This window comes from Xenorhabdus doucetiae (assembly GCF_000968195.1).
Lineage (GTDB): Bacteria > Pseudomonadota > Gammaproteobacteria > Enterobacterales > Enterobacteriaceae > Xenorhabdus > Xenorhabdus doucetiae.
This window is the reverse complement of the sequence record NZ_FO704550.1, coordinates 1,384,113-1,441,783: the sequence shown is the minus strand read 5'-3', so window position 1 is coordinate 1,441,783 and position 57,671 is coordinate 1,384,113. Positions and strand designations below refer to the sequence as shown.

The following is a 57,671-nucleotide window of genomic DNA, read 5'->3' as shown; positions in this document are numbered from 1 at the left end:
ACTGCCCAAATAATTCAAAGCGATAAAAAAGTGTGGTGCAAATCAGTGTTTGCAGTAAGTAGCTGCTCAGGGCCATTTTCCCGACCTGCCGGAGCCAAAACGCGATTTTCCAATGTGAAATAGCGGGCCAAAATCCATAAATTAACGCGATATAAGCCAATGCCAGTAACGGTGTTGCCAATTCGGTAATGGTATAACGAACCGTCCATGAAGCAAAATAACTGTAGGGATATAAATATTGTATCGACAAAGCAATACATTGAATCGCCATACCCGCAGGCAGCAGGCATAACGCCAGCCGGCGGTAATGCCTGCGACTGAATTTCCCTTTTAACCAACCATTGCGCAATAACATGGCGCCACAAAGCATCACTCCCACTATTTGCCAACCGTATTGCACAACCACCACAATCATCGCGCCGCTTATTTGGCGAATACGATATTCTATCGCTAATAATCCACCATAGGTTTTCCAGTAGCTTTCATGAAAAATATCCTCCGCTGTAGGTTGCCAGAATGAATTATTTTCCCCTAGAGGAAACAACCCCAGAAGATAAAACATCATCACGCCGAACAAATAGCACGTTGCTGCGGTACTAAATAGCTTTTGTCGGGTATTGATAAAATGCCATGCCAATAAGCCAACAATGCCATATGGCAACAAGATATCGCCATCCCACAGCAAGACTCCGTGCAACAAACCAATAACAGCCAAAACCAGTAGCCTGGGAATATTCCAGTCACGCCCCCGCTGCCGGAGCAATTCGAGTGATGCACCAAACAACAATGTCAAGATGAACAGAAATTTGCCCTGAGTAAAGGCATTCAATACCGACCATGTCATTACATCAGAAAATGAGACTGAATCTTTATAAAACAGATTCATATAAGCTGCATAGGGCAAAGCAAAACTGGAAATATTCAGCAACAATATTCCCAAAATGGCAAAACCACGCACGCTATCCAGCACCTCAATCCTCTGATGTACGCCCCCATTACAACTGTGTTTCATGGTAATAGAAATTCATCATGGTAAATGTAGGGGACGCACGGCACGCAGAAATTCCTGTCGTGTATTCTGGCTGGTTTTAAATAACCCGCCCAGAGATGTTGTCGTCGTGGTGCTGGTGGCATCGCGAATGCCACGCGCTTTCACACAATAATGGACCGCATCAATGGATACAGCGACATTATTCGTGCCAAGCAGGGTTTGTAGTGCAATCAGGATCTGCTGTGTCAAACGCTCCTGCACTTGCGGACGCTGCGCAAAAAACTGCACAATCCGGTTAATCTTCGACAAACCAATCACTTTATCCTTAGGGATATACGCCACCGTGGCTTTGCCATCAATGGTGACAAAATGGTGTTCACAGGTGCTGGTCATCGTAATATCACGCACGGTCACCATTTCATCCACTTTCATTTTATTTTCTATCAGGGTAATTTTCGGAAAATTTTTATAATTCAACCCTGAAAATATCTCATCCACATACATTTTCGCGATACGACTGGGTGTATCCGCCAAACTGTCATCACTCAAATCGAGATTCAACAGCTTCATAATTTCTGTCATGTGTTCCTCAATGCGCACCTTGCGCACCTCTGGCTCCAAAGTTTGTTCACGCAATGGGGTTTCAAGACCACGGGCAACCAGTGCCGAATGCACCAGTTCAGCTTCTGTACTTAGGGATGACATCAGTTTCTCCAAGGGAATATTTTCCGTTACCTAAGGGAAATAAGGATGCTTATTTTACGCAGATATCCACGAATGTGACACTACACAATATCGATTTATTTATCTTGTTTTGCGCCGATATCGTCTTCGTGCACAACATACCTGTCGTACTTCAAGATAGATTGATTATCTCCCCTTGGCGTGGGGAGATAATCAGCGGCTTTTATCTGCGAGCGGCAACTTGAAGTTTATAGGGTCTATATTCCCCACAACTATACCTGTAGATCATCCATATCAATGCAGCGAATCAGGCGGGTTTACGCGGCGTATTGGTGCGATAAAATACCAAGGCCCCGGCAATGAGCAACCCAATAAATGCAATATACAACGCCGGTTCCAGTTTGCCTGTCAGCCATGTTGAAATGGCGGATAACATTGGCCCGACCAGTTGCCCCAGCGCATAACCTGTGGTCAGCAATCCCGCCATATAACGCGCATGATGAGGCGCCAGTTCACGGCCATACTGCAAAGCCAGTTGCACCACACACATAAATCCACCGCCTACCAGCAAAGCCCCCGTCATCAAGCCACCAATGCCCCGCACCATTTCCGCAATCAAAATACCCAGCGCCTGAAACCATAATGTCACTGCCAGACGGATTTGAGCGGTTGCGACATTACGCAGCAAAATGCCCAACATAATGCCAATGACTGAGGCACCCCCAAATATTGGCCAGACAAATTGGGCAAACAAGCTATCAGGAAAACGCGCTGTCGCCATTTGAGAAAGAAAGGTCGCCGGCAAAATATAGCCAAAGCCAGCCAGACTATAACTCCATACCAATCGCTTGATTTCCGGTGTCAGACTCAATGCCTGGATCGCCGTTTGCGGACGGTGCAATTCCCCGCTGCGAGGAAGATAGCGACTGATATAAAGGCTGAATAATAGCGCTAAAATGCCATATAACATCCACGCACTGGCTGCGCTCATCTGCCAGGATTGAACCCCAACTGCCAGCATGCCGCTGATAAAGATCCCGACGCCTGTGCCAGAGAAAACCGCCGCACTCAATCCCGGACGATTCAGTTTTCCCAACTCCTCATTCGCCCACGCAGCGACCAGTACCAACGTCCAGCCACTGGCCCAGCCAATAAAAAAACGGGCAATACTGTGCAATATCGGCCCATCCAATAAGGCGGAAAGCAAAGTTATTATGACGGCTCCCCATAATCCGCTCCATAAACGGTATTCCACAAAACGTTGCGCCCGCATGGCATCATAAGAACCCGCCAGATAACCGAGATAATTGAATGCGGCAACGATGCCGGCACTCGTCAAGGTGAGTTGGGATTGTGCGATCATCAATGGAACTTGTGGGGTAAAGGTGAAGCGCCCTATTCCCATGGCAACAACTAACGCAAGGAAACCGCTTAATGCAATCTGGAAGGCTTGATAGTGACGATGATGAGAGATAACAGTTTGATTTTTCATAGTGATCAACGAGTAGTGGAATGAATTGTTTGAGTTAGCATTGTTCAGCCATAACAAATAATATATATAATATATATCTTTTATTAACAATGTGTTTCTCTGTGACAATCCGCCTTTCCTGTCATTCCCCATCAAGGCAATCTTTGCCATAATGCCCCGAATACCAGCATAAACACGTGTCCGTAATCTGTGAGAATGGCAATTTGCGGCATATAGGGAGTTTGTTATGGATCACTGTCATACCTCAGACTTAATTTCACTTGAGCAAGCACGGGAAAAATTACTGGTACAAACTGTCCCCCTGACTTGCAGAGAAACCCTTAACCTGACCGAATCTGCGGGTCGAATTACCGCCACTGATATCATTTCCCCGATCAACGTTCCCTCTTTTGATAACTCAGCGATGGATGGTTATGCCATTCGCCTTGCCGATCTTCATGACAAGCAGACTTTGCCCGTAGCAGGCAAAGCGCTGGCGGGCGCGCCGTTTCAGGGAGCATGGCCGGCTGGCAGTTGCATCCGCATTATGACCGGTGCCCCGGTGCCTCCCGGTACGGATGCCGTGGTAATGCAGGAACACACCGAAGTGACTGAAACCGGCATCCGATTCACCCATCCGGTCAAATCAGGGCAAAACATCCGTACTATTGGGGAAGATATCACGCAAAATTCAGTGGTATTGCCAAAGGGAACCCAGCTCTCCACCGCACAATTACCGCTGCTGGCTTCACTGGGTATTGCAACGGTTGATGTGGTGCGCAAACTGAAAGTGGCCCTTTTTTCGACCGGTGACGAGTTACAAGCCATCGGTAAACCCTTGCAGGCAGGTCAAATTTACGATACTAACCGATTTGCGATTCGCCTGATGCTGGAAAAACTGGGCTGTGAAATTATCGACTTGGGCGTGATCCGCGATGATCCCAATACGTTGCGCCAAACCTTTATCGACGCAGATAAACACGCGGATTTAGTGATCAGCAGCGGTGGCGTTTCGGTGGGTGAAGCAGATTACACCAAACAGGTGTTAGATGAAGTGGGAAAAATCAGTTTCTGGAAACTCGCTATTAAGCCGGGTAAACCCTTTGCCTTTGGTCAATTGGAACATGCCTGGTTCTGCGGCTTGCCGGGCAATCCCGTGTCTGCCGTGCTCACGTTTTATCAACTGGTGCAACCGCTGATTGCGCATTTATCGGGGTTTACCGCATGGCAACCCCCGATGCGTCTGACGGCCAAGACGACGACGCCTTTGAAGAAATCCCCCGGCAGGCTGGATTTTCAACGCGGTATGGCTTCCCTGAATGCACAGGGAGAGTTAGCAGTGCAAACCACAGGGCATCAAGGTTCGCATATCTTTAGTTCATATAGCCTCGGTAACTGTTTTATTGTTTTGGAACGGGAACGTGGGCACGTTGCGATCGGTGAAACAGTGCAAATCGAATTTTTCAACCACTTATTGAAAAATCAGTAAGATAATTTCAAGAAGATAGCGAAAAATGACCGTTGAACTGACCAATGAAGAAATGTTGCGTTATAACCGACAAATTGTCTTACGTGGTTTCGACTTCGACGGGCAGGAAAGATTAAAATCGGCTAAGGTGTTAATAGTGGGGATGGGCGGCCTCGGTTGCGCGGCGGCCCAATACCTCGCCGCAGCAGGGATTGGCACCCTGACCCTGCTGGATTTTGATACCGTTTCCCTTTCCAATCTGCAACGGCAGATCCTCCATCGTGATGCGTGCATTGGGTTGGCAAAAGTGGATTCTGCGGCGCTGACCCTGCGGGAGATCAATCCCCATATCCGCATCAATCCGGTTGACGGGCGTTTGGATGATCCGGCGCTGGATAAGTTAGTGAGCCAACACGAAATAGTGCTCGACTGTACGGATAATGTTGCCATTCGCGAACAACTGAATCGACTGTGTTATGGCCGCAAGATACCGTTGGTTTCGGGGGCGGCAATCCGTATGGAAGGCCAGCTTGCTGTTTTTACTTACCAGCCGCAAGCGCCTTGTTATCGCTGCCTGAGTCGCTTGTTCGGTGAAAACCGCCTGACGTGTGTTGAAGCGGGCGTTATGGCACCCTTGGTCGGCACGATCGGCTCGTTACAGGCGATGGAAGCCATTAAATTACTGGCGCAATACGGGCAAATCGATCACGGCAAAGTCTTGCTTTTCGATGCCATGACCATGCAGTTTCGCCAAATCACGTTGCCGAAAGATCCGCGGTGTGAGGTTTGTCAATCGTAAGACGAAAGCGGCTGATTATCTCCCCGCGCTGCGGGGGAGATAATCGGTCATCATGCGATTTATTCGGCAATATTACTCAACAATCCCCTGACTTCCCAGATATTCATCATAAGAGCCTTTAAAATCAATCACTTTATCGGATTTGATTTCCAGAATACGGCTCGCCAGTGAACTGACAAAGGCACGGTCATGAGAGACGAAAATCAGCGTTCCCTGATAAAGTTCCAGTGCCAGGTTCAAGGATTCAATCGATTCCATATCCAGGTGGTTGGTCGGTTCATCCATCAACAGAATATTAGGCTTGTGCATCATCAGCTTACCAAACAGCATCCGGCCTTGCTCACCACCGGAAAGTACACCGACTTTCTTCTTGATATCATCCTGCCCGAACAGCAAGCGGCCGAGAATACCGCGCACGGCCTGCTCATCATCCCCTTCGCGCTTCCATTGGCTCATCCACTCAAATACCGTCATATCACAGTTAAAATCGCTGGCATGATCCTGCGCATAATAGCCAATGGTGCTGTTTTCCGACCATTTCACCGTGCCGCTGCTTGGGTTTTCTTCCCCAACCAGCGTTTTCAGGAAGGTGGTTTTACCGATACCGTTTTCACCGATCACCGCCACTTTTTCGCCTACTTCCAGCAGCAGATTAAGATTTTTGAATAATGGTTCCTTATCGTAACCCTTGGTCAAACCTTCCAATTCCAGTGCATTACGGAACAGTTTTTTCTCCTGTTCAAAGCGAATATAAGGATTTTGACGGCTGGAAGCCTTCACTTCTTCCAACTGGATCTTATCAATTTGACGGGCGCGGGACGTCGCCTGTTTAGACTTGGAAGCATTGGCGCTGAAACGGCTGACGAATGACTGCAATTCGGCAATCTGCGCCTTTTTCTTGGCATTATCTGCCATCAGGCGTTCGCGAGCTTGTGTTGCAGCGATCATATATTCATCATAGTTACCGGGGAACAAACGCAGTTCACCGTAATCCAGATCGGCCATATGTGTACATACCGTATTCAGGAAATGACGGTCATGGGAAATAATGATCATGGTACTGTTACGGTCATTGAGCACTTGCTCCAACCAGCGGATGGTATCGATATCCAGGTTGTTGGTTGGCTCATCAAGCAGCAGGACGTCAGGGTTGGAAAACAGGGCTTGCGCCAGCAATACGCGCAATTTCCAGCCCGGCGCCACGGCACTCATCAAGCCATAATGCTGCTCTACGGGAATGCCGACACCCAGCAATAATTCGCCGGCACGCGCTTCTGCGCTGTAACCATCCATCTCACCATACGCGACTTCCAAATCAGCGACCCGATAGCCATCTTCTTCGCTCATTTCTGCCATCGCATAAATGCGGTCACGTTCCTGTTTGACTTCCCACAGCTCCGTGTGCCCCATGATGACGGTATCCAACACGGTATATTCTTCGAAAGCGAACTGATCCTGGCGCAATTTACCCAAACGCTCATTCGGGTCAAGGCTGACATTACCGGAAGTTGGGGCTAAATCTCCGCCCAGGATTTTCATGAACGTCGATTTACCTGCCCCATTCGCGCCAATCAAACCATACCGGTTGCCGTTGCCGAATTTGACAGAAATATTTTCAAACAGTGGCTTACTGCCAAACTGCATAGTGATGTTGTTTGTACTTAACACAACTGTTGCTCTTAAAGTGGATAAAAAAGGGAGATTATGAAATCGATAGCCACGCATTATGCCACAACAGGCAAATATAGAACAAAAAATAGTACTGTTATAGACTGCTCTCTGGACTGTACGGCTTAACAATTTGATATACCGGAAAATACAATGCAAAAAGTAAGATGGGGTATTATAGGTTGTGGTGATGTCACGGAAGTAAAGAGTGGCCCGGCTTTTTATAAATTGGAGAATGCTGAATTAGTTGCCGTCATGCGGCGCAATGCAGATTTGGCTAAAGATTTTGCCGAACGGCACAATATCAGAAAATGGTATTCAGACGCCGAGTCTTTGATTAATGATCCGGAAATTGATGCCGTTTATATTGCGACCCCGCCCTCGACCCATAAAGAATATACTATTTTGGCAGCACAGGCCGGAAAAAGTGTTTATGTTGAAAAACCGATGGCATTAACCTTCGAAGAATGCAACGAAATGATTGCCATCTGCCGATTTCAAAAAGTTTCGCTGTTTGTCGCTTATTATCGCAGGGCGTTACCCCGATTTATCAAAATAAAAGAATTAATTGATTCCGGCGCAATTGGTATACCACGAATTGTCAACTGCATGTTATTCAGAGAAATGGCTTCACTCTATCAAGATCCTGATAATTTGCCGTGGTTTGTGAAACCAGAAATATCGGGTGGAGGCTTATTTGTTGATTTAGCTTGCCACACGCTCGATATATTGGATTTTCTGCTGGGTAAAATTATTTCAGTGAAAGGACATGCTAATTCACAGGCAAAAGCCTATCCTGCCGAAGATTGTGTTTCCATGTCATTTATGTTCGAGAATCATATTCAAGGTGTAGGTATTTGGAATTTTGCCGCCGGTTCCCGCGAGGATAAAGTCGAAATTATCGGTACAAAAGGAAAAATCATTTTTGCCACATTTGGTCATTCTCCCATTTCCTACTATGACGAAAATAACCAACTGCATCAGTATCCTTTCGAAAACCCAAAACATATTCAAATGCCACTTATTCAAACCGTGATTAATGACCTACAGGGCAATGGCTGTTGTCCATCCAACGGGGAATCAGCCGCCCGTACCAGTTGGGTGATTGATGAAGTTTTAAAAGAATATCGGGCGGCTGCAAATACGATTTCCCAATAATATTACAGCCAGCATTAGCTGGCTGATTCAGCTATTTGAAGTGAGGAAGATATTATGTTTAGATCACAGCGTAATCGCCATCGTTCTGTTCACTTCCTGATATCCTTCCCTTGCATAAAAGCGTATGGCATCAACATTCTTAGATAATACGTTCAATTCAAGGTGCGAATAATGTTTTTCCTGCGCCCACGTTTTCATGCCAGCCAATAACTTCTGCCCAACTCCAAGACTTCTGGCATCCTGACTGACGACCAAATCGAAAATATGACCATAAGTTCTCGGAACCAAGCAATTAAAAGGCGGTGTTTTTTGCTCCTGCGCAATAGCAAAACCTTTAATACCACCCTTTTCATCCTCTGCAACCAGTAGATGAAATGTATCATTATTGACACTGGAAGCAATAAAATCCCTGTCTTGTTCAACCGCTTGTAATCTATCAGGTTGTAATACAGCCATTTCACGAAATAATAGACGATAGAGAGATAAAATAGCCTCGATATCTTGCGTGGAAGCCGTTCTTATTAGCATGAATTTCTCCTGACGTTATTTTAACCGACTGTTTTAACCGACGATGATAAGATAGCTTAATAAACATACAAAGGATACAGGCATACCGTGGATAATAATAGTGTTGAGTTATCTCTGTTTCACTGCGAAGATGGCTGCCTTTAATAACACGTTGTAACTGAGGTCTTCTGTAAAATGTCTCTTTCCAAGCATCGGGGCGCTTCTTTCCCACTGCTTCCTGTGATTTTGTTGTTACTGTCAATGACATCCATTCAAGCCGGGGCTTCTCTGGCTAAAACGCTATTTCCTGTCATTGGCGCGCCTGGTGTTACCGCCCTGAGACTGACATTAGGAACAATTATTCTATTTCTGATTTTTAAACCGTGGCGCCTGAAATTTCAGCGTGCTTCACTGATGCCACTTTTTGCTTACGGTATTTCACTGGGAGCCATGAACTACCTGTTTTATATGTCTTTATCCCGAATTCCCCTTGGCATTGCCGTTGCACTTGAATTTACCGGACCTTTAGCCGTAGCCATGTTTTCTTCCCGACGCCCGTTGGATTTTCTCTGGATTGCGTTGGTCATTGTCGGTTTAGGCTTCCTGCTGCCACTCGGAGATAGCGTCAATACACTCGATCCTATCGGTATTCTATATGCGCTGGGGGCAGGCGTTTTTTGGGCGCTGTATATTATCTTTGGACAACGAGCCGGCGCCGGCTATGGTGCCGCAACCGTGTCTATCGGTTCACTGATTGCTGCCTTTATTTTCTTCCCCATCGGATTGATACAGACTGGCCCTGAATTACTGTTTAATGCTTCACTGCTGCCTATTGCTCTGGGCATTGCCATCTTATCGACGGCATTTCCCTACACCTTGGAAATGATTGCGCTTACCCGTCTGCCGGCAAAAACATTCGGGACATTAATGAGCCTTGAACCTGCACTGGGGGCATTATCAGGTATCATCTTCCTTAATGAGCATCTGACAATGACCCAATGGGTTGCCCTTTTCTGCATTATTTGTGCTTCCATCGGCTCCACCTTGACCATTAAACGAAAGACTAAAATAGAAAAAGTAGAATAATTATTTCATACTTGTCGTATTTCAAAGTGCATTTATTATCTCCCCGCAACGCGGGGAGATAATAAGCAGATTTCGTCTTACGTGAAGCCGGAGAAAGATCTTTATTCTCCGGTTTTTTATTTTCATAAATTATCAATATGTTACTGACGGATATAATGACTATCAATTCGATAGAGGTAAGCAATGTGACTTATAGCAGATGATCAGCTAAATTTATTCTATCTAATGAAATCATTCATTAATCAGAATTAAGGAAGCACTATTATGAATACAGCAAAATTAATCAAAACCCAACCCTCCGGCCTGATTTATACCCGAAACAATATTGATGAAGGTATTAAACAGAGAACGATTACTGCCCTAAATCATAGGGTCGTTCAATTTATCGACCTCTCCATGCTGACTAAACAAGCCCACTGGAATATACGCGGCCGAAATTTCATTGCCATTCACGAAATGCTGGATGATTTTCGCAACTCCATCATGGAACACCTTGATATATTTGCAGAACGTGCAGTCCAATTAGGTGGAACCGCATTGGGGACGGTTCAAGAAGTGCATAAACGTACCATACTGAAAAGCTATCCAACGGATATTCACAATGTCCAGGATCATCTAAAGGCATTGGCAGATCGCTATGCTGTCGTTGCCAATGATATCCGTCAGGCCATTGTTGATGCCGAAGATGAAGATACGGCGGATATGTTTACGGCTGCATCCCGTGATCTTGACAAATTTTTATGGTTTATCGAAGCAAATATTGAGCAATAAAATAAAAAACTTATTTTTCATTAAGTTAAGGCCACATTCGTGGCCTTTTTTACCTCGATTCTCATTGCTGATAGAGAAAAACATTAAAAAATGGAAGCTATCACCTTGAAAATCACACTAACCTTTAAAAAGATCGACTTTCTCTCTATAATCCCTGTTTGACTCAAAAATAAACATGAGGATTGTATAAAATGGATATCGAAGTTAAAGACTCTAACGGTGCGTTGCTGAATGACGGCGACTCCGTTCAGGTTATCAAAGACTTGAAAGTCAAGGGAACGTCAAAAACCCTGAAACGCGGCACCCTGATCAAAAACATCCGCCTGACTCATCGCGAAGATGAAATTGAGTGTAACGCGGATAAAATCAAAGGGTTAGTTCTGAAAACCTGCTTCCTGAAAAAAATAGGATAAATAACAGTTACAGACCTATTTTTGACTAAAGGATAAATAATATTAACTCTTATATTATTTATCCTTTTTTATTAATCGCATTAAAAATCAAATAGCATGAAATCATATTGAATCAGGTAAATCACTATTACCACTGCTAATTACACCGGATCTAAAAAATAGAAATATCACTAAAAAAATCAAACCACTAAATAGAATATTTATAAAAAAAACCCGAAAAACGCCAAATAGATTGGAATTTCAACAAAGGGGATTTATTATAATTGTGTCTTTATCCTGATACAGATTAAAGATATTGAAAATATTAGAATTTATATAAAGGTGACAATATGAAAACACTACTGACTCTATGTACGGCTGTTTTGCTATTAGCATCATGGAATACCTTTGCAGCACAAACAAAACAAGATTCCAGCAAATCTGATGTATGTATGGAACAAGCACGGACCATATGTGCTAAACACAAAAAACACCGTAAAAAATATGATTTTTGTATGAAAGAGGTATATAGCAATTGTATGCATCAATTGATGAAATAAATTTCACATTGATATAAAGGTGACAAGATGAAAATTTTACTGACTTTATGCCCAGCTATTTTGCTATTAGCATCATGGAGTACCTTTGCGAATGATAAATCCTATCAATGTTCAGTTATCGCACACGTTTCATGCATTAAATATATAGAACATACTGGAAGATATTCATACTGTGTTGATAAAGAATATAAAAAATGTATGCGACAATAGATACCAAATCACTTCAATTTTATTTAATAAAAAAGACTTCAAGAGGCTATAAATTCAAGCTCAATGTTTAATTCGAAACGTATACCCGTCGTTATTGAGGTATTAAACACTTTCTATGACGGCGGGTATAGCTCGACGGACAGTTTCCCAACCATTTCTCTATTGAGATTTATCCACGAACATCTATTTATAAAGTTCTAAATAATTAACTCTTTAGAATGTTAAAGAATACCATATTAGATTAAAACCATAACATTAGTTAAGACTAATATCGAATTGACTATCAGGATAATATACAGCATAACTTAAACATATAAATAAAATTAACTCATAAAATCACTAAGAGTGATAGAGTGATTCTGGTTTTAGGAGAAAAAATGAATTTACTTATCGCTGATATATTAGAATATAAAGGCAAGATAAAACAATTTTCCTCAGGAAATAAAACCCTTATATTGTTTTTGTTTTTTTATTTATCCCAGCCCAAGCCGGTGGGGTTTTTAATGGATTGATACATTTATCACAATATGTCATCACTCCACATGATACAATAACCTCTTTTTATTTTTCATCAATATCGCTGTTGATATACGTTATTTTTTACTCGGTACAAAAACAGTTATTATCCTTGGATTCGCATAGTAAGTGCAATTTCTAAGAAAGGCGGTCAGTTGCTATAGTAGGCATCTTTCTCGCCAAAGGAAAATGCACTATGGCCTATACGCAACTGACCGAAACAGAAAGATACCAGATTTTCGGCTTAAAAGAAGCCGGTTTTACACAACGTTTTATTGCAACGTCGCTTAATCGGGCCCCATCAACAATTAGCCGGGAATTGAGACGAAACCGGGAAGCCGAGAAATATGAACCTGAACAAGCTCAGCGTAAAGCATTAGAACGCCGTCATTCTAAGGTAAAAGCCGTAAAAATCACGCCAGAGATAACAAAGTGGATAAAACAGTTAATTTGGCAAGATTTAAGTCCGGAACAAGTTGTGGGTTATCTCAAGCGGGAAGCGAAAATCTCTTTACATCATGAAACAATTTATCGATTGATTTATAAAGATAAAAATAAATGGCGGGTGATTTATGGCAACATCTTAGGATAGGGAAAAAACCGTATCGTAAAACGCTTTGGAAGCCATGAGCACAGAGGGAAAAATTAAAAACAGAATCAGTATTTATAAAGCCCCCAAAAATTGGTGAATAAAAAGCAAGCCGTAATGGGGGATTGGGAAAGGGGAAACCATTCGTTGGGCAAAGAATCGAAAAAGTGCCCTTATTTACTTTAGTTGAACGAAAATCGTTATTTACGATCATCATTAAACTTGAAGATAAAACAGCAGAAGGTGTTGCCAAAGCGGCGACAAGACATTTATCGATGATAAAACATAAAGTTAAAACAATTACCTTTGATAACGGACTCGAATTTGCCGAACACGAACGGATCGGTAAAAATTTAGAGACAAAAATTTATTTTGCTCATCCGTATTCCCCTTGGGAAAGAGGGATAAATGAGAACATAAATGGATTAATCAGAGATTACTTCCCAAAAGGAACCGATTTTAATAAGGTATCAGAGCGGGAGGTTAACCTTGTGGCAAACCGACTAAATAATCGACCACGTAAGACACGAGATTATAAAACACCGAATGAGTTATTTACAGGAACCCCAACTCATTTACTTCGTTCATTACGGTGTTGCGCTTAATATGCGAATCCAAGCCATTAATTTATTTCACTTTACATCAACTAACAAAACATTTATTTTAAACATCGCTGCATCAATAATATTTTTCTATTTTATTGCTTATATAGTTTGTCAACAGGCTCCTGAGAATGTCAATTATATTACAGTGATATACTTTGGCATCACACTCTATATTTCAATGATATTGTTCTATAGTTTAATTCATGACAATAAAAACCACCTTTGCTATCTAATCAATTTTGTATCATCAAGAAAACTCTTGATCCTTAATTATTGTCTCTGTTTTTCTTTTTTTACTTTTCTTTGTGGTGTATTTGCTATTTTTGTAACCCATTCATTTCATATAGTTTTATTTCTTTATTATTGTGTCATCTCTATCTTTACGGCTTTAATCAACCTATCAAAAACACAATACACAAAATTACTGACACTATGTTTCATAGTGCTATTTTCTTGTTTAGGAGGTTATATTTATGCTTGATATCATTGGGCTAGAAACGACAGTGGGTAATAGAAAAATATTTTCAAATGTTAATTGTCAATTTAATATTGGCATAAATCGTATTGTCGGCATCAATGGCTCAGGGAAGACCACGTTCCTTTCTTGTCTCTCTGGCATGAAAAAAATAAATAAAGGTAAAATCAATTTCGTCACAGGTGATAAAAATCACACATTCAATTTACAAAAACAAGGTTTTTATCTGTCAGATCACATAGAGTTTTATGATTTTCTTACTGGGCTTGATATCATCAATTTGACCAAACATTATAAAAATATCAGTCATAACCATCAATTGGAAGAGTATTTAACCGGTTTTGGTATCTCGCATTACTTAAATACAGAATTTGGTCATATGTCTTTGGGCACTAAAAAGAAATTTCTGCTGACATCGGCGTTGATGTCTGATGTTGACGTTTATATTTTTGATGAACCCACCAATGGCCTTGATGTAAAATCAACCACTTTTTTAAAGACATTGATCAAAACCCTTGCTGACAAAAAAATTTTTGTTCTAAGCGCTCATGATGAGAACTTTTTGCAAGGGTTAATGACCCATGATTATAAAATAGATAAAAATCAAATCATCAAATTTTAACTTTGATGCAACTCAATGGGATAAATAACGCCCTCTTGCGTTATTTATCCTTTTTCACGGCAGCTAATTCCTGTTCTGAGGGCACATTTGGCCGTTCGATGGGAAATACAGGCAAAGACTTCAATAAACGCGGGCCATAACGTTTGGTCAATAACCGATTGTCATAAATTACCACATCGCCATAACATTGATGGCTGCGAATTAATCTTCCTACTTGTTGGATCAAATTAAAAGAAGCGCTGGGTAAACTCTGGATTTCAAATGGGTAACGTTTCAACGATTTCAGCCATTCACTTTCAGTCATAATCACCGGATTGGTAACCGGAGGAAATGCGATTTTATGGATATGGACCTGTGAAAGATAATCACCTTTCAGATCCAATCCTTCAGCAAATGACTGCAATCCAACCAGAACGCTGGCTTGCCCTTCATCAATACGCTTGCAATGCGTTTCTACCAATCGATAGCGAGGCTGATCACCTTGTACCAATAACATCAACCGCAAGTCTGTAACGAAAGTGAGGAAGCCTTCCATTGCTCGCTGGCTGCTAAAAAGTACCAACATTCCCCGATGCTTCCCTGCCATGACCTGAGAACGGAAATAACGCGCCATCTCCTCAAGGTGCTGCATTTCATTATGAATGGTCGGTTCCTGTGTCATTTGGGGAATCACCAGACGCCCTTGTCGTACATGTTCAAAAGGTGATAACAGGGTAACAAACCGATCATCATGATTTTCGTGTAACCCGGTCAGTTCCTGAATACGGGAAAAACTATTCAGTGAACGCAAGGTGGCGGATGTCACGACAACATGGGGAACAGAGCGCCATAATAGCTGGGTTAATTGTTCACTGACCCGAATTCCCGCACAATGAAAATAAAGGTGTGACTGGTTTTTTTCATAGCGCCGCGTTAGCCATTTTGATATCGGCGCATGGGACGACTCTTCTTGTGCTGCCAGACGCCACAGTTTTGCCATATTTTCAAAATAGCCCAATGTCCGGCTGGTTTGCAAAATGGCGCGATGTAAGCGGACAATATCTTGTTTGGCCGTCTGATCACTTAAATCATTTAAAATTGCCTCTGCCAAACCACGCAATCCATCCGTGAGTTTAAATAATTGCTGACAACACAGCAGTAAACTCTCCGGCAATTTTCCCAATTCAAATAGAAATTCTTCCGCTTCACCGCGCTCAGGCAATAGCGCCTGTGTTATCTCCGCTACTTCCTTAAAATATTCACGGATTGTTGCACAATGCGTTTGTAGCCGAGGGATATTGGCCAAAGCAGGCGGTTTTGTCGGCCGAAATTGTGTCAGGTATTGCTCGACATGACGGACAAATGTGTCTAGCTGCCCATTAAGCTGGAATAGGGTAATCTCGCCTTCAACTTCCAACGCATCCCTTGCCACCTCCGGGATATGGTGCCCTTCATCCAGCACTAACAGCAGATTTTTTGCTTCCGGTAAAACCGATTCACTTGCCAGCGCCACCATCACCAAAGCGTGATTAGCAACGATAACATCGGCCTCTCCAATTTCCCTGCGGGCAAGAAAAAAGGGGCAACGGGCGTAAAACTGGCAGTTTCGCGCCAGACAGTTCATTTTATCCGTACTGATTTTTGCCCACAGCGAATCCGCCAGTGCCAGTTTATGGTGGTCACGTAAGCCATCCCATGCAAACGTTGTATAATCACTGCGCAAACGGCGACACAGTTCCCGCTCTTCACTATTGGCTATTTCAGCCTGATCTTCAACCAGAAACATCAGGTCAATCTGCTCTCCCTCTGCGGCACAAATGGCTTCCAGATTGCGCGGGCAGACATAACGTGCCCGACCAAAAGCGCCCGTGAATTTCAGGTCAGGAATAATTTTACGCAGTAAAGGCAAATCCTTGCTATAGATTTGATCTTGCAGGGCAACGTTGGCGGTACTGACCACTAAGGGTTTCTGCTCTGCCCGGCTAACGGCAATCCCCGGAATCAGATATGACAACGTTTTTCCCACTCCCGTCGGGGCTTCGATCACCAAATGCCGCCCCTCTTCATCGGCCAATGTTTTTGCAACCTCTGCGATCATTTGACGTTGGGGGGCGCGTGGAATGAACCCCTCAATATGGGTAGATAATGATTTGTACCACTGACTGATCTGGTTTTTTATTGAACTGGAAAGTGCCATAAGTTTTGCTGCTCAAAAATGGGTTATCGCTTGTCTGCCGTGTAGAAGCCGATATACTTTTGGCCTTCTATCTTTCGGCTTTTTATGGCTATTGTCACGCTTTATTAAAACCTTATTGGATACTGAGATGAAAAAAATCCTGCTTATTATCATCATATTATTTTCTATCGGTTCAGTTGGAGGGATCTTTCTGGCGGGGATGAATATATATACCCGCTCAACCACTCCCGCCGAAGAACCCCAACAGACTCAGCAGGAAAATACTTCAGTCGGGCAACAATAATACCTTGGCTTGGATCGTAACACCAAATGAGGAAGCGCATGAAAAATGAATATTTTGTCAGCCCACAATGGTTAAACGAGCATCTCTTTGATGAGAATGTTGTTGTCGTTGATGCCAGTGCCCCAATGCCCACCCAATCCATTGATTATCACCAACTCTGGTTAGAAAAACATATTCCGGGTGCGCAGTTTTTTGATCTTGATAAAGTCGCCAATCTGCAAACCAACCTGCCGCACATGCTGCCAGAGCCAGAAACATTCCGCCAAGCGGTGAGTGACATGGGCATCAGTGAAAATCATTTAGTGGTGATTTACGATCAGGGAAATATGTTTTCCGCCCCGCGGGCCTGGTGGACGTTCAACATCTTTGGTGCCCGTCATATCCGTATTCTTGAGGGGGGCTTACAAGGCTGGCAACAAGCCGGTTACCCCACCGAATCGGGAAAAGTTGCCCGTACCCCCGACGTTTTCAATGTTCAGTTTACGCCTGAAAAAGTCTGTTCTCAGGCGCAGATCCTGGCTGCACTGCATAATCATGCTCCTGTACAGTTTATTGATGCCCGAGCCGAAGACCGTTTTCAAGCCAAAGTGCCGGAACCCCGACCCGGCTTGAGAATGGGGCATCTACCCGGCGCTAAAAATGTGCCGTGGACGGCATTGATTGATCATGGGCGTTATAAATCAGCAGAAGAAATGGCGGCAATATTCCGTCAACAAGGCGTTAATTTAGACCAGCCCATGATTACCAGTTGTGGCTCTGGCATGACCGCCGCCGTTTTAGCGTTGGGTCTCGATATGATGGGTCACAAAGAAGTAAAATTATACGATGGTTCTTGGGCTGAATGGGGAGCCGATGATTCACTGCCGTTAGAAAAATAACAATTAGCAAAACAGCTCATTGGAAATAATGAACAATAACAAAGGGCAGCAAAATAGCATGCCCTTTTTTTGTTATTCATCATATGGAGTCCGATCCTTAAAACAAATAGGTAAAGCGATTGATATATAAAGCTATTGGTTAGCAATTTTATGGTAGGCAAACAGGACAATGATTGCGCCAATCACGGCAATAACGAAACTGCCTAAATTAAAGCCATCCACTTTTCCCATGCCAAGGAATGTACTGATGTACCCACCCACAACGGCACCCACGATGCCTAAAATCACGGTCATAATGATGCCACTACTGTTATTTCCCGGCATAATCCATTTAGCAAGAATTCCAGCAATCAGGCCAAAGATAATCCATGACAGGATACCCATATGTAACCTCCAGAATTGTTTAGATTATTGGTTTAGGAATTTCATTATGTTTTTACGTCCTAAGTTAAGACACTAATGGAAAAAATTGCAAATTGTAATCAACAACCTTGGAGTGTTATTTAATTTATTACATCTAAATTCCTGATATCTGAAATGATATTTTGGTTAAAAAATTCAAATGCATTATTACCTAATGTTATATTTTGCGGAAAATTTAGATCAGGAGATAAATGTCGTAATGCACTATATATCCACTCATTTGCACTAAAATGAGAAAATCCGGCCATTCTCCACACATATATCATCCTATTAATCCTCTCAACACTAATTTCTGATCTTTCTGCTATGCTAGAATTCACCATATAGCGAAAATCATTAACAGTATTAATAACAGAATGATTTATGTCACGAGCATTTAATATGCTATCACGTATAAAGTGCAAATATAATGTTTCAAAATCTTCATTTGAGATATTTATTGGCCTTTGAGTTCTTGGCCCTAATACAGTGATATTATTGATAATTTCTATTGTGGAGTTGTCTCCTCTTGGTCTGAATAGCGCGTTTCTCAAGTATTCTACTTCTCCTCCCTCAGGCAATAATCCGTTAGTTTCGAGTCCTACAGTATAAATACCGCTGCCAACAGGGTTTTCAATTTGCATAATCCTATTATCGCTCATAGCATGCCTGAACGCGATTTCATAATCATTACTTCCTGGCCTTGGAAGAGGAGCCAGATTTATTCGCGCGGTTCCCCGGCCGGAAAGTCCCTCACTAAACGCGTCAGTCAGCCGCCGGCCCAGCCGCTGTAAGCCATTGGCAATCCCGATCGCACCGGCGGCGCCCAGACTGGCCACCCCAAACCCCAGGGACACCCAGCCAAGAATGGCCGACGCCTGCGGGTTGCTCTCTTCGGTGGCCGCACTGGCGATCCCCGTGACATCCGCAATCACGCCCAGCCCGGCGATAATCGCCCCGCTGACGCTCAGGGACGCGCCCCCGGTCGGGATCGCCAACGCTATCCCCACCACCAACCCGACGGCGCCCAATACGATGCCAAAAATACTGCCCCAACTGAAATGCCCCGTCGGGTCAATCCGGTTGATGGGGTCACCCAGGCAATAGGCATAAGCATTCAGCCCCCCGGCCCCAAACGGGCTCTCGCTGTCGGGGGCATTAAAGCGCATCAGGACCGGGTTATAGGCCCGGTAGCCGTTACCCAGCAGATAGCCGCCCCCGACCGGATCAAGGCGTTCACCATTATAGGCCGGGATAGCCGCCGCCTGTTCAGCCGGGGCCTGCTGCCCGTAAGGCGAATAGCGATAACGGGTTTCTGTGCCGTCACCTTGCTGGTTGACCAGCACACTGCCGTGGTTATCCGTGCCCAGCAAGTGGGTTTCCGCCCCGGTCACGGTGGCGGCCGGGGCGCCGTGCGCCTGCAACAAACGGGTCACGGTGCCCTGCTCACGCAAGATTTCCGCCACCCGCGTGGCCCCCTGATAATACAGCTCGTGAGTATGGTCTGTTCCCATTTGCTGTAACACCAAACGATCTGCGGCGTCATAGCCATAAGTCCCGGCGGTCTCTCCCTGATGGACCGCCGCCAGCCGCCCCAACGCATCATAAGTGAGCCGGCGCCCGGCTTCATCCCGGATCAGGCGGCCGGCACCGTCATACGCCAGGGTGATCGTGGCCGGGTAGTGGGGGTGGGTATGGGTGACGGCCTGCAACTGGCAGGGATCGGACACACTGTAGGCAAAGGTCGCCGTATCACGGCTGCCGTCCGCCAGTGTTGTGGTGCAGGTCAGCATATTGCCCAGCATGTCATAGGTAAAACGCTGCCGGGCAATACTGACACCGTAAGCATCCTTGGGCTGTTCCGCCCCGCTGCAATCGTACACCGTCAGCCAGTGGCGGGCGGGATCGTACTCATAAGTCTCCTGCCGTAACAGGCCGGCCTGTTGGGAACGGGTCGTGCGCGAGGCTACCTGCCCGTTGACCGTATAACGTTGTTCGAGAGTCAGCGTATCGCCAGCCGTCTGGATCTGCCGGCGGACCTCACGGCCAAAATCATCAAAATCCACGACCGTGGTTAATTGCCGGTCATGCTGTTTATCGTGCACCTGCCAGCTTTTGACCCGGCTGGCCGCGTCATAGGCCAGCGTGATATCAATCGCCGGATCACCGGCTGCTACCGGGCGGCCATACTGATCAAAACGCACCTGCCGGCGGTTCCCCGCCACATCCTGATAGCCCGTTAGCTGTCCCCCCGGTGAATAGCTATAGCCGGCTGTCCGCGCGGCACCTGCGCCGCTGTCCTCAAAGCGGAAGGTTTCCTGCTGTAACCGGCCGGCGGCGGAATAGTGCAGGTCGCGGGCCGCCTGCTGGACGGCACGGGCGCGGGTCATCGCGCCGGTTTTCGGATCGTAGGCAAAGCGCTGCTGGATTTCCGCTGCGTCAGTCTGCGTCAGGGCATTGCCTAACCGCGGTTCATAGCGGTGAGTGACAATATTGCCCAGCGGGTCGGTGATCTGGCCGGGCAACGGGCTGTCTTGCAGGTAGCGGGCGTGATAGGTCCGTCCGCCACGGGTGGTCGATACCACCCGGTGCAGGCTGTCGAATTCGCGCCTCCCCAGGATAATATCGCCGGCCTGGATCTGCGTCACCAGATTGCCCGTGCTGAACGGGGCGTAGGATTTTTGGATCACCGTGCCGTCGCTGTGCCGGATACGGGAGACCCGGCCCAACAGGTCATAGGTGTATTCGGTTTTTTGCCCCAGTGCGTCAACGGTGGCCCGTAACCGCCCCAGTCCGTCATAGTGACTCTGTTGCTGGCTATATTGTTTGCCCTGACTGTCGTAGAGCGTGGTGGTGACCGGCTGGTGGCGCTGATCATATACCACGGTACAGTGACTGAACGGTAATCCCCCCGCCTGCCGGGTTATCTGCGCCGTCCGGGTCACCGGATCATAATCGTGCCGGAGAGTCTCGCCCGTGTCCCGGATAACCCGGTGGACGTTTCCCCAGTCATCGTATTCAAAGCGCTGCCGGACAGCCACCTGACTCACCTGACCCGCGTTTTCCTCTCTGGGCAGCCAGTCATAATGGCTTTGGCTCACCACCCGCCCCCAACTGTCCCGTTCCGTGTCAGCCAGTAACTGCCAGCCCTGATCTTCCTGCCCCTTCTCCAGCCGCGCCTGTTGATAGGGCTGCCCCAGCCCGTCAAAGCGCACACGCGCTTGGCTGCCCCACACATCGGTTTTCGTGGTTGTCGCCACGCCCGCCTCTTCAATGGCATAGGCATACTGCACCTGTTGGCTATAGTCGGTCTGCGCATTACTGACCTGCGTGACGAGCCGGCCAAGGTGATCATAGTCATACCGGGCCGTGCGTTGCTGGGCATCCACTTCATGCCACAGTTTGCCGCTGACCTGTGATTGCCGGCGCCGGGTCGTCAGGCTGAGTTGGTCATGCCCGGTCCACCGGGTCCTTTTCACCAACGCCTCCCCTTCAAGGGCATAGCTGAACGTTTGGGTATTCGTCCAGGCCTTGCCGGCCGCCGCTTCTTCCGGCAGGGCATATTTGGTCTTATCAATGCGCTGAATACGCCCGTGATCTTGCGACGTCACATCATTCACGTAACTGATCCGGCTTTCATGCAGCAACCGCCCGGCGCTATATTCGCCCTGATAGATACAGACCACCGCATCATCACAAGGCGCACCGGGGCGCGTCGGTAACGTTTCATAGCGGTAAACGGTTTGATGGACCGGCGCATCCTCATAACTCCCTGCCGGCGAGGCTTTGCCCGGGGTGACCGTTTTGGACTTGACAAAACGCACGAACCCCTGCGGGGAAGTCGGACAGCCGCCGCCTTTTTTGTCTTGCTGACCTTTCTTGTCTTTCCCGGCGGCCTCGCCTGCCGGGTAATAGACCCAGTCCGTGCGGGTGCCATCCGGCGTAATCTGCACGGTCGGGTTCCCCGCTTCATCGAACTCGGTCTGCATCACCTCACTGCCAGCGGCGTCATTAAAGCTGACCGTGGCCCTTTTGGGCATCTGGAACTGGGGCGGTTGGGCCTTAAACGGACTGCCCGTCCGGGCATAATAGTCCGTCTGGTGCACCCGCTTGCAGCCGTTCTGCTCCGTGGTTTCAGAAACCAGCAGGTGGTATTGGTTATAGCGCCGGGTAATATGGCGTTGTGATGTCCCGTTATCCCAGTGTTCCGTCGAGCCATATTGATAATCACTCAGGGTACCGTAAAGGTAATCCTCATCCGGGTGCCAGCGGCCCTGCGCGCCGTGACCGAGAAAGTTCGCCACGGTGTATTCATAGGTGCGCACAATCTCAGGGCCGTGGCCGGGGAATTGCGTGTAGCGGGTGACATACGGTAAATACGACAGCGGTGCCCCGTCAGGAAACCGGTGGCCCCGGGCGTAATAATGCACCTGCTCCGTCAACCCGGTCGGGGAAACGATCCGGTTCAAAAACCGGTTATCGACATCATACTCCAGCGCCCAAACCAACGGGGGATCGGCCGGGGTCTCTTTTTTCACCTGGGTCACATAGTCGTTCCTGAACAACACCTGAATGGTGTAAGCCTCTGTCATGCCCGGCCAGACCGTGAAACGGGTGTCACTGCCGGTTTCATACTCCACGCTTAACAACACCCGCCCGGTGTCATCCGTGATCGCCGTCAGGCCCGGGGTCTCACCAAAATGACGGCCCCAGTCCAGTGTCAGGCCATACCCCAGCGGGTTGATGATCCGGGTCGGCACCTTGAGGGAATAGGCATTGTCCGGCCCGGTCAGCACTTCCACTATGCCGGACTTATGGATCACGCGGTAAACATTTTGGGCAACATCCTTTTCAAACCGCACCACATCCTGCTTATACTGTTTCAGGTAGACGGTATCCGCGTATTCATCCACCTTATAGCGCTCGCCGGTGGACAGGCTTAACAGCCGGTGCTGGCGGTCATACTGGGTCAGCCCCAGGGAAAAGCCGATACCGAACCCGCGGTTGCCGGTATTCAGCGGGTGATACGCCAGCGCGATGGTCTGGGCCGGGCCGAGGTGATGATTGCCGGTTAACTGGGCAATCAGCAGATTATACGTAAACAGGCCGGTGCGGGGATCAACGCTGCCCGTGGCAGCACTTTGAAAGTTGTGGGCCTGCGAGAAAAAATCGTTCTGCATTTTGCTGCCTCACTTATTGATTTTAGGGGGAAATGGGTTTTCTCATTTCATCAATAAAGGATGTGCAAGAAAGACTCATTACGGCAACGGGCAAAAAAACGTTATATACTCATCTTACTTGAAGATGTATTTATTCCCCCCTGACATAGAGAGGGGGGAATAAAGTGGTCTCTTTTTTACACAATGCAACTTGAAGTTGATTAAGTATAGAGAATCAATATCCTGATTTAATTAAACAATCACCCAATCAGGATTACTATTTAATCTCTTTAAAATTGATTAGCATCTTCGAGATGAATGTTGGTCTTTTCTTCTATGCTAATACCGTGTATAGGATCTATAAGAAATGTTCCTGCATTTCCATATTGGTCATAAATGGTAATGTAAAAATTTTTGGCCCACTCATTATGTGTCATAGTCTTCTGAGGGCGTATTACGACAGCCATTATAGTAAAACAAAGCGCATCAGGTCGTTGTCTTACGTCAATGTTTATAGTCCTATCAATCATCAAGCAATTTACATCCGGCCCCACACCACCACTTATACTCCAAGAATATCGGTCTAAGATGGCTTTCCGTGGTCCTTCCAGAGTCCAAAGATAATGTACGTAATAAGTCGTAGAACTATAAGTATATAGATAGCGGTTGCATACACCATTCTCATCTGCACAATAAATCTGATGACCATAACCGTGATCTATCCCTAGAAATCCCGCTCCTCCCCATTCTTTTCCAAACTTCGTTGGATCTTCTACTACTAATTTTGCCACCTTCCGTCTACCATAATGATCACTTGGATTCAGCCTTACGTATTTATTATATTGGGTCCAGCCAAACCAATCGTTTCCTTCATTAGCCTCCCGTTTAGTGACTAATTCACTCTCTATATCCAAATTTGCACTCCTATAATATATTTCAGCTTTCGAGTTAAGTTGGATACATGCATCAAATTCTTTTCCATATGCAGAAGAATGTACTGTGTTACCTGGCGTCACTACCAAGGCCGCTACTTGTTTTATTTGATTTACTGCGATGGGTGAACAGTATATATAAAAGGTTACTCTGCTTAAAATAGGACCATCATGGTGTTCTTCATAATTAGTAAAAGATGGAGTTTTTAGTGTTACAGGCGTTGCAGTAAATTCATTAGGCTCATCCGTATAAGCCCAGGTAAAATTATCATCTTCCTTTGCCCGCCAGGTAAGCTTTTCCCCTGTGTCATAATCAATAAGCCAAGTATGCTGTAAAAGAATATCACTTGGAACGACTACCTTATTATTATAAGAATCAGCGCATTGAATATAAACATCGACAATCACCCGGTTTCTTCCGTTAGCAAAGATATCGGCCTCAATATTTAACTGACGTAATTTTATCTTTAACTGACTTACCCTATACCAAATTCCAGGTTGATCTTTATCTTGAACTTGTAAGTTTTTCATATATCATTCCTATAACTTAATAAAACCATTTACAAAATCATAAACGTCATTAGAATTCAATAAGTTAATAATTAGACAATTGCTATATTTTTAAAAAAATTTAAATAGATTTATATATTATCCAGCAATCCATTTTAAATCCTTTCGGTTATAAACCATGAGCCACCTACGCAATGACCTTCATATTATAAATATAGTCAAAACGTTCAGATTTTCCAGCGGTAGCAAGGCCTGTTTATTTTATTCTCTTAGATACTGATGTTTATCTCATCATATAAATAAACATACTTGGATTCGCATATTAAGCGCAACACCGTAATGAACGAAGTAAATGAGTTGGGGTTCCTGTAAATAACTCATTCGGTGTTTTATAATCTCGTGTCTTACGTGGTCGATTATTTAGTCGGTTTGCCACAAGGTTAACCTCCCGCTCTGATACCTTATTAAAATCGGTTCCTTTTGGGAAGTAATCTCTGATTAATCCATTTATGTTCTCATTTATCCCTCTTTTCCCAAGGGGAAAAAGGAATGACCAAAATAAAATTTTTTCTTTAAAATTTTTACCCATTCGGTTCGTGTTGGGCAAATTTGAGTCCGTTATCAAAGGGTAATTGTTTTAACTTTATGTTTTATCATCGATAAATGTCTTGTCGCCGCTTTGGCAACACCTTCTGCTGTTTTATCTTCAAGTTTAATGATGATCGTAAATAACGATTTTCGTTCAACTAAAGTCAATAAGGCACTTTTACGATCTTTGCCAACGATAGTATCCCCTTCCCAATCCCCAATACGCTGCTTTTTATCAACAATTTTTGGGCGCTTATCAATACTGACTCTGTTTTTAATTTTTCCTCTGTGCTCATGGCTTCCATAGCGTTTACGATACGGTTTTTTCGCTATCCTAAGATGTTGCCATAAATCACCGCCATTTATTTTATCTTTATAAATCAATCGATAAATTGTTTCATGATGTAAAGAGATTTTCGCTTCCCGCTTGAGATAACCCACAACTTGTTCCGGACTTAAATCTTGCCAAATTAACTGTTTTATCCACTTTGTTATCTCTGGCGTGATTTTTACGGCTTTTACCTTAGAATGACGGCGTTCTAATGCTTTACGCTGAGCTTGTTCAGGTTCATATTTCTCGGCTTCCCGGTTTCGTCTCAATTCCCGGCTAATTGTTGATGGGGCCCGATTAAGCGACGTTGCAATAAAACGTTGTGTAAAACCGGCTTCTTTTAAGCCGAAAATCTGGTATCTTTCTGTTTCGGTCAGTTGCGTATAGGCCATAGTGCATTTTCCTTTGGCGAGAAAGATGCCTACTATAGCAACTGACCGCCTTTCTTAGAAATTGCACTTACTATGCGAATCCAAGATAGATAAATTAATTTTAATTTAAATAAGAGGTAAAAAATAAGAACTTATATTTTTATAAAAAAATCAAGTATAAATCTAATCCATCCCTATAAAACCTTTTTAATAATATAAATTAGCTTTAATCGGTATTATTCCTAATTCATAAAAAATAGGAATGTATTTTATTTATCTACATCCCATGAATTCTAAGTTACAACGGTGATAAGGAGACAAATCCCCCAGAAATAGTTACCGGAGGAAAATAATACGCTTAACAGAAAATCGGGGGTTCTTTGGTAAGATACTGCTGCCGCAATAAACATGTATCTACCGCAGAAGAAATAACCTCAGCAATCTGGGCAGAGGTTTTTAATGCCCTGATTTGCATAAATAACTCATCTGCTTCACGATATTCTTTACGCAAATACCCTAACCATTGCTTGATTCGGGCAACGTGATACAGCCCCGTATCGCCCTGCTTTTCCAGATAAATATATTTTTGCAATAACCTGAGTACACTGCTCCACGGCATCTTGGGTTCGTTATATTTAATCACCCGACTCAAATTTGGCGTATGCAGTGCACCACGGCCGATCATCACTGCATCACATCCTGTCGTTTTGATGCACGCCTGAGCACTTTGCCAATCCCAAATTTCACCGTTGGCAATGACAGGAATAGCAAGGCGACGGCGGATCTCGCCTATCGCCTGCCAATTGATGCACTCTGCCTTATAGCCCTCTTCCTTGGTTCGTCCATGCACCACCAGTTCAGTCGCCCCTGCTTGCTGGACTGCATCTGCAATCTCAAACTGACGAGCATCAGAATCCCATCCCAGACGGACTTTTACCGTTACCGGCAGATGGGCGGGCACGGCTTCACGCATGGCCCTGGCACCCTGATAGATAAGTTCGGGATCTTTCAATAAGGTCGCACCGCCACCACTGCCATTCACCGCCTTGGAAGGGCAACCACAGTTCAGGTCAATGCCCCATGATCCCAGCTCAACTGCCCTGACCGCGTTTTCTGCCAGCCATGCCGGATATTGCCCCAGAAGCTGAACCCTGACCGGTGTTCCCGAGGGTGTGCGGCTCTGATGATGCAGTTCAGGACACTGCCGGTAAAAAGATTTTACCGGCAGTAAGCTGTCAACCACACGCAGGAATTCTGTGATACATAAGTCATAATCATTGACTTCACTCAACAATTCCCTGACCAGAGAATCCAAGACGCCTTCCATCGGGGCCAGCAAAACGCGCATGAATTACTCTCCCGACGCCGCCGCACGTGGGGATTTGGTGCTGACCCGCTGACGACGCTGGCGCGATGGGGATGCTTGATCTGACTTAGCATGGCCTTGCTTGCCGTTGCTACGCTGACTGCGAGGCTGTTCATTACGCGAACGATTATCGCGAGAACCCTGACCCCAAGGGCTATTTCCGTGAGAATGACTTTCACGTGAATGGTTTTTACGGGAATCGTTTTCACGAGAACGGCTTTCACGCGGGCCATTTTTCCGGGCACTGTTATCACGTGAATTGTTGTTACCGCGTGGACTATTGCCACGATCATTGCGCCCATTCTGAATCGGTTCCGCCTTGATAGTAGGATCAGGTTCATAACCCGCAATGGCAATGCGCGGAATTTCTCGCTTCAACAGGCGCTCGATATCTTTCAGCAGCTTGTGTTCATCGACACACACCAGTGAGAGTGCCTGCCCGGTCGCATCGGCACGCCCGGTACGGCCAATGCGGTGCACATAATCTTCGGCAACGTTTGGCAATTCATAGTTGACGACATGTGGCAACTGATCAATATCCAGTCCACGGGCAGCGATATCCGTTGCGACCAGCGCACGGATGTTCCCCGTCTTGAAATCAGCCAGCGCACGGGTTCTTGCTCCCTGACTCTTGTTACCGTGGATCGCCGCCGCCGTCACGCCATCTTTATTCAACTGTTCCGCCAGCCGGTTTGCCCCATGTTTGGTACGGGTAAATATCAATACCTGTTGCCAATTCTGGCTGCCAATCATGTAAGAGAGCAATTCACCCTTGCGCTTTTTGTCCACAAAATGGATGGATTGTTCAATCTGTTCAGAGGCCGAATTACGCCGAGCAACTTCTACGCTGACCGGTTCTTTCAGCAACTTATTGGCAAGGTTTTTAATTTCATCAGAGAACGTTGCAGAAAAGAGCAGATTTTGGCGTTTTGCCGGCAATTTGTTCAATACACGACGAATATCGTGGATAAACCCCATGTCCAACATACGATCCGCTTCATCCAAGACCAGAATTTCAACGCGGGAGAGATCCACGGCATTCTGGTGTTCTAAGTCCAACAAACGTCCCGGCGTGGCGACCAGAATATCCACCCCGCCACGCAATTTCATCATCTGCGGGTTGATACTGACACCGCCGAAGACCACAAACGAACGCAATCTGAGATATTTGCTGTAATCACGCACATTTTCACCCACCTGAGCGGCCAGCTCGCGGGTTGGGGTTAAAATCAATGCCCTGACCGGACGGCGACCTTTTGCCTGCGTCGGGGATTCACTCAAAAGTTGCAGGATAGGCAAGGTAAATCCTGCGGTTTTTCCCGTACCTGTCTGGGCACTGGCCAGTAGATCTTTACCGGATAACACAACAGGAATAGCCTGCTGCTGAATAGGGGTAGGTTCCACGTAGCCTTGTTCTTCAACGGCACGCAAAATATCAGCCTTCAAGCCGAGGGACTCAAAATTCATAAATAAGAAATGCTCCAGACTTCACCATTCCTCATACAATTGAGGGGCAGTTTTATGGGAAGAAAACAGACGCGATAAAACGCAAAGAAATTACACAAACTGCAATGCACCATAGTAGTAACGCAGGATTATAACAGATATGTCTTTCCACGCAGACCCAAAGAATCCAATAAATGAAATAAAAATTGGCTGGATCGCTTTCACCACGGGCAGTGAGTCAAAACAGGCAGATTATTTTTTATGGACATCTATTAAAAAGACAATTTGTGTCAACTTTACATCGAATTACTTTAGCCTTAAAGTTAATCATACGATTGATATATACCCGATAAACTTCAATGACTATCTCCCCGCGCTACGCGGGGAGATAGTCAAAGCATCTTGAAGTACGGTGAATATATTTTCCGACACTCTCGAAAATTCTTTGTAACAGGAAATAAGTTAACCATGGCAGCAAAGACGGCTCAGACATTACGAGGCGAACAAGCCAAGCAACAACTGCTGGAAGCAGCAATCGAAATTTTTGGCAAATCCGGTCTGGAAGGGGCAACGACCCGCAACATTGCCCAACACGCACAGCAAAATATCGCCGCTATCGCCTACTATTTCGGTTCCAAAGAGGGATTATACCTCGCCGTCGTGCAACACATTGCCGATAAACTAAAATCGGAGTTTTCCCCGCTTATTGACGCTATTGACCGTTTTTTTAATGAAACGCCGAAACCCTATCCAAAAGACCCGATATTGGCATTTATTCATCAGGGAATGGTGAGCTATAACCGTCTGATTTTTGAGAAAAGCAGTATCAATATCAGTCGGATCATGTCCCATGAACAATTGACCCCCACCGAGGCTTACAGTGTCATGCACGAACAGGGGCTGGCCCCCATTTATTCCCGGTTAAATAAACTTATCGCCCATTATATCGGTGCAGATGAACGTCAAATTTCAACCCAGATCCACACCCATGCCTTATTGGGTGAGATCCTCTCTTTCCGTCTGGCCAGAGAAGCTTTGTTGCGCCAAACAGGATGGGACAATATCGGCACCAAGGAATACGAATTAATCAATCAGGTTTTATCTCAACATATCAATTTATTGCTTGATGGATTAAGAAAGAAATCATAAGACGAAAACAGCTTATTATCTCCCCTACTCTGTGGGGAGGGTATCCATTGAACAAGGCATAAGGGATAGTATGAACAGTAAAAAGTTTGCTCTTGCCCTATTGGCGCTCATTGTTGTTATCGGTGCTATTGTTGGTATCTACTATTATCAGGAACAAAACAGCAGGGAGCTAACCCTGTATGGCAATGTCGATGTCAGGACGGTCAACCTTGGCTTTCGGGTTGCAGGTAAGCTGGCTAGCCTACAGGTGGATGAAGGTGATGCCATTACTGTCGGTCAGGCGCTGGGTCGCCTTGATGATGCCCCCTTTATTAATGCCTTGAATCAGGCCAAAGCGTCTCGTGATGTCGCCAAGGCAAATCTTGCCAAAGCGGAAGCGGGTTATCGCAGTGAAGAGATCGCTCAGGTACGTTCCGAAGTGGCGCAAAAAGAGTCAGCGTTTCGTTTTGCCGAGAGTTTCCTGAAACGTCAGCAGGGCTTGTGGCAAAGCAAAACTATCTCAGCCAATGATCTGGACAATGCCAGAACCGGACGCAATCAGGCACTGGCCGCTTATCAGGCGGCAAAAGATAAACTGCGCCAGTTCGAAACGGGTTATCGTTTAGAAGAAATTGCCGCGGCAAAAGCCCAGCTTATTCAGGCAGACGCTGCCGTAGCACAAGCCGAACTCAACCTGAAAGATACCCAACTCACCGCGCCATCAGCCGGGATGATCCTGACCAGAGCCATTGAACCCGGCACCATGCTGGCGGCCGGCAATACGGTTTTTACTCTGTCACTCACCCATCCTGTCTGGATCAGGGCCTATATTGATGAACCCAATCTCAATCAAGCTATCGCCGGACGGGAAATCCTGATTTATACCGATGGCCGGAAAAATCAGCCCTATCACGGCAAAATCGGTTTTGTTTCTCCGACCGCCGAATTTACCCCCAAAAATGTCGAAACGCCCGATTTAAGAACAGACTTAGTTTATCGCCTGCGGATCATTGTCCTCGATGCCGATGAGAGCCTGAAACAAGGCATGCCTGTCACCTTGCGTTTTTCCGATGCAAATTTAACCGAAGCCAGTCTTCCTAAAACAAGCAAATAAGGCGATCACATGACCAGTTCAGCGTATACGATAAAACTGAACGGCGTGGAAAAAACGTTTTCAGGATTGGACGTTCCTGCTGTCTCTCATCTGCAAGCAGAAATTCAGGGCGGATCAGTGACGGGGCTTGTCGGTCCAGATGGCGCGGGGAAAACCACGCTGATAAGAATGTTGGCCGGGTTGTTGAAGCCTGATAGCGGCCACATTGAAATCATGGGGCTTGATCCCATCAAGGACAGTGTTCAAGTCCGTTCTGAACTCGGTTACATGCCGCAGAAATTTGGCCTGTATGAAGATTTAACCGTCATAGAAAATCTCACGTTATATGCCGATCTGCGTGGGGTATTGGGTGAAGAACGCAAAACCACCTTTCAGAAGTTATTGACCTTTACGGATTTAACCCGTTTTACCGCACGGTTGGCGGGGAAATTGTCGGGCGGCATGAAACAAAAACTGGGGCTGGCTTGTACCTTATTGGGCAGCCCAAAGGTTTTACTGCTGGATGAACCGGGCGTCGGCGTTGATCCCATCGCACGCCGTGAGTTATGGCAAATGGTACATGAACTCGCTTCCGACGGTATGTTGATCCTGTGGAGCACTTCTTATTTGGATGAAGCCGAGTTATGTCGTGATGTTTTGCTGATGAACCGGGGTGAATTGCTCTATCGTGGCCAGCCACAAGATTTAACACAAGGAATTGCCGGCCGATCTTTTTTGCTTGATGTCAAGCAAGGTATTCGCCGCAAAACGCTGCAACAGGCCCTCACCCTGCCCCAAGTGACGGATGGTGTGATTCAGGGAAAATATGTTCGCCTGATCTTAAAAGAACAGGCGGATAAAAACGCATTACTCCAGCAAATCGGGCTGCCTGAGGGCAATATCGTCGATGCCGAACCGCGTTTCGAAGATGCTTTTATCGATTTATTGGGTGGCGGCCCGTCCCATCGCTCCGAATTAGCGGAGATCATGCCGCAAATCCCGCCCAATCCGACAGAAACCGTGATCGAAGCCCGTAATCTGACAAAAAGATTTGGCGATTTTGCGGCCACTGACCATGTGGATTTTCAGGTGAAACGCGGGGAAATCTTTGGTCTGTTAGGGCCGAATGGTGCCGGAAAATCAACCACCTTCAAAATGATGTGCGGCCTGATGATCCCCACTTCGGGTAAGGCGCTGGTTCTGAATATGGATTTAAAGACCGGTTCAGGCAAGGCTCGCCAGCGCCTTGGCTATATGGCACAAAAATTCTCACTGTATGGCAACCTGACGGTTGAGCAAAATCTTAAGTTTTTTTCTGGTGTTTATGGCCTGAAAGGTCGCCGTCAACAGGAAAAGATGGCCGGTATGATCCGCGCTTTCAATCTTGAACCCATCTTATATCAAAAAACGGATAGCCTTCCGCTCGGATTTAAGCAACGGCTCGCCCTTTCCTGCGCATTGATGCACGAGCCTGATATTCTGTTTTTGGATGAGCCCACTTCGGGCGTTGACCCGCTGACCCGCCGCGAATTTTGGCTGCATATTAATGGCATGGTGGATAAAGGGGTCACCGTAATGGTGACAACTCACTTTATGGATGAAGCCGAATACTGTGACCGTATCGGGCTGGTATTTCGTGGCAAACTGATTGCTGCCGGCACACCCGATGAACTGAAACAACTGGTTGCCACGGATAAGCTCCCGAATCCTTCCATGGAAGATGCTTTTATCGATCTCGTGGTGAACTACGATAAGGAACCGCAATGAGTCATCCTGAACAGCCAACCTCCCAGAAAGCGGTCAGTTTCTCATGGCGTCGCTTGAAAGCACTCTGTATCAAGGAGACGAAACAGATTGTCCGTGATCCTAGCAGTGCGTTGATTGCGGTGGTTATTCCGTTGATGTTGCTGTTTATTTTTGGTTATGGCATTAACCTGGATTCCAGCAAACTTCGCCTCGGTATTCTCATGGAACAACAGAGCGAAGACGCCCGTGAATTCGTGCATGTATTTACCGGATCGCCCTATATTGAGGCCACGATCAGCGACAACCGCCAGCTCTTAATCCAAAAAATGCAGGAAAACCAAATCCGGGGCATTATCGTTATCCCGGTCAATTTTGCTGCCCAGCTTGCCCGCTCAGACAGCCACGCGCCCATTCAGGTGATCACCGATGGCAGTGAACCCAACACTGCGAATTTTGTTCAGGGTTATACCAAAGGCATCTGGCAAATTTGGTTACAACAACGCGGGCAAAATCATGGGGTATCCACCACGCCCTTGATTGATACGCAAATTCGCTACTGGTTTAATCCCGCTGCCATCAGCCGGCATTTTCTCATTCCCGGCGCCATTTCCATTATCATCACCGTGGTAGGCGCCATTCTGACTTCACTGGTGGTCGCCCGTGAATGGGAGCGCGGAACCATGGAAGCGCTGCTTTCAACCCAAGTGACCCGCACCGAATTACTGCTCGCCAAGTTATTGCCTTATCAATTGCTCGGCTCTTTTGTCATGGTACTTTGCATGATATTCACGGTATTTGTGCTGGGGGTTCCCTATCGCGGCTCACTTTGGGTATTGGCACTCGTCTCCAGCCTCTATCTGGCTACCGCCTTGGGGATGGGATTGCTGATTTCCACCCTGACACGTAACCAGTTCAATGCGGCGATGATCTCGCTAAATGCGGCTTTTTTACCTGCCATCATGTTGTCTGGTTTTGTGTTTGAGATAGACAGTATGCCGGTGCTGATTCAGGCTTCGACTTATGTCATACCCGCACGTTACTTTGTCAGCAGCCTACAGACACTCTTTCTGGCTGGCAATATTGGCACGGTATTAATGACCAATCTGCTCCTGTTAATCGCCAGTTCGATTGTCTTTATCGGCCTGACCGCGTGGAAAACCCGTCGGCATCTGGATTAAAAAGGAAAGCGCATGTTTTATCGTCTGTATACCCTCATCATGAAAGAGTTGCAGTCTCTTCTGAGAGAACCGCAAACACGGAACATTTTGATTTTGACCGTGATTATCCAGATGATCCTGTTTCCGTGGGCAGCCACGCTGGAAGTCAAAAACGCCACCATTGCCATTTATAACGAGGATAAAGGGCAGGCATCGATTGAGTTAACCCAGCGGCTGGCAAAATCAAAAGCTTTTCCTGATGTTATTTTGCTGACCAGTTCACAAGCCATCCGCCCGACGCTGGATGACCGTAAAGCGCTGCTGCTGGTGCGTTTTCCCCAAAATTTCAGTGCTAATCTCGCCAATCATCATCCGGCTTCAATTCAGGTTCTGCTGGACGGACGTAATTCAAACAGCGCTCAGATTGCGGCCAACTATATCCAGCAAATCGTACTGGATTACCAGAAGCAGTTATTGGGCAATAGCGCTGATTTCAATAACAGTGAATTAATTATTCGTAACTGGTATAACGCAAATTTAGATTATAAGTGGTTTGTTGTCCCGTCACTGGTTGCCATGATTACCACCATTGGCGTGCTCATCGTGACAGCACTGTCGGTCGCCCGTGAACGGGAACAGGGCACGCTGGATCAATTGCTGGTTTCCCCATTGGCGACGTGGCAAATTTTCCTTGGCAAAGCCATTCCGGCGTTAGTCGTCGCAACCATGCAGGCCAGTATTGTGTTGCTGATTGGCACCCTGTTTTATCAAATTCCGTTCGCCGGTTCATTGCTGCTATTTTATGGCTGCATGTTAATTTACGGCTTATCTCTGGTGGGGTTCGGTCTGCTGATTTCTGCGGTCTGTTCCACCCAACAACAAGCATTTATTGGCGTATTTGTGTTTATGATGCCCGCAATTCTGCTTTCTGGTTATATCTCTCCGGTTGAGAATATGCCGGTTTGGTTGCAAAACATCACCTGGATTAATCCCATTCGGCATTTTACGGATATCACCAAGCAGATTTATTTGAAAGGGGCAGATTTAGCCGTTATCTGGCCCAATTTATGGCCTTTATTGGTCATTACTGCAACAACCGGGGGGATCGCTTATCAGTTGTTTCGCAGCAAGATTGCCTGATAAACCCTTTACTTAATACAAGACCCTAATCAATAGGAGAGAGCGGATATTGATAAATTCTGCTCTCTTTCATAATGTTTTTTCATAATGTTTTCTTTTTTCAGGGAGTATCTAAAGTTGATAACCGGATCATATTACGCTGCATCAATCGATAACCAGAGGCTGCGGCCAAGAATATAATGATACCGGCAACCAGAGTTACAAAAAATCCTGATTGAATTCCCATTTTATCTATCACCCATCCAGTCACCGAAGCACCACAAGCAATGCCAATACCCAATCCTGTTACCATCCAAGTTAAACCTTCAGTCAAATTGCGGGAAGGCACCATATTTTCCACTAAGCTCATTGCAACAATCATTGTTGGAGCAAAAAATAAACCAGAAACAAATACCATCGCAGCAAGTGTCAAAACATCATGGGCCAGCAACAACGGTATTGTTGTCAGCATTGTTGCTAGTGACGTAAACATAAACATACGTGGTAAAGCGATATTTATTTTAATGGCCCCGAATGCTAACCCCGACAGGCAAGAACCAATGGCATAGACCGATAAGACAATACTTGCAGCGGCAGTTTTCCCATGTTGTTCAGCAAAAGCCACGCTAATAACATCAATAGTGCCTACAATGGTTCCCAATGCGATTAATGACAAAATCAATATTTGTATTGAGGGCATTTTTAAAATAATACTTTTATTTTCAACGCAATAAGGATACACAGGCGGCTCTGTTTGTTTTTGTAATACGAAAATCGTTATTCCAATAGCCAGTAAAATCGCCGCAACTAATGGCCCTGCTTCCGGTGCAACAACAACACTTAACCCAACAGATACTGGAGGGCCAATAATAAAACAAAGTTCATCCAAAACCGTTTCAAAAGAAAAAGCAGTATGAAGACGCGGATCTCCCCGATATATTTCAGTCCACCTTGCCCTAATCATCGCGGGCATACTGGGTATACCTCCCGATAAAGCAGCAAAGACAAATAATGTCCAATCCGGTGCCTGAAAATGCGTGCAAAGTAAGAGGATAAACATCGATATAACGCTGGATGCAGTCACATAAGGCAACACCCGGCCTTGACCAAATCGATCGACCAGCCGTGAAATTTGTGGAGCCAATATCGCCATAGAAAAAGTAAAAGTCGCCGCAACACCCCCCGCAATCCAATAAGATCCCCTCAACTGCGAGAGCATAGTAATAATCCCTATTCCTGCCATCGAAATGGGTATTCGCGCAATTAATCCAGCAATAGAAAATGCAAGTGTTCCAGGTGCGCCAAACAATTCTTTGTACGGATTAACCATAAATACTCCTGAGTGATTTATGAAATCGACGGGCTTATAAAATATAGGGTTACCAAAATACTTACATACGGGAAGTATGTTAATCTAATTGACATTCATTCTGTATGTCAATTATAAAAACCGGCAATATAAATTTGGAGTCGTGATATGGTTCGCAAACCCAGAGCAGAAATGATTGAAGAAACCCGACGGAAGTTAATCGCAACAGCACGTCAACAGTTTGGAACTGTAGGGTATTTAAACACCGTTATGGATGATTTAACGGCTAAAGCAGGCATGACCAGAGGGGCTTTATATCATCACTTCGGGGATAAAAAAGGGTTATTTCTTGCTGTATTACAACAAATTGATGCGGAAATGGATGCCCGTCTGACAGAAATTTCAAGCCGAGAAACAGAAACTTGGACAGCATTCACAGTTCGGTGTCATACGTATTTGAAAATGGCTATAGAACCGGAAATACAGCGGATAGCTTTATGTGACGCATCATCTGTTTTAGATCCTGAGCAGTTACAAACGGCCAGACTACAATGTATTACATCAATCGCCACGATGTTAAACACACTGATGGACGAGGGTCAGATTACTGTTACTTCTCCTGAAATTTTGGCTCGCTTAATCAATGGAGGGCTTATGGATACCGCTTTGTGGATTGCCAAACATCAACACCATAATCTTGCTTTATCTGAAGCCTTAAATGCTCTTGATGTTTTATTAGGTGGATTAAAAAAGGTATAAAATAAATGAAATAAGTTCAAAGTATTACGTAAACCCATGTGAATTTATGCATTACTATTGGCAATGACTGATAATGATAAATTACCTATCAGTTGCTTGCCAAAGGAAACTTGGCTATATTATGCCATCATCGGCTATTCCATCATGTACTTAATCTTCAATATACTTTAACTTATAGCTACTGTTTGGTCTAATGGAAGAAATAGGTTTTCATCATAATGATATATTCAAGTTATGAGGAATCAGTGATCTGCGATTTTAACATAGTTTATAAAATCAGTTTTATAAACCATAGAATATATTTAAATACATCTAAATAGCCATCATATAAACTCATTAATTAAGATAAATAATATGTTTATAGAAACCATTCTTAAAAATGCCTCAAATCATTCAAGAAATTTATTTAACTTAAAGAGTGGAAACAAATTTTACTTAAGACCTGAGAGATTACCAGAACCCAATGTAGAATAAATTTGTTTTCATATTAAAACGTTTAATTAAATAGCCAGTAAGAAAAAAAACAAGCTAGCTAGCCAGCAGTCTTATTGATATAAGCAAGGAAGTATAAGAAGCAGAGTGCGTTATATTAAAAGCCAAAATTAACAATGCGACTTCACTTATCCCAGAACCCAATATTGATATCACATCAGAGACCAGAAACTTATTTTTATTTTCCACTTGGATTCGCATAGTAAGTGCAATTTCTAAGAAAGGCGGTCAGTTGCTATAGTAGGCATCTTTCTCGCCAAAGGAAAATGCACTATGGCCTATACGCAACTGACCGAAACAGAAAGATACCAGATTTTCGGCTTAAAAGAAGCCGGTTTTACACAACGTTTTATTGCAACGTCGCTTAATCGGGCCCCATCAACAATTAGCCGGGAATTGAGACGAAACCGGGAAGCCGAGAAATATGAACCTGAACAAGCTCAGCGTAAAGCATTAGAACGCCGTCATTCTAAGGTAAAAGCCGTAAAAATCACGCCAGAGATAACAAAGTGGATAAAACAGTTAATTTGGCAAGATTTAAGTCCGGAACAAGTTGTGGGTTATCTCAAGCGGGAAGCGAAAATCTCTTTACATCATGAAACAATTTATCGATTGATTTATAAAGATAAAATAAATGGCGGTGATTTATGGCAACATCTTAGGATAGCGAAAAAACCGTATCGTAAACGCTATGGAAGCCATGAGCACAGAGGAAAAATTAAAAACAGAGTCAGTATTGATAAGCGCCCAAAAATTGTTGATAAAAAGCAGCGTATTGGGGATTGGGAAGGGGATACTATCGTTGGCAAAGATCGTAAAAGTGCCTTATTGACTTTAGTTGAACGAAAATCGTTATTTACGATCATCATTAAACTTGAAGATAAAACAGCAGAAGGTGTTGCCAAAGCGGCGACAAGACATTTATCGATGATAAAACATAAAGTTAAAACAATTACCTTTGATAACGGACTCGAATTTGCCGAACACGAACGGATCGGTAAAAATTTAGAGACAAAAATTTATTTTGCTCATCCGTATTCCCCTTGGGAAAGAGGGATAAATGAGAACATAAATGGATTAATCAGAGATTACTTCCCAAAAGGAACCGATTTTAATAAGGTATCAGAGCGGGAGGTTAACCTTGTGGCAAACCGACTAAATAATCGACCACGTAAGACACGAGATTATAAAACACCGAATGAGTTATTTACAGGAACCCCAACTCATTTACTTCGTTCATTACGGTGTTGCGCTTAATATGCGAATCCAAGAAGTATATCTATTACAACAAATAAATGGTGGGTACTTATAGTTTATATCATATAATTTATGATATCTATCAATCTTATCATCATTAGAAATACTATTCATTTCATTGCATATTAATTTTACAATGCTTTTTACAATTTTACGTTCTCTAACATCTAAATCAGCATTATACATTAGTGTTTTTAATTTCTTGACATCAAGTTTAATAAATACATATTCTGCATTGTATTTAGTTATTAATTCAGGAATTACTTCAGAAAGTGTAAGAGTTGTAAACTCATAACCTCGGGGTGGAGAACCACTAAAACTGTGACTACGGGAAAGTGGCATCTCAGTGCGACTGTGCTCAGGATATGCATTGAGCGAATTAAAATTGCTCAGATTAGGGCTACTCCTACTAATACGACGTGAATGTTCAAAATCTTTGGCAGCAGATGCTTGAAACGAAGATGAACCACTAAAACTATGCCTACGGGAAAGTGGCATCTCAGTGCGACTGTGCTCAGGATATGCATTGAGCGAATTAAAATTGCTCAGATTAGGGCTACTCCCAACACGGCGTGGATGTTCAAAACCTCTGGCAGCTGATGCCTGAAACGAAGATGGAAGTTGCCCATGACCTGCTGAAGAATCTGGTAATGCCCCTAATTCAATATCTCCATTATTTCTTCTATTGGAATAATGGTTAAGTTGCCCATGACCTGCTGAAGAATCTGGTAATGCCCCTAATTCAATATCTCCATTATTTCTTCTATTGGAATAATAGTTAAAAGGACTCATATATCACCTCACGGTAACTTAAATTTTATTAAGTACTCAAGAGAAATTAATTGCAAATTGGTTACCATAACCGCCCAATAACGTATTTAATTCATTCTCCATTGTCTCCTGAGTCCAAGTGATAAAACGTCGCCAATGGTATTTGGCTTGTTTCCAGACGATTTCAATCAAATTCAGCTCTGGGCTGTAGGCGGGAAGGTAGAATAAAAACAGGTTGTGTTCTCGTAACCAGCTATTTCTGATTTTTTCTTCAATCCCGTGATGGATACGCGCATTATCCAACACTAAAAATGTCAGGCGGTTGTCCCCTTGTTGGGCGAGCTGCTCTAAAAAATCAATCACGTCATCTCGCGTGATACTGCCTGACGTTGTCTGGTAAAACAGCGTGTTATCCGTGTAATTTAACGCCCCCAGAACTGACCGCCTGTCATGCTCTTGAGGCTCAGTTTCATGGGGCTTACCCCGTGGACTCCATCCATATTGCACCGGAGGAGATGCGGCAAAACCCGCCTCATCAAAATAGACCAAACGGTAATGGCCTAACTGTGCTCCAGCCTTAATTTTATTCAGCAAGGCGGATTTGTTAGCAAACTCCGTTTCGTTGCGCTTTTTTTAAGCGATAGACGGGTGCGTTTATAGGTGAGCCCCTGCTTTTTCAGGGTATTTGCCAGCGTTTCAAGCGTACAAGGCAGGGGCCCATGCTTTGCCTCAACGCACTGGGCTATCCGTGCGAGAGTTAGGGACTCTGCACAGGCAGCTTCGACCGCAGTGGCAATCATTTCAGGCGTCATAGCGAGATACCGGCCTCCAGCATGACCGCCTAATAATCCCGCTATCCCTGAATTGTGCCACATGTGAACCCAATTATAGATAACCCGGAGACTGCATCCTATTTCAGCGGTGATCTGGGACGGCTTGCTCCCTCTGGCAAGCATGAGCAAACCCGTTCCTCGCGTACGGATATCCCGGTGGGGATGATTCAAAGCGAGTTGTTGCAATGTTATTCGTTCAGGCTCAGAAAGTATTATCTTCGATTTCATAAGGACAGGCAGAAAATCAGGTTATCGTGTTATCGATTGTAACAGTAATGCAGATAGTTTATCTGATTAACTTAAATAGTTAGCTCGTTTTTAACTAGAATTACTATGAATTAAGACTATATTGTGTTAATTATTTAATAAAGAAAAAATCTTATACTTAAAATCATTAACCTCAATAATGGACTAATTAACACTAGTATAATATAAACAAAACTAACTATAGTGAACGTTATAGCTATCCCCCACATAAATAACATAATAACCATTAAAATCTTAAATTACGGTATATGCAAGCAAAAGTTTAACATTTAATTATCAAGTGCGACGATACCTATGTAGTATTCTGACGCGCCGCGATGCGGCTTGTCTGCTGACGAAGGAAGGCAAAACAAAAACCCGTTTTGCCTTCCTTCGTCCAGCGTCATGCACTATAAATACTTTTTAAACATCGAGGCCGTTATCACCACTACGATCCCCAGCAATACCGCCGCAGGCAACAGGATCACCGTGGGATAGACCGTATCCGGCCAGGATAAATACAGCACACCAGGAACCGAACAGGCAGGCTTAATCCCCCGTTTAGCATGATGATAGACAAAGCTGGATTCATACCCAGCCCCGTAACGCCGTAAATCCCGCCGACCCAGCCCGTCAACCAGAGCCACTAACACCACCATCACAAATAAGGGGACGGATAACAGCAGAATGGCCAGCCGGATCAGTGTTACCATCGTGATAAACACCGTCGCCAGCCAATACTCCTTCAAATAGTTCGATATCCCCTGCAATGCCGCATTGAACTCACGCATAAAATCATTACCGGTATGTAACTGATAATATGACTGCCCCTGAACCCAACCAATAAAACCACTGTCCACAAACAGCCACTGGTAAGCCTGTGCCAGCCATACTGAAACCGTTTGTGAAGGTTCTGATAACAACAGGCTTTGAGTAAACCCCGTAGAGAGATATTGCAGCTCTGTCTTCATCATCTGCCGACTGTGAGATGCGCCCAGTTCCGGCCAGAAAAACGCCATACCGAGATATTCCAGCAACAAACTAAATATCCAGGACATGAGAATAAAGCCGATGATTTTCCACGGCCATTCCCATAACACGCAGTACAAAAGACCATGTTTGCGCGGCGGTTGGGATTGTTGATGGGAAGGGGGTTCTGACTGTGCCATTGCGGAGATTACCCGTGCTCTTCCCACCAGGATTCACTGGTACGATAATGTTTACGCATCTGCTCGGCGATTTTCTGCAAATTCGCCGGCATCAGGGCATCATCGTCATCCCCCGTTGGCAACGGCATACGAATTTTCCATAACTGCCCGCCTTCCAGTAACGCGAACGCCTGCCCTTTCGGTAAGTTAATCATCTCTGCGGGGGTCACCAACGGCGTTTTAACCGTCCCTACCCGATCCTGGGTTGAGGAAGTAAAATCCTGCCCCTGCTCAACATCAGCAATATCAGAGTGACCGGAGACCAGCGTCTTACTGTAGATTTCCACTTCCGGCAACTGGCTGGTCAGTAACTCCGCCGTCCGGTTATCCCGCACCCGTAACATAATCAGGGTATTAAAATTGCCGATCACCTGCGCCGTTTTGGCCGGGCTGCCAATACGGGCTTCGATATCTGACGACGTTTGGGTGTACGCCGTTACCTGCATTCCCGCACCGCCGCCTTTATTGATCAGCGGAATAAACTCATCACCCATCAGTTCATTGAATTCGTCACAATGCAGGTTAATTGCCAGTTTGCCATCATAACGCACCGGCAAGCCGGCATTCATGCCGTATTTATAAATCTGTCCGGCGACACTCACCAAATCCGCAAACATGCTGTTCCCTACCGCCGAAGCCACATCGCTGTCAGACAGTGCATCCAGACCGATATAGGCAATCCCGTTTTTGCGGATCACCTGCTCCCAGTCAAAAATCGGCCGCAGGTCACGCATATTGAGGTAATCTGGTGATAATAGTTCCGCGATTTTGCCGGTGGTCAGTTTTTCCAGCAGCGGCAGCAGCGGCAATAAGGAAGCGACAATTTTATCAAAATAGGTGCGGTCATAACGCACGGCAGAGCGCAGACCATCCAGTATCGGGTCATACAACTGTTTACCCGCCTCAGAACTCAGGGTGATTTCTGTTGCCCAGAGCCGCAGGGCATCGGGCTGCCCCTGCATATTACGCGGCACATCCTTTTCTTTCAGCGTACCGAGGCAATGACTGATTTGCGCTAACAATACCGGCATTCTTTCTTCCATCACTTTGCGGGCATATAACTGATACAGCTCACTGATATTATTGACGTAACGGGTGATCAGGGTGTAATCCGGCCGGTGCCCCAGGGCGACCAGCGCACGGGCAACAATATTGACAAACCGCCAGGCAAACTCACGGAACGCGGCACTGTTTCCTTCACCACTGAGTTGCCCGGCCAGACGGGACGCCACTTCAGAAACCCGGCCAAACCGCCCGACGGCATTATAACGCGCTGAGATTTCCGGCCAGCCCAGATGAAAAAGGGAAAGTTCATTGCCCCGTCCTGCCCGGTGCGCTTCCGCCCAGATGCGCCTCAGCAAATCCGCATCCCCTTTGGGATCAAAGACAATCACGACCTCGCCGCGCCGGATATCCTGTGTGATCAACAACTCTGCCAGCCGGGTTTTTCCCACACGGGTGGTGCCCATCACCAGGGTGTGCCCGACCCGCTCGCGCAGATCCATAAATACGTCGGCTTCCTGCGGCTCAATACCGTGGATCATCAGATTGCCCCCCACCGGCGGCAGCGGACGTACCGGATTAAATGGTGAGTCTTGACGTAATAGCGCAGATAATGTCGGCCAACGGTATTCGGTTCTGCGCTCCAGTGCGCGGGCAAGCTGATAGATATGGGAAGGTTGCACAAATCGCTCCACTTCGGGCCGGCGGGTATCCTGCAAACGCTGGGTATGTTTTTGCTGCCAGCGAAAGCCCCTGCCCAGAAACAATTGCTTATGACTGACGGGAATGTGCTTTGTGCTCATCTGATAACGTGGCAGGCGGCGCAGGTTTCTGCGATAGCGTATCACCTGAATGCCCTGCCACGCGCGTATTACCGCCAGTATGGCAAAACCGCCGGCCATCACAGAGCTGACTGATGGTGCCAGTGCGATGGCCCAGGGCGCTCTGAGACAAACAAACGCGGCGACGGCTGACACCACGGCGGTATTCAGCTCCACAGCAGGACGCAGCAGGGCCTCGATCACGTAACGACGGCTCATGGCGATAACTGCTGAGTGAGTGCGGTTGCGGTGATCAACACCGGGTAATGTTGCAGTTGCAGACGGCGGGCCAGCTCGGTGCCGGAAGCGGGCGATAAGATTAAATCCGGTGCTGATGCCCGCAGTGACTGTAAACCTGCCCTCTCACGGACATTAATGACCAGACCCACGGCATGCAGTGCCTTAAGCCGCGCTGCATGCTGGTTTAACCATTGGCGTGAGTCAGGATCATCGCCAATCAGAAACAATGCGCCAATCCCCGGCAATTGCAGTGGTCGGCTTGCCACTTTCCCCGGTGTCAGTTCCGGTGTTCTGACCGGCAACATCACGGCTTCACTTGCTGCTTCTGGTGAGAAATGCGGTGGCAACGCAGGAATATTATCTGATTGCGCATTAATGCCGTCATAAAAGGGCGAAGCATCTTTTCCGCCTAAATCAGCAATCACTTTCAGTTCGGCATAACAGACATTCACCCATAACATCCCGATAATGGGCAATAAACTTAGCCATTTTATGATAATGACGTGATATGCCATCCCTGTTCCCCCTGCCGCAGTAATACCGGCATCACGCCGCGCCCAAACCGGAACCAATACCCCGCATCATGATTGAGCGTGATTTGCCGGTTGCGTACCCGTTCAACGGGAATATGGTGCGCGTTGGCCCACTGCCGTAACAGGTTGTCATTGCCCTGACTGTCGACCAGATAGATATCAACCGGCTGATTTGCGGTCAGGACTTCGGCTAAACGGGTATCACAGGCCGGGCAATCGTTGGTTTTGACAAACAGCGCCAGACGGCCATCAGCTTCACGGGATTTTGCCATATTGACCGGCAACACATCCGGAAACAGCCGCTGCCAGGCCGCATCCACTGCACGCTGAAAGCGTAATTCTTTTTCGGCGCGGGCAAATTCGGCCTTAACCCACTGCTCGGCATAACGGCGGCGCTCAGCCTCGCTTTCAGCTTCAATGCCCAGTGTCGTCAGCGGATCAAGTCCCGGTGACTGAATCCCCCTGGGTCCCTTAAGTAATTGCTGGTAACGCTGATATTCATCCGCCCGTAATCCCCATTGTTCAGCCTGGATTTTCAGGGATTGCTTTTGGCTTTCCACCGATTGCACCGGCTGCGACGTTAACGGTGCCGGTGTGGCTGCCCACGCTGAACTGCTTAGCAATACGCATGCCACCAGACCGATTCGGTTTAGTCTCATCAACGGCCTCCCGGCTGAGGTTGCGGGAGCTGATAGCCCTGCCGCAAGTGATGGCAAACCACGCGTTGAACCTCATCGACTTCCAGTTGCCAGGCCGGACCGGCCATAATCTGCAACGCCGTACGCAACCGGACAGGGCCTAACTGGGCGTGCACCGACGGCAGTGGCTGGCGGTATAAAATATCATTGGTTCTTTCAGGCGCACATAACGTGTAACCCGATTGACGCAACACATAACACATGGCATAGGCAATTGTGGGATTCTGAGAGGCCGGGATATGAATATCAACCAGTTGGGAAAGCGGGTCACGCTGTACCTCTGTCGGGTCAGTGCTGACCAGCAAATAACGTCCATAGCGGACGACTTCCCGCGTATGTTGATAAATATCGGGTAAAGCGGGCTGGATATTGCGTGTGATCGGTGTGACTGCAACCACGTTTTCGGAAGCACGCTGAGATTGCGGTTGCTTTGACGGGGCATGGCAACCCGTCAGGCTAATGGCCAAGACGCCAATGAAGACTGTTATTTTCATTCCTGTTATTCCTGCCCGGCAATAAAATATCCTTGACTGTGCAGGAAATAACAGGATTTATTCAATCAACAACTGGAACTGCCTTTAGGAAAATAAAAACGTTATCGCTTATTGCTCTGAAGAACCTGCTGAAACCGCTTTACGCGCCGCACGCTCAATCAACTGACCATTCTGGTCAAAATAACGGCTTGGCCAGATTTCAGAGGGATGGACGTCGAGGTAGTTCGCAATGATCCATTCCCCTTTCGGCCAGGCGCGTGACAGGGTGTTGGCGAGGGTTGAGGAGCTTAATCCGGCTTCGCGGGAAACTGCGGCGAGTGTCGTACCACGTTTGCGTAATGCACAAATAATTTCGGCTGGGTGCCAGTCTTTCTGAGTGTGAGTCATAGTCATACCTGCTTCCCCTTTTCTTGATTATTGGTGGTGATTCAAGGCAGGGATTCTCAGGTACCGGAGTTATCAGCCGGCGAGGCCGAAGCCTCCCCTGCCTGAATCACCATTGAAAGGATGATAGCAGGCACACTGGTAGAAACTTCCTACCAGTGGATAACTTTGAGGCCTGAGATTCCTCACTATCGGATGTGCCGATAGCTTTTTTACTTTAACGAATTCCGTTAGCTAATTCAATAATCGAACTGGTAAGTTTAATAAGTAAATCAGGTAATCAAAGTGATTAAATTGAATTAAATCACTTTAATATCAATATGATGAAATTTTTCCGTATTATACAAATAATTTAAAATAAAGCACAGAAATGAATATCTATCATAAGGTGACTGACAAACGGCAAATCAGGATCAATAAACAATCAATAACTCAACACTGAAATTGCAGTTATTCATCTCCAACGATAAGCATGACTGAAGAAGCCCTGGGTTCAGAGAATAGTGCACCGACCATCGGCCGGTTATGTTAACATTGAATATAACTGCCTTGATACACAGTCTGTTATCGATAGTTACCCCTTGTCCGGTACTGAAGTAAAGCATTTCAAAGGAGGCGATATGACTACGTCTTTGGACAAACTCACGATTAAAGGATTTAAATCCATCCACGAACTCAATGAATTTGAACTTAAAAGTTTAAACGTCATTGTTGGTGCTAACGGCGCAGGTAAAAGTAATCTGATCTCCTTTTTTAAAATGCTGCGTGCATTAATCGACGGCACATTAAATCGCTATGTGCGTGATAGCGGTGGTGCAAGCGATTTGCTCTTTCATGGTAATAAAGTGACTCAGAAAATGGAGTTTGAAACCCGCTTCGGTGAAAGAGGCTTTCGCTTTAAATTAGTCCCAACCCCAGCAGACAATTGTGCCATTGAAGATGAAGCCCGCTATTACGCGAAAAGTGCTGACTGGTGGTTATTAGGGGATAGCGACGATGGCAGATCCAGAATGGTTGCTGAAATCGAGAACAATTCCTCTGACGCACCGTATTCAAAACCCATCTATGACGCCATCGCTTCCTGGCAGATTTATCATTTTCACGATACCAGCGCTACAGCTGGAATGCGAAAATATGAAATTGTCCAGGATAACAAAACATTGCGTACAGATGCCTCTAACATCGGTGCATTCTTGTTGAAACTCAGAAATGATGCCCCCAATGAATACAAATCGATTGTGAATGCCATCAGGCTGGTCACTCCTTTCTTTGATGATTTCATTCTGGAGCCTCGCCAAAGCGGCCTGAAGGAAGAGGTTAACATTAGCTGGACGCAAAAAGGTTCAGACTATCCGATGCAACCTTATCATTTATCAGATGGCTCAATACGCTTCATTTGCCTGGCAACCGCATTATTACAACCGAATCCGCCATCGACCATTATTATTGATGAACCCGAGCTGGGCTTGCACCCTGCGGCCATTGTGATCCTTGCGGAATTAATCCAGCAAGCAGCTCAACGTACCCAAGTCATTATTGCTACCCAATCGCCTGTTTTAATTGATCAGTTCTCTGCCGAAGATATTGTCATCGTGAATCGTAAAAAGGGCGCTTCAAGCTTTGAACGTTTAAATGAGAAAGATTTTTCTCAATGGCTCGAAAACTATTCACTGGGTGAATTATGGGCTAAAAACGTCATCGCCGGGGGGCCAACTTATGAGTAATTACATTGAAGTCATGGCCATCGTTGAAGGTAAGACAGAACAGATATTTATTGAAAAAATCCTTCAACCTTATCTGGCTGGGAAAATGATTTTCATCTCTGCAACACAAGTTTCCAAACCCGGACAAAAAGGCGGAGATGTGCGTTTTTCACGGGTCAAAAAAGACATTGAAATGCACCTGAAACAACGTTCAGATACTTATGTAACAACATTTATTGATTACTACGGCACCCATGAATGGCCAGGATTAGAGACATTAAATAGATGCTGGGAACCGGGACAAATAGCGGAGCACCTGAATCTGTCAACACAGGCTGAAATTCGTCAATGCCTGTCAGCACAGAGGGCTGAGGAACGTTTTATCCCGTACATTGTTATGCATGAGTTTGAAGCCTTGCTCTTTAGTGACAAAGAGATACTTGCTCATGAATTAAATATTAGTACGCAAACCGTAGAGCAAGTCCTCCGGGAATGTGGAGAACCGGAATCTATCAATAATAGCCCACAGACAGCCCCTTCAAAGAGATTAGGAAGATGGTCAGCAAGTGGCGCGTTTGCCAAAACGACAACAGGGATCGCAATTGCGGAAAAAACAGGCATTCCTAAGATGAGAGAAAAATGCCCGTTATTCAACGAATGGCTGTGTAAACTTGAGAAGTTGATAGTTGTCTGAAAAAAGAAATATCTTCCGGACGCTTTTGATAATGCTTTTTTTGCGTAGCGGTAGTCATAAAAATGTCACAGGAAGTAAAATTCAGGTAAAAAAACCCGCCGATTTGCGCATTCCCTGATTCAGGGACTCAGCGTGGCAGGTGTACTTGCGATGAATTATACTTGTCTGAGACAATATTTTTTAGCAAAAAGTGTCATTTAAACGCAAAAACCCTTTTGAATCATTAGGATAAATAACATTTTCTTGTTACTTGTTGAAACAGCACTACGCCCTGTGGTAACAGGGCAATAGGTTAATAATAAAGTACCACTCAAAAAGGGATCTCATCATTCCAGTCAACTTCTTCCTCTTCCGGTAAGGCTGAAACCTGTACCGCACGCGTGTTTTTTTCCTTATTAACGGATTGGGGTTGAGGTTGAGAAGGTGGTTGTTTCTGTGACTGTGGCGACTTATGCCCTGCCTGCTGAGACACCGCACTTTTTGAATCATGGCGACTGCCCAACATCTGCATCGTGCCGTTCACATTCACCACCACTTCGGTTGAATAGCGATCCTGTCCATTTTGATCCTGCCACTTGCGCGTTTGCAGCTGGCCTTCAATATACACCTGAGTGCCTTTCTGCAAATACTCCGCCGCGATTTCCGCTAATTTGCCGAAGATCACCACCCGGTGCCATTCGGTTTTTTCCCGCAGTTCACCGGTTTGTTTATCACGCCAACTTTCCGAAGTGGCCAGTGAAAGCGTTGCCACGGTTCCGCCGGCGGGCAGATAACGGGTTTCCGGATCTTGTCCCAGAAAACCGACTAAAATCACCTTGTTAATACCACGTAAAGACATACTGTTTTCCTCCCTGTTAAACTGACTGACGTTGTGTCCACTGCCCCTGCTTGAGGGCAAATTCTGCCTGCACGCGGCTGGCAACATATTCCACCGACTCACGGGAACACGGCACGCCGTCCTCCATCGTTCCGATATAAAAGCCCACACGGGTTTGCAATACCGTTAACGGTAATTGCTTATGACAATATTGCAGGGCCAGAAAACCCATTGATGCAACATTCATGGCGGTATCCTGTTTTGTGATCATAAAGGGACTTGCCCTGAAGCTATTCAGGACAAGTCAGAGGAATAACAAGTTATCAGAACGAGTTTTCTGCATATTCTTGTTGCGTGATGCCGTTCTGCGGCGGCGTCGAATCGGATTGTTCGGCCTGATACACTTTTTCCTGGCCGATTTTAATCCAGTCGACTTTGATCAGGCGGGCTTTCAGGCTGACACGCTGTTCGCCGGCATGATCACCGCGTTTCAGGGTAAAAATGTCGGTCGAAGGGTTGCTTAGGGTAAAACCCAGCAGCACTTTTTTATCCTCATCCACCGCTTTCTGGCAACGACCGACCAGACTGGTCGCCTCCTTGCCGACAACGGTAATATCAAAACGCACATAGACCGGATTATCACTGGGCCCGTTCAGCGCGTTAATCACACAGCTCAGGAACGTGCCGCTGGCGGTGCTGACATGGCGAATGTTATTCAAATAACCCAGTCCTTTAATGTTCAGATTGAAATAATCATTTTTGGTTAATGGCGTTGTATTCTCAGACATAAGAAGTTCTCCATAGAGGTAAAAAATACGGTGTGACGGAGAAAATTCCCTTCCCTGACGGGAGTGGTTTTCCCGCCGGGTGCCGGACGTGCACGTTGTCTGGCTGCCTGATAAGTGATAAATAACCTTCATTGCCCTGATGTTGGCAATATCTGCTTCCAAAGGTGCGCAGATGTACCGCGTGACGCTCTCCCTTGCAGGCTACAGGAGTTTTCCAGCCACCCGGAGGCGATCTTTGCAGGCTCACAGATCATTCAGGTAAACAGGTTGATTTTTAGAACACCACACCAAACCGTCAATCAACAATCAGATCTTCACGCTTTCTGATTTCCCCGCCTGACTCGGCGCGATTGCGTCACGGCCCTGGCATTCAGCGTTCCCTTGCAGGCCGGATAATTGACACAACCCCAGAACGGCGAGGTTTTTCCCTGCCGTTTTTGCATCATACTGCCGCACACCGGACAAACCGGCGTTTTCGGTAAGGTCAGGTGAAGCGGTTGTGCCTTTCCCCGTTCAATCAGATGCTGAAGCCATTGCACCTGTTTTTGCATAAAAACTGCCAGCTGTGCGTTGCCCTGCGCGATATCATCAAGAGACTGTTCCCATAATGCGGTCATCCCCGGATGGGTCAGCACATCCGGCAGCCCGGCAATCAGCTCCTGTGCCAGCGGGGTCGAATGAATCTGTTGTTTTTTCCGCTCAATCAGTTGCCGTTTAAACAGCGTGTCCAGAATATTGGCACGGGTCGCTTCCGTACCCAATCCGGCACTCTCCCGCAAGACTTTCTTCAATTGCGGATCGCTGACCAGACTGGCGGCATTTTTCATCGCCGCAATCAATGTCCCTTCGGTAAAAGGGGCGGGCGGTTGGGTTTGCAGTGACCGGATTTTCGCGTCAATCACCTGACACCGGTCTCCCTGATCCAATGCCGGCAGCGGTAAATCAGCCTCTTTTTCTTCTTCCTTTTGATGCTCTCCCGTCTCATCGGCAAACAGCGTCTGCCAGCCCGTGATAACATTGATCCGGCCTTTGACCCGGAACCGTTGCCCGCCGATATCCAGTATCACCTCGGTCACATCCGATTCCTGCGCCGGCAGAAATTGCGCCAGATAATACCGACGGATAAGCTGATAAACCTTTAACTCATCAGCGGTTAACCGGGTGATATCAAAGGCATGCCGGGTAGGAATAATGGCATGGTGGGCCGTGATTTTGCTGTCATTCCAGACACGGGAAACGCATTGCTTATCCAATGGGTTGATAATGCCCGTCATGGCCGGATCAGTGCGTGCCAGCGCTGTCAGAACCACCGGAATATCGGCCTGCATGGAGGTCGGCAGATAACCGCAATCCGTGCGCGGATAGGTCGTTGCCTTATGGGTCTCGTACAGGGACTGGGCAATTGCCAGCACCTGACTGGCACCCATGCCCCATTGGCGGGAAGCAACCTGCTGTAGCGTGCCCAAATCAAAACAGCGCGGCGGCGGGATTTTCTCCCGTTTTTTACTCACTTCGATGACTGTCGCCTGCGCCGTTTGCTGACACTGTTGCAGCACCGCCTGAGCCACATCCTGCCGGATACAGCGTTTCTCTTCATCACAATACTCTGCCGCCGGCAGCCATCCGGCCTGAAAACGGGTGTTCTCTTTTTCCAGCCCGGCAACCACCTGCCAGTAGGGGGTTGGCACAAAACGGGCAATGGTTTTATCCCGGTTCACGACTAGTGCCAGCGTCGGTGTCTGTACCCGCCCGATAGACAGCACCTCCCCAAATCCCTGCGCCTGCGCTTTCAGGGTATACAGACGGGTCAGATTGATCCCCATCAACCAGTCCGCCCGTGCCCGTCCTAATCCGGCCTGATATAACGGTTCGGTTTTCTCGCCCGGTAAGATTGCCGCTAAGGCCTGCCGGATACTGGTGTCATCCAGTGCCGACAGCCAGAGCCGCCTGACCGTTCCGGTGAAACGGCAATACTCCAGCAGTTCACGGGCAATCACTTCCCCTTCCCGGTCGGCATCGGTGGCAATAATCACCTCATCCGCCTGTTTCAATAACTGTTTAATGACCGCAAATTGATCGGCGGTCTCTTTTTTCACGGCCCATTGCCATTGCGCAGGCAAAACCGGCAGGACTTCCATGCGCCACGGCGGACCAAATTGCTCACCATAATGTTCCGGCGCGGCCATCTCCAGTAAATGGCCAATTGCCCAGGTGACGGTGATACCGGCACCAAAGAAATACCCTTTCCCGCGCTGCTTCACACCCAGCACTCTGGCAATATCTTTGGCCTGGGAGGGCTTCTCACACAGATAAAGCGGCATCTCATTCCCTCCTTTCATCCTGTTTAACCGGACGCAACGGTGGAGAGAACGCCGAACGCAACTGACCCGACAGAATATCGGGGCGGAGTTCTCCCAGCCGTTTAATCGCCTCAAGGCCTGCCGGGGTTTTTGCCTCAATATCACGGCGGGTAACGGGCAGTGAACGGTAAGAGCGCACAATGCCGTAAATCCGGCGGATGGCATGGCTGCCATTGTGCAATGACGCATCACGCTCTGAGCGTGAAATCAATCCGTAATGAAAGGCCTGAAAGGTTTTCATCGCCAGTTGGTCGAAACCGACCAGCAACCAGACACAGCGATAGCCCAGAGGGGAATAGCTGTAGACATCGATATTCAACGGTTCAACGGAAGAAACCGGGGATAAGGTGATATGTTCAGCTAGTGTCAAAATTTCCTGCAAGCTGGCAATACCCTGCTGAAGGTTTTCGGAAGCAACATCCAGTGCCTGCTCCAGTTTGACCAGCCAGGCATCGGCATAAGGGTTATCAGCGGCCGAATCGATACTGATGTTACCGGCGCGTTTGATCACCTGTGGCATACCGAGGGTCTTTCACCACGATTCAGCCGGGCCGGACTCTCACTCTCCGCGCCCCGCCCATGCGCCGGAGAAGGGGGCGAGCCGGCCGCGCAATCGCCTGTTCAGACCCAATCTGCTCGCCTGCGCGGCTCAGCAGCCGCAGCGGCAGATTCACCCAATCCCGCTGAACAAAGACTCCCGTTTGGCCCGGAAAGGTCTGGGGGGCCATCCGGGCCAAGGGGTTCCCGGCCCCAAGGATAATCAGTTATAGAAAAGGAGGAAAATTGATCATTTTTATTGATTGTCAAAAGAGATGATTTTTTAGGCACTGTTGGCAGTGCCAACAGTGCTTAATTTTTATCCACAATCGACGCCGCCAGAGACTGTACAAATTTCAAACGCTGTTGGCACTGCCAACACCGTACAATTTTCATTCAATGTTGTCCCGATGGTATTTCGCCAGATTCAGCCGCTGGCGAATATCATTCACCACACTGCGGACATGCACCTGAGAAGAGGGACGTACCGGACGCGGAATAACCTGTTCAGGCCCAATCTGCCACCTGACTGGTTCAGCAGCCACAGCGGCAGATTCACCCTGTCCCGGCTGAACAAATAATTTGCCTTCCCGTGCCCGTTTCATCACGGTCAACAACCAGCCCACCGGATTGCCGATTTTGCCTGTCTGCAAGGCGTTATCCAGACTCCCCAATACCGCCTGCCCCTGCTCTACGGGTAAGGCTTGCAGCTGGTTATTCAGCATTTGAACATCATCGGCATCCAGTTGCCTGCAAAGCCCTTCAGGCAGAGAAATGCCAGCTTGCTGATCTACGTACGTTTTTTTATTCACACCCTGTGTGGAAGAACGTACGTTACAGTTCGATTTAGTGGTTTGTCGATAACTCGTTGATTTTAGACTGAGTTCGGATTCCGAATTCAGTTCAGGCTGCGACTTTCGGCGACTCAGTTCGGTTTCCGAATCCGGTATTTTCCTGCCGGGTTCGGTTTGCATCGCCGGCTGTGGGGATGACGCTGTTATCGTCTGTCGCATCACTGCCTGCTGCGGTGTTTGCGCTACCCCCAGACGATCTTCCAGTAAACGGATATGGCTGTGACGATGACGCATCAGTGGGTCGGCTTTAATTTCTGTCAACACCTCCCAGGCGGTCTGGCTGACAGTTCTGTTTTTACTGCGACACGCTTCGGCCACCGTATCCAGCCAGCCGGGATCGAAGGTTTCCGCATCGCGGCAGGTCAGCGGTTCATCGTGCTGGGCGTAGATATTGCCCCTGACCCGCCCGTTCTCATCACGAATGCGCTTGCATAAACTCAGCCAGCCGGTTATTCGCAACATCAATAACACCCGACTGACCGTTTCACGGGACGCCTTGCCTTTATAGGGCGAGGCCAGCAGCACCTGCAATTCGTCATAACTGGGGAAAACCGCCCCTTCATTCTGTTGCGCGTACAGGCGGATCATCATCCAGCCCGTTTTATCCAGCGGAGATAAACGCTCATCCAGCAATAAACGCCGGGGATACGCATCCTGAATATTCCCCATAAACAGCAGGCCACTGCGAAGTTGTGAAACATCTCCGTCTGCACGCGTTTCCAGACGGGTTTTCATTTTGGCAATGGTATGAGCGATTAGACTGTCTGCGGGCAGATCCATGAGTTTCCCTTATCTCCAAGGTTTAAGTCTTCAAAAAATATTCTCAGGGCTGCACCCGGTATCCATGCCTTAACCGGATGCAGAATGACAACACTTCAGCGTTTATGATTTGCGGATTTCATTGTTGTAACGTTCATGGTGCATCAGTTCCCAGGATTTTCCGCCATTGCGGCTTAACAGCCGCCAGAACAGCCCCACATTAATTTTCAAGTACCCCGTGCCTTTTTCTTTCAGCCTGACGTAATTACGCTCGCCCCGTTGATACCGCCGCACCTGCTGTTGCGCCTTACGGCAAAATGACAGCGGGGCTGTCAGCGGTACATGCAGGCCGGGCATAATTTCCCTGAGTTTTCCTGACATTGTTTCCTTCCTCTCCCTGCCATGCCGCTATTTCGTTGTAGCGGGTTCGATTCCCGGTGACGCGGATTGCTGCCACTCTTTCACTGCATTCCAGACTGAGGTTAAGGATATGTCATTCTGTTCCGCCACATCCATCATGATATCCAGCCCTGCCGCGCTGTCTGCGTCAGCAACCGCTGCTGCCTGCCAGCGCTGCCATAAATCACGGTTTTCGGCTTCCGTCAGTACCAGCCCCCGGCCCGCCCGCACTTCAATGCCCGCAATACGCCGGCGGGCGGCAATTTCCAGACTGGATAAGCCGAAAAAATACCGCATCATTTCAATTGAGCCGCCCAGCCCCAGCGCCCGGTCAATGCGCTGTGTCCGCTGCTGCTCAAGACGCGCCTGATGCAATATGCGGGCGAGGTTGCTGTGATGAATATGCACGGTCAGTACTGACACCGGGCTGTTGCCTAAGTAGTGCAAATCCTCCAGGGTCAGATTCTGCAACATCTGCATTTCCGAAGGTGCCAGCCCCAGCGATTCACAACGGCGGATATAGCCGTTCTTCAAATCCATCACCAGCTGCATCAGCAGGCTGTTGGTCGCTTGCGATAAATGATTCATACACTGCTTCCTCCCAATATCAGGCCAATCAATATGATGTGAACAAATTGGAAAAACGGACCGCCTCAACCCGCGCTGTTATCAGGTCATCGCATTCTCCGGAGTCATCCGGCGCTGAAGCTCGCGCAGGCGGCGGATAAGGCGTATCAAACGTAGGAATTTCACCGTCTGAATATCATCCAGTAAGGGTGTTTCCCCCTGCACGGCGCTGCCAAGCAGAATGTCGGTCAGCGTCAGGGGACAGGTTTCCGGTGGAATTTCGCTGGTCAGGGACAGCAGCAACAGCGCAAAAGGTTGGGCATGTTGGGGTTCAGTCAGCCGGTATCCTGCTGATAATTCATCCGGGGCAGAGACCACATCGTTTTCACAACCCGTGGCCTCCGCCAGTTCAAAGGCCAGCCGAAACGCCATGCCTTGCAGGTGCTCGATATCGTCCTGCATCGGGGAAATTTCCCAGACCGAACTGACCGGTTCCAGACCGGTTTGAGCAAAAGGCAGGCACTCTGCCTCAGGGACAGACTGCCCAGGTTCAGGCGGGTTATCCGGCTGATAAGGCGGGATCACCGGATTTTTGCTGGAAAACGCGGCAGGCGTTTGTTCCTCATCAGATAATGAAATAGCGGTCTCAGGCACCTGTACCGCCTCCGTTGCAGGCTGAGACATCCGGCGCAGCTTCGATTCCCTGTTTTGCACTCGAATCGGCTCCGCCTTCTCCGCCTCAGATCCCTCTGGTTCCGGTGTATATTCCACTGCGGTAGCCTGCTCACCAAAGAGCTGCCTGCGGTTACTTTCCTTCGGATCGAGTTCCAGCATCCAGCGGTCGTAATTCAGCAGCGGATGGGGTAAGGCCTGCAATAAATCCCCAATCAGTTCATCCCGGAACATCTCCAATGACCAGGATTCCGGCGCATCAAATTTTTGACAACAGAGACCAAACACCTCATCAAATGAATGTATGGGTTCCGGGTTTAGACTGATGCGATGTTGTTGCCACACGGTGTTAGCATCAGCCCGTAATGCCAATAAAGGCCGGATTTGTGGGCCACCTAACCCGGATTCCAACAGGTTGGGTATCCACGGGTACAGATACTGCACGGTATCTTCCATGCGACTGATATGGCTGGCGCTGACCGGAAATCCTGCCTGACTTAACAATGCAGCGAATTCCCTCAAAGAAATTTTCTTTTGCTGCTGCTCCTCAAAAATGCCTCTGGTTTTATGCACGCCCAGCGCTTTTTCAATAAAGCTGAGCTCACCCCGCAGCTCATTTTCGGCCAGATGCCCGATAACACACTGCAACCTGCCCGGCCACGGTTTAAACAGGCAGTGAATACGGAAAAAACGCTCTTCGCCCGTTTCCTGCCACAGTTCAGACAGAATTTGGTAGCGGGTATTACCGCCATCGCTGAAGATATAGGCTTCCTCGCCTTGTGGGTCACGGGTCACTTTCGGCACCGTATCCAGACCGCGGGCTTTTATTGAGGCCTTGATATCGTCATAGCGCGGGTTACGTCCGGTGCGGGGGTTATCCGGGTTGGGGCGCAGTTGATCCAACGTCAGTACCATCGGCATTTCTGCCATCGGCGGGCTGTCATTGATGGTGGCCGTCGCCTGCCGACCTGGTTGTAACAGGGCATTGCCTAAGTTGAGATTTTGCCGTGCCATCACTTAACTCCCGTAGCCATAGGTGTCTGCTGATAAGTCCGAAAAACGGGTATATTGACCGTCAAAACGCACCCGCACCGTCCCCGTCGGGCCCTGACGCTGTTTACCGATAATGATTTCAGCGATACCGCTGTCCGGGGTATCAGCGTGATAGACCTCGTCGCGGTAAAGATGCAGGATCAAATCAGCATCCTGCTCCAGTG

At 46.8% G+C, this 57,671-nt stretch carries 49 protein-coding genes and 3 pseudogenes (2 of these 52 cut by a window edge); 20 read left to right on the top strand and 32 right to left on the bottom strand.

What is annotated here, in order from left to right:
* The 3 genes from yeiB to XDD1_RS06680 form a co-directional block, all read right to left on the bottom strand.
* Nucleotides 1-1,012, bottom strand: the 5' portion of a protein-coding gene (gene yeiB, locus XDD1_RS06690) for a DUF418 domain-containing protein YeiB (RefSeq protein ID WP_045969786.1). The gene continues 146 nt to the left of window position 1, outside the view; 1,012 of the gene's 1,158 nt are visible here — the first part of the coding sequence; it begins with the start codon at nucleotides 1,010-1,012; its stop codon lies beyond the left edge, outside the window.
* Nucleotides 1,013-1,027: 15 nt separating this feature from the next.
* Nucleotides 1,028-1,696, bottom strand: a complete 669-nt coding sequence (gene folE / locus XDD1_RS06685) for a GTP cyclohydrolase I FolE (protein ID WP_045969784.1) — start codon at nucleotides 1,694-1,696, stop codon at nucleotides 1,028-1,030.
* Between the two features lie 286 nt (nucleotides 1,697-1,982).
* Nucleotides 1,983-3,167 carry a YbfB/YjiJ family MFS transporter gene (locus XDD1_RS06680; protein WP_045973370.1) on the bottom strand — a complete coding sequence of 395 codons (1,185 nt, stop codon included), beginning with the start codon at nucleotides 3,165-3,167 and terminating at the stop codon, nucleotides 1,983-1,985.
* Between the two features lie 226 nt (nucleotides 3,168-3,393).
* On the opposite strand from XDD1_RS06680, the gene moeA reads away from it, so the two are divergent.
* A complete protein-coding gene (moeA, locus tag XDD1_RS06675; RefSeq protein WP_045969782.1) occupies nucleotides 3,394-4,635 on the top strand; it encodes a molybdopterin molybdotransferase MoeA in 1,242 nt (413 codons plus the stop codon).
* Nucleotides 4,636-4,660: 25 nt separating this feature from the next.
* Nucleotides 4,661-5,413 (top strand): molybdopterin-synthase adenylyltransferase MoeB, encoded by a 753-nt coding sequence (gene moeB, locus XDD1_RS06670; RefSeq protein WP_045969780.1) that lies wholly within the window; start codon nucleotides 4,661-4,663, stop codon nucleotides 5,411-5,413.
* A 72-nt stretch (nucleotides 5,414-5,485) separates the two neighbouring features.
* On the opposite strand, the gene XDD1_RS06665 is transcribed toward moeB, so the two are convergent.
* Nucleotides 5,486-7,057, bottom strand: coding sequence for an ABC-F family ATPase (locus XDD1_RS06665; protein WP_408068290.1), 1,572 nt, complete (start codon nucleotides 7,055-7,057; stop codon nucleotides 5,486-5,488).
* A 177-nt stretch (nucleotides 7,058-7,234) separates the two neighbouring features.
* On the opposite strand from XDD1_RS06665, the gene XDD1_RS06660 reads away from it, so the two are divergent.
* The gene (locus XDD1_RS06660) at nucleotides 7,235-8,239 is read left to right on the top strand and encodes a Gfo/Idh/MocA family protein (protein ID WP_045969772.1); all 1,005 of its coding nucleotides are present in this window, start codon (nucleotides 7,235-7,237) and stop codon (nucleotides 8,237-8,239) included.
* Nucleotides 8,240-8,302: 63 nt separating this feature from the next.
* On the opposite strand, the gene XDD1_RS06655 is transcribed toward XDD1_RS06660, so the two are convergent.
* Nucleotides 8,303-8,767, bottom strand: coding sequence for a GNAT family N-acetyltransferase (locus XDD1_RS06655; protein ID WP_045969770.1), 465 nt, complete (start codon nucleotides 8,765-8,767; stop codon nucleotides 8,303-8,305).
* Between the two features lie 174 nt (nucleotides 8,768-8,941).
* On the opposite strand from XDD1_RS06655, the gene rhtA reads away from it, so the two are divergent.
* The 6 genes and pseudogenes from rhtA (at nucleotide 8,942) to XDD1_RS06620 (ending at nucleotide 14,572) form a co-directional block, all read left to right on the top strand.
* Nucleotides 8,942-9,832 (top strand): threonine/homoserine exporter RhtA, encoded by an 891-nt coding sequence (gene rhtA, locus XDD1_RS06650; RefSeq protein WP_045969768.1) that lies wholly within the window; start codon nucleotides 8,942-8,944, stop codon nucleotides 9,830-9,832.
* Nucleotides 9,833-10,096: 264 nt separating this feature from the next.
* Entirely contained in the window at nucleotides 10,097-10,603 is a 507-nt protein-coding gene (dps, locus tag XDD1_RS06645) for a DNA starvation/stationary phase protection protein Dps (protein ID WP_045969766.1), read from the top strand.
* Between the two features lie 191 nt (nucleotides 10,604-10,794).
* Complete coding sequence (locus XDD1_RS06640; protein ID WP_045969765.1) at nucleotides 10,795-11,016, top strand: alkylphosphonate utilization protein; 222 nt, start codon at nucleotides 10,795-10,797, stop codon at nucleotides 11,014-11,016.
* 329 nt (nucleotides 11,017-11,345) lie between these two features.
* Complete coding sequence (locus tag XDD1_RS06635) at nucleotides 11,346-11,555, top strand: hypothetical protein (protein WP_045969763.1); 210 nt, start codon at nucleotides 11,346-11,348, stop codon at nucleotides 11,553-11,555.
* A 922-nt stretch (nucleotides 11,556-12,477) separates the two neighbouring features.
* Nucleotides 12,478-13,475: pseudogene (locus XDD1_RS18625) on the top strand (IS30 family transposase).
* 473 nt (nucleotides 13,476-13,948) lie between these two features.
* A complete protein-coding gene (locus XDD1_RS06620) occupies nucleotides 13,949-14,572 on the top strand; it encodes an ATP-binding cassette domain-containing protein (protein WP_045969760.1) in 624 nt (207 codons plus the stop codon).
* 40 nt (nucleotides 14,573-14,612) lie between these two features.
* On the opposite strand, the gene dinG is transcribed toward XDD1_RS06620, so the two are convergent.
* Nucleotides 14,613-16,748, bottom strand: a complete 2,136-nt coding sequence (dinG, locus tag XDD1_RS06615) for an ATP-dependent DNA helicase DinG (RefSeq protein ID WP_045969758.1) — start codon at nucleotides 16,746-16,748, stop codon at nucleotides 14,613-14,615.
* Between the two features lie 127 nt (nucleotides 16,749-16,875).
* Between dinG and XDD1_RS19615 the strand changes: the two genes are divergently transcribed.
* Both XDD1_RS19615 and sseA read left to right on the top strand, forming a co-directional pair.
* The gene (locus tag XDD1_RS19615; protein WP_167541625.1) at nucleotides 16,876-17,031 is read left to right on the top strand and encodes a hypothetical protein; all 156 of its coding nucleotides are present in this window, start codon (nucleotides 16,876-16,878) and stop codon (nucleotides 17,029-17,031) included.
* Nucleotides 17,032-17,069: 38 nt separating this feature from the next.
* The gene (sseA, locus tag XDD1_RS06610) at nucleotides 17,070-17,909 is read left to right on the top strand and encodes a 3-mercaptopyruvate sulfurtransferase (RefSeq protein WP_045969756.1); all 840 of its coding nucleotides are present in this window, start codon (nucleotides 17,070-17,072) and stop codon (nucleotides 17,907-17,909) included.
* Nucleotides 17,910-18,041: 132 nt separating this feature from the next.
* Here the strand turns inward: sseA and XDD1_RS06605 are convergent, their stop codons facing one another.
* From XDD1_RS06605 to rhlE, 6 genes and pseudogenes are all read right to left on the bottom strand, one after another.
* Nucleotides 18,042-18,293 carry a GlsB/YeaQ/YmgE family stress response membrane protein gene (locus XDD1_RS06605; protein ID WP_045969754.1) on the bottom strand — a complete coding sequence of 84 codons (252 nt, stop codon included), beginning with the start codon at nucleotides 18,291-18,293 and terminating at the stop codon, nucleotides 18,042-18,044.
* Between the two features lie 119 nt (nucleotides 18,294-18,412).
* The gene (locus tag XDD1_RS06600) at nucleotides 18,413-23,491 is read right to left on the bottom strand and encodes an RHS repeat-associated core domain-containing protein (protein ID WP_045969752.1); all 5,079 of its coding nucleotides are present in this window, start codon (nucleotides 23,489-23,491) and stop codon (nucleotides 18,413-18,415) included.
* A gap of 269 nt (nucleotides 23,492-23,760) precedes the next feature.
* A complete protein-coding gene (locus tag XDD1_RS06595; protein ID WP_045969750.1) occupies nucleotides 23,761-24,933 on the bottom strand; it encodes a hypothetical protein in 1,173 nt (390 codons plus the stop codon).
* Between the two features lie 301 nt (nucleotides 24,934-25,234).
* Nucleotides 25,235-26,223, bottom strand: a pseudogene (locus XDD1_RS06590) (IS30 family transposase).
* A 337-nt stretch (nucleotides 26,224-26,560) separates the two neighbouring features.
* A complete protein-coding gene (gene dusC, locus XDD1_RS06585) occupies nucleotides 26,561-27,550 on the bottom strand; it encodes a tRNA dihydrouridine(16) synthase DusC (RefSeq protein WP_045969748.1) in 990 nt (329 codons plus the stop codon).
* Nucleotides 27,551-27,553: 3 nt separating this feature from the next.
* A complete protein-coding gene (gene rhlE, locus XDD1_RS06580; protein WP_045969746.1) occupies nucleotides 27,554-29,035 on the bottom strand; it encodes an ATP-dependent RNA helicase RhlE in 1,482 nt (493 codons plus the stop codon).
* A 447-nt stretch (nucleotides 29,036-29,482) separates the two neighbouring features.
* Here rhlE and cecR point away from each other — a divergent pair, with 447 nt between their 5' ends.
* The 5 genes from cecR (at nucleotide 29,483) to XDD1_RS06550 (ending at nucleotide 35,278) form a co-directional block, all read left to right on the top strand.
* Entirely contained in the window at nucleotides 29,483-30,163 is a 681-nt protein-coding gene (gene cecR, locus XDD1_RS06570; RefSeq protein WP_045969742.1) for a transcriptional regulator CecR, read from the top strand.
* A 70-nt stretch (nucleotides 30,164-30,233) separates the two neighbouring features.
* Nucleotides 30,234-31,256: a secretion protein HlyD gene (gene hlyD / locus XDD1_RS06565; protein WP_045969740.1), complete on the top strand. Its 1,023-nt coding sequence runs from the start codon at nucleotides 30,234-30,236 to the stop codon at nucleotides 31,254-31,256.
* A 9-nt stretch (nucleotides 31,257-31,265) separates the two neighbouring features.
* On the top strand, nucleotides 31,266-33,002 hold the full coding sequence (locus XDD1_RS06560; protein WP_045969738.1) for an ATP-binding cassette domain-containing protein: 1,737 nt from the start codon (nucleotides 31,266-31,268) through the stop codon (nucleotides 33,000-33,002).
* Nucleotides 32,999-34,159 carry an ABC transporter permease gene (locus XDD1_RS06555; protein ID WP_045969736.1) on the top strand — a complete coding sequence of 387 codons (1,161 nt, stop codon included), beginning with the start codon at nucleotides 32,999-33,001 and terminating at the stop codon, nucleotides 34,157-34,159. Before XDD1_RS06560 ends, XDD1_RS06555 begins: the two co-directional genes overlap by 4 nt.
* A 12-nt stretch (nucleotides 34,160-34,171) precedes the next feature.
* Nucleotides 34,172-35,278 carry an ABC transporter permease gene (locus XDD1_RS06550; RefSeq protein WP_045969733.1) on the top strand — a complete coding sequence of 369 codons (1,107 nt, stop codon included), beginning with the start codon at nucleotides 34,172-34,174 and terminating at the stop codon, nucleotides 35,276-35,278.
* A 100-nt stretch (nucleotides 35,279-35,378) separates the two neighbouring features.
* On the opposite strand, the gene XDD1_RS06545 is transcribed toward XDD1_RS06550, so the two are convergent.
* Complete coding sequence (locus XDD1_RS06545) at nucleotides 35,379-36,587, bottom strand: MFS transporter (RefSeq protein WP_045969731.1); 1,209 nt, start codon at nucleotides 36,585-36,587, stop codon at nucleotides 35,379-35,381.
* Between the two features lie 147 nt (nucleotides 36,588-36,734).
* On the opposite strand from XDD1_RS06545, the gene XDD1_RS06540 reads away from it, so the two are divergent.
* Both XDD1_RS06540 and XDD1_RS06535 read left to right on the top strand, forming a co-directional pair.
* Entirely contained in the window at nucleotides 36,735-37,325 is a 591-nt protein-coding gene (locus XDD1_RS06540) for a TetR/AcrR family transcriptional regulator (protein WP_045969730.1), read from the top strand.
* A gap of 765 nt (nucleotides 37,326-38,090) precedes the next feature.
* Entirely contained in the window at nucleotides 38,091-39,074 is a 984-nt protein-coding gene (locus XDD1_RS06535) for an IS30 family transposase (protein ID WP_045968417.1), read from the top strand.
* Here the strand turns inward: XDD1_RS06535 and XDD1_RS19365 are convergent.
* From XDD1_RS19365 to XDD1_RS06495, 9 genes are all read right to left on the bottom strand, one after another.
* Nucleotides 39,057-39,866 carry a hypothetical protein gene (locus XDD1_RS19365; RefSeq protein ID WP_156979646.1) on the bottom strand — a complete coding sequence of 270 codons (810 nt, stop codon included), beginning with the start codon at nucleotides 39,864-39,866 and terminating at the stop codon, nucleotides 39,057-39,059. The genes XDD1_RS06535 and XDD1_RS19365 overlap by 18 nt on opposite strands.
* A gap of 36 nt (nucleotides 39,867-39,902) precedes the next feature.
* Entirely contained in the window at nucleotides 39,903-40,439 is a 537-nt protein-coding gene (locus XDD1_RS06530; RefSeq protein WP_084720900.1) for an IS630 family transposase, read from the bottom strand.
* Nucleotides 40,433-40,906 carry a helix-turn-helix domain-containing protein gene (locus tag XDD1_RS06525; protein ID WP_045968011.1) on the bottom strand — a complete coding sequence of 158 codons (474 nt, stop codon included), beginning with the start codon at nucleotides 40,904-40,906 and terminating at the stop codon, nucleotides 40,433-40,435. The genes XDD1_RS06530 and XDD1_RS06525 overlap by 7 nt, the downstream gene beginning before the upstream one ends.
* A 428-nt stretch (nucleotides 40,907-41,334) precedes the next feature.
* On the bottom strand, nucleotides 41,335-42,093 hold the full coding sequence (locus tag XDD1_RS06520; RefSeq protein WP_045969728.1) for a TIGR03747 family integrating conjugative element membrane protein: 759 nt from the start codon (nucleotides 42,091-42,093) through the stop codon (nucleotides 41,335-41,337).
* Nucleotides 42,094-42,101: 8 nt separating this feature from the next.
* Nucleotides 42,102-44,174, bottom strand: coding sequence for a type IV conjugative transfer system coupling protein TraD (gene traD / locus XDD1_RS06515; protein WP_045969726.1), 2,073 nt, complete (start codon nucleotides 44,172-44,174; stop codon nucleotides 42,102-42,104).
* Nucleotides 44,171-44,710 (bottom strand): integrating conjugative element protein, encoded by a 540-nt coding sequence (locus tag XDD1_RS06510; RefSeq protein ID WP_045969724.1) that lies wholly within the window; start codon nucleotides 44,708-44,710, stop codon nucleotides 44,171-44,173. The genes traD and XDD1_RS06510 overlap by 4 nt, the downstream gene beginning before the upstream one ends.
* Nucleotides 44,686-45,387, bottom strand: a complete 702-nt coding sequence (locus tag XDD1_RS06505; protein WP_045969722.1) for a TIGR03759 family integrating conjugative element protein — start codon at nucleotides 45,385-45,387, stop codon at nucleotides 44,686-44,688. Before XDD1_RS06505 ends, XDD1_RS06510 begins: the two co-directional genes overlap by 25 nt.
* Nucleotides 45,387-45,920, bottom strand: coding sequence for a PFGI-1 class ICE element type IV pilus protein PilL2 (gene pilL2, locus XDD1_RS06500; RefSeq protein ID WP_045969720.1), 534 nt, complete (start codon nucleotides 45,918-45,920; stop codon nucleotides 45,387-45,389). Before pilL2 ends, XDD1_RS06505 begins: the two co-directional genes overlap by 1 nt.
* Before the next feature lie 108 nt (nucleotides 45,921-46,028).
* Nucleotides 46,029-46,313 carry a helix-turn-helix domain-containing protein gene (locus tag XDD1_RS06495; RefSeq protein WP_045969718.1) on the bottom strand — a complete coding sequence of 95 codons (285 nt, stop codon included), beginning with the start codon at nucleotides 46,311-46,313 and terminating at the stop codon, nucleotides 46,029-46,031.
* Nucleotides 46,314-46,885: 572 nt separating this feature from the next.
* Here XDD1_RS06495 and XDD1_RS06490 point away from each other — a divergent pair.
* A complete protein-coding gene (locus XDD1_RS06490; RefSeq protein WP_231854469.1) occupies nucleotides 46,886-48,028 on the top strand; it encodes an AAA family ATPase in 1,143 nt (380 codons plus the stop codon).
* A complete protein-coding gene (locus tag XDD1_RS06485) occupies nucleotides 48,021-48,701 on the top strand; it encodes a DUF4276 family protein (protein ID WP_045969714.1) in 681 nt (226 codons plus the stop codon). The genes XDD1_RS06490 and XDD1_RS06485 overlap by 8 nt, the downstream gene beginning before the upstream one ends.
* A gap of 310 nt (nucleotides 48,702-49,011) precedes the next feature.
* Here the strand turns inward: XDD1_RS06485 and ssb are convergent, their stop codons facing one another.
* The 10 genes and pseudogenes from ssb to dnaB-PI form a co-directional block, all read right to left on the bottom strand.
* On the bottom strand, nucleotides 49,012-49,539 hold the full coding sequence (ssb, locus tag XDD1_RS06480) for a single-stranded DNA-binding protein (protein WP_045969712.1): 528 nt from the start codon (nucleotides 49,537-49,539) through the stop codon (nucleotides 49,012-49,014).
* Between the two features lie 16 nt (nucleotides 49,540-49,555).
* Nucleotides 49,556-49,765 (bottom strand): hypothetical protein, encoded by a 210-nt coding sequence (locus XDD1_RS06475; protein WP_045973368.1) that lies wholly within the window; start codon nucleotides 49,763-49,765, stop codon nucleotides 49,556-49,558.
* A gap of 76 nt (nucleotides 49,766-49,841) precedes the next feature.
* Nucleotides 49,842-50,306: an STY4534 family ICE replication protein gene (locus tag XDD1_RS06470; protein WP_045969233.1), complete on the bottom strand. Its 465-nt coding sequence runs from the start codon at nucleotides 50,304-50,306 to the stop codon at nucleotides 49,842-49,844.
* A 314-nt stretch (nucleotides 50,307-50,620) separates the two neighbouring features.
* On the bottom strand, nucleotides 50,621-52,627 hold the full coding sequence (locus tag XDD1_RS06465; RefSeq protein WP_045969710.1) for a DNA topoisomerase III: 2,007 nt from the start codon (nucleotides 52,625-52,627) through the stop codon (nucleotides 50,621-50,623).
* Nucleotide 52,628: 1 nt separating this feature from the next.
* Nucleotides 52,629-53,192 (bottom strand): annotated as a pseudogene (locus XDD1_RS06460) (PFL_4669 family integrating conjugative element protein); the annotation flags it as partial.
* Nucleotides 53,193-53,595: 403 nt separating this feature from the next.
* Complete coding sequence (locus XDD1_RS06450) at nucleotides 53,596-54,837, bottom strand: STY4528 family pathogenicity island replication protein (RefSeq protein WP_045969706.1); 1,242 nt, start codon at nucleotides 54,835-54,837, stop codon at nucleotides 53,596-53,598.
* Nucleotides 54,838-54,939: 102 nt separating this feature from the next.
* Nucleotides 54,940-55,197, bottom strand: coding sequence for a ParE family toxin-like protein (locus XDD1_RS06445; RefSeq protein ID WP_045969704.1), 258 nt, complete (start codon nucleotides 55,195-55,197; stop codon nucleotides 54,940-54,942).
* A gap of 27 nt (nucleotides 55,198-55,224) precedes the next feature.
* Nucleotides 55,225-55,803, bottom strand: coding sequence for a DUF2857 domain-containing protein (locus XDD1_RS06440; protein ID WP_045969702.1), 579 nt, complete (start codon nucleotides 55,801-55,803; stop codon nucleotides 55,225-55,227).
* Between the two features lie 81 nt (nucleotides 55,804-55,884).
* A complete protein-coding gene (locus tag XDD1_RS06435) occupies nucleotides 55,885-57,468 on the bottom strand; it encodes a ParB family protein (RefSeq protein ID WP_045969700.1) in 1,584 nt (527 codons plus the stop codon).
* 3 nt (nucleotides 57,469-57,471) lie between these two features.
* Nucleotides 57,472-57,671, bottom strand: the final stretch of a protein-coding gene (gene dnaB-PI, locus XDD1_RS06430; protein WP_084720960.1) for an SPI-7-type island replicative DNA helicase. It continues 1,180 nt past the right edge of the window; 200 of the gene's 1,380 nt are visible here — the last part of the coding sequence; its start codon lies beyond the right edge, outside the window — the gene reads right to left on this strand; the stop codon is at nucleotides 57,472-57,474.

Bases quoted from the DNA above. Each gene is read 5' to 3' on its own strand.
- folE (WP_045969784.1), bottom strand. From the start codon at position 1,696: ATGTCATCCCTAAGTACAGAAGCTGAACTGGTGCATTCGGCACTGGTT.
- XDD1_RS06680 (WP_045973370.1), bottom strand. From the start codon at position 3,167: ATGAAAAATCAAACTGTTATCTCTCATCATCGTCACTATCAAGCCTTC.
- moeA (WP_045969782.1), top strand. From the start codon at position 3,394: ATGGATCACTGTCATACCTCAGACTTAATTTCACTTGAGCAAGCACGG.
- moeB (WP_045969780.1), top strand. From the start codon at position 4,661: ATGACCGTTGAACTGACCAATGAAGAAATGTTGCGTTATAACCGACAA.
- XDD1_RS06665 (WP_408068290.1), bottom strand. From the start codon at position 7,057: ATGCAGTTTGGCAGTAAGCCACTGTTTGAAAATATTTCTGTCAAATTC.
- XDD1_RS06660 (WP_045969772.1), top strand. From the start codon at position 7,235: ATGCAAAAAGTAAGATGGGGTATTATAGGTTGTGGTGATGTCACGGAA.
- XDD1_RS06655 (WP_045969770.1), bottom strand. From the start codon at position 8,767: ATGCTAATAAGAACGGCTTCCACGCAAGATATCGAGGCTATTTTATCT.
- rhtA (WP_045969768.1), top strand. From the start codon at position 8,942: ATGTCTCTTTCCAAGCATCGGGGCGCTTCTTTCCCACTGCTTCCTGTG.
- dps (WP_045969766.1), top strand. From the start codon at position 10,097: ATGAATACAGCAAAATTAATCAAAACCCAACCCTCCGGCCTGATTTAT.
- XDD1_RS06640 (WP_045969765.1), top strand. From the start codon at position 10,795: ATGGATATCGAAGTTAAAGACTCTAACGGTGCGTTGCTGAATGACGGC.
- XDD1_RS06635 (WP_045969763.1), top strand. From the start codon at position 11,346: ATGAAAACACTACTGACTCTATGTACGGCTGTTTTGCTATTAGCATCA.
- XDD1_RS06620 (WP_045969760.1), top strand. From the start codon at position 13,949: ATGCTTGATATCATTGGGCTAGAAACGACAGTGGGTAATAGAAAAATA.
- dinG (WP_045969758.1), bottom strand. From the start codon at position 16,748: ATGGCACTTTCCAGTTCAATAAAAAACCAGATCAGTCAGTGGTACAAA.
- XDD1_RS19615 (WP_167541625.1), top strand. From the start codon at position 16,876: ATGAAAAAAATCCTGCTTATTATCATCATATTATTTTCTATCGGTTCA.
- sseA (WP_045969756.1), top strand. From the start codon at position 17,070: ATGAAAAATGAATATTTTGTCAGCCCACAATGGTTAAACGAGCATCTC.
- XDD1_RS06605 (WP_045969754.1), bottom strand. From the start codon at position 18,293: ATGGGTATCCTGTCATGGATTATCTTTGGCCTGATTGCTGGAATTCTT.
- XDD1_RS06600 (WP_045969752.1), bottom strand. From the start codon at position 23,491: ATGCAGAACGATTTTTTCTCGCAGGCCCACAACTTTCAAAGTGCTGCC.
- XDD1_RS06595 (WP_045969750.1), bottom strand. From the start codon at position 24,933: ATGAAAAACTTACAAGTTCAAGATAAAGATCAACCTGGAATTTGGTAT.
- dusC (WP_045969748.1), bottom strand. From the start codon at position 27,550: ATGCGCGTTTTGCTGGCCCCGATGGAAGGCGTCTTGGATTCTCTGGTC.
- rhlE (WP_045969746.1), bottom strand. From the start codon at position 29,035: ATGAATTTTGAGTCCCTCGGCTTGAAGGCTGATATTTTGCGTGCCGTT.
- cecR (WP_045969742.1), top strand. From the start codon at position 29,483: ATGGCAGCAAAGACGGCTCAGACATTACGAGGCGAACAAGCCAAGCAA.
- hlyD (WP_045969740.1), top strand. From the start codon at position 30,234: ATGAACAGTAAAAAGTTTGCTCTTGCCCTATTGGCGCTCATTGTTGTT.
- XDD1_RS06560 (WP_045969738.1), top strand. From the start codon at position 31,266: ATGACCAGTTCAGCGTATACGATAAAACTGAACGGCGTGGAAAAAACG.
- XDD1_RS06555 (WP_045969736.1), top strand. From the start codon at position 32,999: ATGAGTCATCCTGAACAGCCAACCTCCCAGAAAGCGGTCAGTTTCTCA.
- XDD1_RS06550 (WP_045969733.1), top strand. From the start codon at position 34,172: ATGTTTTATCGTCTGTATACCCTCATCATGAAAGAGTTGCAGTCTCTT.
- XDD1_RS06545 (WP_045969731.1), bottom strand. From the start codon at position 36,587: ATGGTTAATCCGTACAAAGAATTGTTTGGCGCACCTGGAACACTTGCA.
- XDD1_RS06540 (WP_045969730.1), top strand. From the start codon at position 36,735: ATGGTTCGCAAACCCAGAGCAGAAATGATTGAAGAAACCCGACGGAAG.
- XDD1_RS06535 (WP_045968417.1), top strand. From the start codon at position 38,091: ATGGCCTATACGCAACTGACCGAAACAGAAAGATACCAGATTTTCGGC.
- XDD1_RS19365 (WP_156979646.1), bottom strand. From the start codon at position 39,866: ATGAGTCCTTTTAACTATTATTCCAATAGAAGAAATAATGGAGATATT.
- XDD1_RS06525 (WP_045968011.1), bottom strand. From the start codon at position 40,906: ATGAAATCGAAGATAATACTTTCTGAGCCTGAACGAATAACATTGCAA.
- XDD1_RS06520 (WP_045969728.1), bottom strand. From the start codon at position 42,093: ATGGCACAGTCAGAACCCCCTTCCCATCAACAATCCCAACCGCCGCGC.
- traD (WP_045969726.1), bottom strand. From the start codon at position 44,174: ATGAGCCGTCGTTACGTGATCGAGGCCCTGCTGCGTCCTGCTGTGGAG.
- XDD1_RS06510 (WP_045969724.1), bottom strand. From the start codon at position 44,710: ATGGCATATCACGTCATTATCATAAAATGGCTAAGTTTATTGCCCATT.
- XDD1_RS06505 (WP_045969722.1), bottom strand. From the start codon at position 45,387: ATGAGACTAAACCGAATCGGTCTGGTGGCATGCGTATTGCTAAGCAGT.
- pilL2 (WP_045969720.1), bottom strand. From the start codon at position 45,920: ATGAAAATAACAGTCTTCATTGGCGTCTTGGCCATTAGCCTGACGGGT.
- XDD1_RS06495 (WP_045969718.1), bottom strand. From the start codon at position 46,313: ATGACTATGACTCACACTCAGAAAGACTGGCACCCAGCCGAAATTATT.
- XDD1_RS06485 (WP_045969714.1), top strand. From the start codon at position 48,021: ATGAGTAATTACATTGAAGTCATGGCCATCGTTGAAGGTAAGACAGAA.
- ssb (WP_045969712.1), bottom strand. From the start codon at position 49,539: ATGTCTTTACGTGGTATTAACAAGGTGATTTTAGTCGGTTTTCTGGGA.
- XDD1_RS06475 (WP_045973368.1), bottom strand. From the start codon at position 49,765: ATGAATGTTGCATCAATGGGTTTTCTGGCCCTGCAATATTGTCATAAG.
- XDD1_RS06470 (WP_045969233.1), bottom strand. From the start codon at position 50,306: ATGTCTGAGAATACAACGCCATTAACCAAAAATGATTATTTCAATCTG.
- XDD1_RS06465 (WP_045969710.1), bottom strand. From the start codon at position 52,627: ATGCCGCTTTATCTGTGTGAGAAGCCCTCCCAGGCCAAAGATATTGCC.
- XDD1_RS06450 (WP_045969706.1), bottom strand. From the start codon at position 54,837: ATGGATCTGCCCGCAGACAGTCTAATCGCTCATACCATTGCCAAAATG.
- XDD1_RS06445 (WP_045969704.1), bottom strand. From the start codon at position 55,197: ATGTCAGGAAAACTCAGGGAAATTATGCCCGGCCTGCATGTACCGCTG.
- XDD1_RS06440 (WP_045969702.1), bottom strand. From the start codon at position 55,803: ATGAATCATTTATCGCAAGCGACCAACAGCCTGCTGATGCAGCTGGTG.
- XDD1_RS06435 (WP_045969700.1), bottom strand. From the start codon at position 57,468: ATGGCACGGCAAAATCTCAACTTAGGCAATGCCCTGTTACAACCAGGT.